This window comes from Paracoccus litorisediminis (assembly GCF_009711205.1).
Lineage (GTDB): Bacteria > Pseudomonadota > Alphaproteobacteria > Rhodobacterales > Rhodobacteraceae > Paracoccus > Paracoccus litorisediminis.
The window spans coordinates 222,431-278,153 of the sequence record NZ_WMIG01000004.1 but is presented as its reverse complement, the minus strand read 5'-3'; the positions used below and the strand labels follow the sequence as shown (position 1 = coordinate 278,153).

The window sequence follows — 55,723 nt, the reverse complement described above, 5'->3', positions numbered from 1 at the left end:
GCAAAATGGCCAAGCAGGCCGAGGCCGCCGGTTTCGACGACCGCGCGCTGAAGCGTCAGATCGCGCTGATCAACTCGATGACCAAGAAGGAACGGGCCAATCCCGACCTGCTGCAGGCCAGCCGCAAGAAGCGCATCGCCGCAGGCGCTGGCATGGATGTGTCAGAGCTGAACAAGCTGCTGAAAATGCAGAAGCAGATGGCCGACACGATGAAGAAGCTGGGCAAGATGGGCAAGGGCGGCATGCTGAAGCAAGCCATGCGCGCCATGGCTGGCAAGGGCGGCGGTCTGCCCGACATGGCCAATGTCGATCCGGCGCAAATGGCCGAGGCGACCAAGATGCTGCAGGACTCCAAGGGTCTGGGAGGCCAGCTGGGCGGTCTGAACCTGCCCGGTGGCCTGTCGGGGCTGTTCGGTAAGAAGTGATGTCGCACAAGATCGAAACCCTGCGCGCGGATGTTCCGGTGATCGAGACCGATCGCCTGATCCTGCGCGCGCCGCGTTTCGACGATCTGGATGCCATCACTGCCTTTGGCCTGTCCGAGCGCTCGCGCCATGTCGGCGGCCCGATGCCGGAATGGAAAAGCTGGACCTCGCTGAGTTCCATGATCGGCCATTGGATCATCCGCGGCTATGGCTGGTGGATGATTCAGGACAAGGCCACCGGCCTTGTCGCCGGTCGTACCGGTATCGGCCATCACATCGACTGGCCCGAGCCGGAACTGGGCTGGCATCTTTATGAAGGTTTCGAGGGCCGCGGCATCGCCTATGAGGCGGCGCTGGCTGCGCGCGCTCATGCACATGGGGTCATGGGGCTGGGGCCACTGATCTCGCTGATCGCGCCCGAGAACCTGCGTTCGCGCCGTCTGGCCGAGCGTCTTGGTGCGGTGCCGGAATCCGAGACCTCGATCCGCGGCACGACCTGCATCATCTACCGCCATCCGATGGGGACCGCGTGATGATGGATGACAGCCTGTGTATCCCCTGTGTACGCCCGATGCGCTCCTCGCGCACCCAGCCCGGAGACCTTCATGACTGAGCAGACCGCCCGCGCAGCCACCCTGTTGAAGGAACATCGCGCCAGCATCGACAGGCTGGACGCGATCCTTGTCTATACGCTGGCCGAGCGGTTCAAGCACACCCAATCCGTTGGCCTTCTGAAGGCCGACCACGATCTTCCTCCGTCCGATCCCGCCCGCGAGGCGCAGCAGATCGAGCGGCTGGAACGCCTCGCGCGCGAGGCCGATCTCGACCCGGAATTCGCGCGCAAATTCCTGAACTTCGTGATCGCCGAAGTGATCCGGCATCACGAGCAATACCAAGCATAGGTGCGCTGAAGCGCACCCTACGCCAACCCCGTAGGGTGTGCTTCAGCACACCACAACACCGCCATTTCAAAGGAGAAAACCAAATGGCTATGAAAATCCGCCTGGCCCGTGGTGGCTCGAAGAAACGCCCGCACTACGCAATCGTCGCGACCGACTCGCGCATGCCGCGCGATGGCCGTTTCCTCGAGAAGCTGGGCACCTACAACCCGCTGCTGGCCAAAGACTCCGAAGACCGCATCAAGATGGACATCGAGCGCGTCCAGTACTGGCTGGGTCAAGGCGCACAGCCGACCGACCGCGTTGCCCGCTTCCTGGAAGCCGCTGGCGTGACCCCGAAAACCGAGCGCAAGAACCTGAAAAAAGGTGAGCCGGGCAAAGCTGCGAAAGACCGTGCCGAGAAGCGCGCTGCTCGCGCCGCTGCCGCTGCCGAAGTCGCTTCGGAATAATCTCCGATGACCGAGCGGATCTGCGTCGGCGCGATCGCGGGCGCCTTTGGCGTCCGGGGCGAGGTGCGGCTGAAAAGCTTCACCTCGACACCCAATGACATCGCCGCCTATGGTCCGCTCTGGTCCGAGGATGGCAAGCGCTCGTTCACCGTCCGCCTCACGCGGCCGGTGACGGGCGGGCTTGGCGCCCGGCTTTCGGGCGTCGAGACGCGCGACGATGCCGAGGCGCTGAAAGGCGTCACCCTCTGGGCGGACCGCGACAAGCTGCCGGCGTTGCCGGATGATGAATTCTACCACACCGATCTGATCGGCCTGTCCGTCTATGACGCGGGCGGCGTACTGATCGGCAAGGTCCGCGCGGTCTATGACCACGGCGCGGGCGATATCCTTGAAATCTTTGGCCCGGGTCGCAAGCAGACCTTGCTGCTGCCCTTCACCCGCGCCTTTGTCCCCACCGTGGACATCGCGGCCGGTCGCATCGTCGCCGACCCGCCCGAGGAAGACGAAGACGAGCAGGAGGAGACCGAATGACGCGACTGGTCCTTCTGGTCATCGGTTACGCGTTGATGCTGGCTGGCCCGCTTTTGCAGGGCCTGAGCGGCAGCGCCAACCCGAATGCCTATATCTTTGCACCGATCCTGCTGGCGGGTTCGATCCCGCTGGTCGCCGGGCGCAATATCCAGCCAAGCGCGCGCATCATGGCGCAGGGCATCCTGATCTGTGGCGCTGTGGTGCTGGGCCTGTGGTATCTGGGCGGGCTGGCCGCGCCCATGGCCATTGCCCCCGCTGCTCCGGTCGGCGCGGCGATTGCCGGCGCGCTGATCGCCGCCGCGGCCAATCTGCTGAAGTTCCACCGCGCATGACCGACGAACCGAAAGCTGCAGGGTCCAAGTCGCATGGCGCGACGGCGATTGGCACGAAGTCGCATGGCCGCATGTCGATCCGCGCCAGCCTGCAACCGCGCGAGCTGATGGCCGAGCCGCAGGTGCGCGGTGCATGGACTGCCCAGATCGTGACCCTGTTCCCCGAAGCCTTTCCGGGCATCCTTGGCCTGTCCCTGACCGGCAAGGCGCTGGCCGAAGGCTTGTGGAACCTGCGGACCACCGACCTGCGCCCCTTCGGCATTGGCAAGCATCGCAATGTCGACGACACGCCCGCAGGCGGCGGGGCGGGCATGGTGATCCGCGCCGATGTCATGGACGCGGCGCTGCGCGAGGCTGGGTCGGACCTGCCGGTGATCTATCTGTCGCCGCGCGGCAAGCCCTTTACCCAGGCCCGCGCCCGCGAATTGGCGAACGGTCCCGGCATGACCCTGATCTGCGGCCGCTTCGAGGGCGTCGACCAGCGCGTGCTGGATGCCCATAATGTCGAGGAAATCAGCATTGGCGACTATGTCCTGACCGGCGGAGAACTTGCCGCTCAGGTCTTGATCGACGCGACGGTTCGCCTTATACCGCGCGTGCTGGGGAATCAGGAGTCGCTGGCCGAGGAATCCTTTTCCGACGGTCTGCTTGAGCACCCTCAGTACACGAAGCCCGCCCTTTGGGAAGGCCGCGCGATCCCGGAAGTCCTGCTCTCGGGAAATCACGCGGCTATTGCCAATTGGCGGAGCGATATGGCCGAAAGGCTGACCAAGGAACGCCGCCCCGACCTGTGGCGGGCATATGAGGAAACTCATATGGACCCGGCAAAGGACCGACAGCTCTCGGGCGCATCAGACCAATCGCGGAGCTACCGCGAGCAACCAGAGGATCCCAAGCGATGAACCTGATCGCCCAACTCGAAGCCGAGCAGATCGCTGCGCTCGGCAAAGAAATTCCGGACTTCAAGGCTGGCGACACCATCCGCGTCGGCTACAAAGTCACCGAAGGCACGCGTTCGCGCGTCCAGATGTATGAAGGCGTTGTGATCTCGCGCAAGGGCGGCGGCATCAGCGCGTCCTTCACCGTGCGCAAGATTTCGTTCGGCGAGGGTGTCGAGCGCGTCTTCCCGCTGTACTCGACCAACGTCGACTCGATCACCGTTGTCCGCCGTGGCCGCGTCCGTCGCGCCAAGCTGTACTACCTGCGTGATCGTCGCGGTAAATCGGCACGTATCGCCGAGGTCACCAACTACAAGCCCAAAGCTGACGCCAAGGCCTGAGGAAACGCGCCATGAAAAAAGAAATTCACCCCGACTACCACGTCATCGACGTCAAGATGACCGACGGGACCGTCTATCAGGTCCGCTCGACCTGGGGCAAAGAAGGCGACGTGATGTCGCTGGACATCGACCCGACCGTTCACCCGGCATGGACCGGCGGTTCGGCCAAGCTGCTGGATGCTGGCGGCCGCGTGTCGAAGTTCAAAAACAAATACGCCGGCCTGGGCTTCTGAGCCTTACGCCAGTGCTAAATACGGAAACGCCGCCCCTTGGGGCGGCGTTTCTTATTCCGGGCTGCGTCGCGGCGGTGGGCGGGCCGCGATGAGAGGGAAGGCGCCCGGATACTCCAAGACCCCTGGGTGATCCGCGTCACATGCCAAGAAACAGCGGCGACCAGATCGGAGACACTACCCGTCCCGCGCCCAGGGGCCTGCCGGTCAGCGCTCCGCGACCGGTATCGATGACCACGCGGCCGTCGCGATAGGTGCGCAGAACCGGGCCTTGCGCACTTTGGTATTTCGACAGCGCGATGGTGGCGAATGCTGGCGGCGCTTCGGGCAGGATGGTCGGAAGGCTGAAACGGATCATTGGAAGGCTCCCTTGCTGTCCATGCGCTCAATAAAGGTGTCCCAGCGCGAGGGGTCGCGGTTGCGCATCAGGTCAACCGAGGTCTCACGCGGGGTTGTGGTCAAAAGCACCAGCGGCACGCCGGAAATCATATGCGGCCTGCCCGAATTGCGGTCGATCAACGACACCGCATAGCGGGGCGAATGGGGCACCGTGGCCCGGATCGCGCGATCGGCGAAAGCCGACAGGTGGTTCAGCATCGACATGTCTGGTTCCTCTGGCGCTGCCTCATGGCGTTTTCGACAGGTTTATTACGACATGTCTTGTCGTCTTTTGCAAGATAAATATCTACTAGACTTATCGTGTTAAATATTGCGGCCAGATCATCGCGTTAACCGGATGTGCCTGCATGTCGGGGGTTGTTCCAGATATGCCGCAGTCGCGCCGATTCGTCCGTGCGGCACGCTTTCCAACGCGCACGGCGCTGCCTATTGTCCAAAGCGGAACGCCGTTTCTTGGGGGATGCATGGCGCATATCATCGTCGTCGGGAACGAGAAGGGTGGCTCGGGCAAATCCACCACCTCGATGCATGTGGCGACGGCATTGGCGCGGCTGGGCCATCGGGTGGGCGCGCTGGATCTTGACGTGCGCCAGCGCAGTTTTGGCCGCTATCTGGAAAACCGGAGCCACTTCACCCAAAGCGAGGGGCTGGATCTGCCGACCCCGCGACTGGGCCATCTTGAACCGGAAAGCGACGGGATCGACCCGCTGTCCCGCGCGATCGAGACGCTGGAGCCCGACTGCGATTTCATCCTGCTGGACTGCCCCGGCTCTCATACCAAGCTGAGCCAGATGGCGCATACGCTGGCCGATACGCTGATCACGCCGATGAACGACAGCTTCATCGATTTCGACCTGCTGGCGCGGCTGTCGCCCGATGGGCGCATCCTTGGCCCCTCGATCTATGCCGAGATGGTCTGGAGCGCGCGGCAGTTGCGGGGCCAAGCCGGGGCGGGGCCGATCGACTGGCTGGTGCTGAGAAACCGCCTTGGCACGCAGCAGATGCACAACAAGCGCAAGGTCGGCGGCGCGCTGGACACGCTGTCCAAGCGCATCGGATTTCGCGTCGCCCCCGGCTTTTCCGAACGGGTGATCTTCCGCGAGCTGTTTCCACGCGGCCTGACGCTGCTGGATCTCAAGGACATCGGCACCGAACAGTTGAGCATGTCCAATATCGCCGCCCGGCAAGAGTTGCGCGACCTGATCGCGGAATTGCGCCTGCCCGGAGTTTCCGTCACGTTCTAGGACGCGGGCGAGAGAACCCTATATAGAAGCAGGCGCGTCGATCCCCACCAGGCGCAAGAAGCTGGAGGACAGGCAAGATGACAGGGATTGGCCGGCAGATTGCCGCCATGATGATAGGTATTGGCCTTAGCCACATGCCGCTGCCTTTGGCTGCCGAGGCCAATGAGGCAGACGCCGCCGTGGTCAGCAAGGAAATCCCGGTGGTGACAGCCGCCAAGGCCAAGCGTGAGACGATCGAGGCCCGCGTGCCCGTCACCGGATCGCTGGTGGCGCGTGAGCCGGTGCAGATCCATGCCAGCGTCTCGGGCTACGAAATCCGCGAGATCCATGCCGAGATCGGCGACCGGGTGAAGGCCGGCGATGTGCTGGTGGTGCTGGACGACGAATCCCTGACCGCACAGGTGGCGCAGGCCACCGCCGAATTCGAACGTGCGACCGCCAGCGTCAGTCAGGCCGAAAGCCAGATCGCCAGCAGCAAGGCGACGCTGGTGCAGGCCCAGTCGCAGCTTGAGCGGACCGTCGCCCTGCGCAAAAGCGGCAATACCGCGCAATCGGTGCTGGATGAGGTGATCGCGACCGAGGCCTCGGCGCGGGCCTCGGCGCAATCGTCGCTGGACGGGCTGGCGGTGGCCAAGGCGCAGCTGGCCCAATCCGCCGCCGCCCGCCGCATTGCCGAGCTGAACCTGCGCCATACCCGCATCCTTGCCCCCGTCGATGGCGTCATCGCCACCCGCAATGCGGAAATCGGCGCGCTGTCCGGTCAGGGCGGCGATCCCATGTTCATCATGATCGCGCGCGGAGAGGTCGAGCTGGCCGCCGACGTGATCGAAACCGCCCTGGTCCAGATCGAGCCCGGCGATGAGGTCGAGGTGCAACTGACCGGGCAGGGCATGATCAAGGGCAAGGTGCGGTTGGTTCCCGCCGTGATCGACCCGGTGACACGGCTGGGTCGGGCGCGCATCTCATTGCCATCCGATCCGCGGCTGCGCATCGGGCTGTTCGCCAGCGGCTGGGTCATCACCGACCGGCGCGACGCGGTGACGGTTCCCGCGGGCGCGGTGCTGGCCGACGATCAGGGCGAACGCGTCCAGATCGTTAAGGATGGCGTGGTGCAGACGCGGGCGATCCGCGCCGGTCTGGTCTGGCAGGGCAAGCGCGAGATCCTCGAAGGGCTTCAGCCCGGCGATGAGGTGATCGCGCGGGCTGGGGCATTCTTCCGTGACGGCGACCCGATTCGGGTCCTGCCCGCGAAGGACGCAGCGGAATGAACTTCTCGACCTGGTCCATCCGTCAGCCGGTCCCGTCGATCGCCGCCTTTCTGGTGCTGGTGCTGATCGGGCTTTACAGCTTCAGCCGCCTGCCGGTCACGGCCATGCCGAATATCGACCTGCCTGTGGTCAGCGTGTCCGTTGCGCAGCCCGGTGCCGCGCCCTCGGAGCTGACGCGACAGGTGATCCAGCCGATCGAGGATTCCATCGCCTCGATCACCGGGGTGCGGCATATCTACTCGACCGCGACGGACAGTTCGGCCTCGATCACCGTTGAGTTTGAACTTGAGACCGACACCGACCGAGCGATGAACGACGTCAAGGACGCAGTGGCCAAGGTGCGTTCGGACCTGCCGGAATCGATTGTCGAGCCGGTGATCCAGCGCATCGATATCGCGGGTATGGCGATCCTGACCTATGCCGTCAGCGACCCGACCAAGACCATGGAGGCGCTGTCGGATTTCGTAGATGACGTGGTGGCGCGCGACCTGTCGACCGTGGCGGGCGTCGCCAGCATCACCCGTATCGGCGGGGCGGATCGTCAGATCAATGTCGAACTGGACGCGGGCCGGATGCAGGCATTCGGACTGACGGCGGCGGAAATCTCGGACCAGTTGCGGGCCAAGAATATCGACATGGGCGGCGGGCGAGGCGATCTGGCCGGGACCGAATTCGCCATCCGCACGCTGGGTTCTGCCTCGGATGTGGGGCGGTTGGCGGCGACGCCGATCCTGATCGGGCAGGGGCGCACGATCCGTCTGGACCAGATCGGCACGGTCAGCGAAGGCCCCAGCGAGACGCGCAGCTTTGCTCTGTTGGAGGGGCAGCCCGTGGTCGCATTCGGGATCTTCCGCGCCAAGGGCGCCTCGGATCTGGTCGCGGGCGATGGGACCAAGGCGCGGGTCGCGCAGATCATGGAACGCAATCCCGGCGTCAGCATCGATCTGATCGACGACGCCACCACCCATACCGAGGCGAATTACCATTCGACCATGGACACGCTGTATGAGGGCGCGGCCCTTGCGGTGATCGTGGTCTTTCTGTTCCTGCGCAACTGGCGCGCCACGCTGATCGCGGCGGTGGCACTGCCGCTTTCGGTCATCCCGACCTTCTTTGTGATGCAGCAACTGGGCTTCACCCTGAACGGCATCAGCCTGCTGGCGATCACGCTGGTCACGGGCATCCTTGTCGACGATGCCATCGTCGAAATCGAAAACATCGTGCGCCATATCAACATGGGCATGCCCGCCTATGAGGCCAGCATGGAGGCCGCGAATGAAATCGGTCTGACCGTCATCGCGATCAGCTTCTCGATCGTCGCGGTCTTTGCCCCGGTCAGCTTCATGGGCGGCATTCCGGGTCAGTATTTCAAGCAGTTCGGGCTGACGGTGGCGGTCTCGGTGCTGTTCTCGCTGCTGGTCGCGCGGCTGATCACGCCGATGCTGGCTGCCTATTTCCTGCGCGATGTCGCCCATGTCGAAGAGGCCAAGGACGGCATCTTGATGCGGCTTCTGATGGGCATCCTGCGCTGGACGCTGCGCCACCGCTTCCTGACCCTGCTGATGGGGATCGGGGTCTTTGCCGCGTCGATCTTTTCGGCGACGCTTCTGCCCACCGAATTCGTGCCGGCGCAGGATGTCGGACGCAGCCAGATCTCGATCGAATTGCCGCCCGGCGCGACGGTCGAGGAAACCATCGACGCGGCGCGCACCATCTCGACCCGGATCGCCGAAGAGCCCGAGGTGCGTTCGGTTTTTGTCAGTGGTGGCGATCCGAACGTCTCGGATGCCAAGATCATGGTCAATTACGGCTCAAAGACCGAGCGCGAACGGTCGAGCTTCCAGATCGAGGAGGCGCTGAAGCATGATCTGGCGCAGATCCCCGACCTGCGGATGAACTTCCTGAACGAGAACGGCGCCAGCGATTTCGAGATCTCGGTTCTGGGCGATACAGAGGACGCGACCGCTGAGGCTGCCGAGCGCCTGATGGCCGCGATGAAGACCCTGCCCAGCCTTGAGGGGGTGACCTCATCGGCGGCATTGCAGCGCCCCGAATTGCAGATCCATCCGCGCGATGCGGTGGCGGCCGAGCTGGGGGTGACCGCCAGCGCCCTGGCCACCACCCTGCGGGTGGCGACTTTGGGCGACACGGAATCGAATCTGGCCAAGTTCAACACCGGTGATGAGCAGATCCCGATTGTGGTGCGCCTGGACGACAGCGCGCGGCGCGACCTGATGACGGTGCGCAATCTGCGCGTGCCAAGTTCGGCTGGACAGGTGCCGCTAGAGGCGGTGGCCGATGTCTCGATTTCCGCTGGGGCGACCGAGATCGGGCGCTATGACAAGCGCTACCGCACCGCTGTCACCGCCAATCTGGCCGAAGGCGCGCTGCTGGGTCCGGTGACCACGCAGGTCACCGATCTGCAAGCCAAGGTCGAATTGCCGCCCGGAACCGCGATCCAGCCCGCAGGCGATGCCGAGATCATGGGCGAGGTGTTTCAGGCCTTTGCCGTGGCGATGATCTCGGGCGTGATGCTGACCTATGTCGTGCTGGTGCTGCTGTTCCATAACTTCGTGACGCCGGTCTCCATCCTGATGTCGCTGCCGCTGGCGATTGGCGGAGCGATCCTTGCGCTGTTTCTGACCGGCAATTCGATCAGCATGGCGGTGGTCATCGGCTTCCTGATGCTGATGGGCATCGTGACCAAGAACGCCATCATGCTGGTCGAATTCGCGCTGTCCTCGATGGATCGCGGCACGGAAAAGCGGGTGGCGATCTTGGACGCGGTGCATAAACGCGCCCGTCCCATCGTGATGACCACGATCGCGATGACCGCGGGGATGGTTCCGTCCGCGTTGGGCACGGGCGAAGGCGCCGAGTTCAGCGCGCCGATGGCGATTGCCGTGATCGGAGGGCTGCTGCTGTCGACGCTGCTGTCGCTACTGTTCGTGCCTTCGCTTTTCTCGGTCATCCATGGCGGGCAGATCGGCGCGGGCGGTCTGCTCAGGCGCTGGATCGGGGTGAACAGCCCCGCAGCCAGCCCCGAAGTGCGTAAGCACTGAGATGAAAAAGGGGGCCTCGATGGCCCCCTTTTGCATTCCTTGGCTGATCTGGATCAGGCCAGCATGCCCATCGGGTTTTCCAGATGGCCGACGATCTTTGCCAGAAGCTGCGCACCCAGCGCGCCGTCGATGACACGGTGGTCGACCGACAGCGTCATCGACATGACGTTGCGGATGACCACTTCGCTATTCTCGACGACCGGGGTCTGGATGCCTGCGCCCACGGCCAAGATCGCGCCGTGCGGCGGGTTGATGACCGCGTCGAAATTCTCGATCCCGAACATGCCAAGGTTCGAAATCGCAAAGCTGCCGCCCTGATACTCATGGGGCGCAAGCTTCTTCGACTTGGCGCGCGTGGCCAGATCCTTCATCTCGGCAGACAGGGCGGACAGCGTCTTTTGCTGCGCGTCCTTCAGGACCGGGGTGAACAGCCCGCCTTCGATGGCGACGGCAACCGCCACGTCCGAGGGCTTCAGCTTCAGGATGCGGTCGCCCGCCCAGACGGCATTGGCGTCCGGCACTTCCTGCAGGGCCAAAGCGCAGGCCTTGATGATGAAGTCGTTGACCGAAAGCTTCACGCCGCGGCTGTCCAGCTGCTTGTTCAGCATGGCGCGGAATTCCATCAGCGCATCCAGCTTGGCCGAGCGGCGCAGATAGAAATGCGGGATGGTCTGCTTGGCCTCGGTCAGGCGCGCTGCGATGGTGCGGCGCATCCCGTCCAGCGCGACCTCGGTGGTCTCGCGATCGGCATACATCTTGAGGATGGTTTCCGTCGAGGGACCAGCGGCGGGGGCCGCTGCCGCGGCAGGGGCGGCTTTCGGGGCCTCGGCGGCGACGGCGGGTTTGGCCGCGCCGGGTTTCGCGCCTTCGACATCCGCCTTGACGATGCGACCGTAAGGGCCGGAACCCGTCACACCAGCCAGATCGATGCCCTTGTCAGCCGCAATGCGGCGCGCCAGCGGCGAGGCAAAGATGCGGTTGCCGTCGGCGGCCTTGGGCGCTGCCGGGGCAGGGGCGCTGGCGGCTGCCGGGGCGGGCGCTGCCGCCTCGGCTTTCGGGGCGGCGGCGGCTTTCGCAGCGGGTGCCGCGCTGATCGCATCGGCGCTTTCCCCCTCTTCCAGCAGGACGGCGATGGCGGTGTTCACTTTCACCCCGGCCGTGCCCTCGGCGATCAGGATCTTGCCGATCTTGCCTTCGTCCACGGCCTCGAATTCCATCGTGGCCTTGTCGGTCTCGATCTCGGCGATGACATCGCCGGATTTGACCTCGTCGCCTTCCTTCACCAGCCATTTGGCCAGCGTGCCTTCCTCCATCGTGGGGGAGAGCGCGGGCATCAGGATTTCTGTCGGCATCTCGCGTTCCCCTTACTTGTAGGTGACTTTTTTCACCGCCGCGACAACCTCGTCCGAGGTGATCAGGGCGAGCTTTTCAAGGTTCGCGGCATAGGGCATGGGCACGTCCTTGCCGGTGCAGTTGATCACCGGTGCGTCGAGATAGTCGAACGCGTTTTCCATGACATAGGCCGAGATATGGTTGCCGATCGAAGCGACCGGGAAACCTTCCTCGACGGTGACGAGGCGGTTGGTCTTCTGCACCGAGGCGATGATGCTGTCATAATCCAGCGGACGCAGGGTGCGCAGGTCGATGACCTCGGCCTCGATGCCCTCGGCGGCCAGTTTCTCGGCGGCGTCAAGCGCGTGGCTCATGCCGATGCCGAAGCTGACAAGGGTCACGTCCTTGCCCTCGCGGGCGATGCGGGCCTTGCCGAAGGGGATGGTGAAGTCTTCAAGGTCCGGGACCTCGAAGCTGCGGCCATACATGATCTCGTTCTCAAGGAAGATGACCGGGTTCGGGTCGCGGATCGCCTGTTTCATCAGGCCTTTCGCATCCGCCGCCGAATAGGGCATCACCACCTTCAGGCCGGGGATCTGGGCATACCATGCCGCATAGTCCTGGCTGTGCTGCGCGCCGACGCGGGCGGCGGCACCGTTCGGGCCGCGGAACACGATCGAGCAGCCCATCTGGCCGCCGGACATGTAAAGCGTCTTCGCGGCCGAGTTGATGATGTGGTCAACCGCCTGCATGGCGAAGTTGAAGGTCATGAACTCGACGATCGGACGCAGGCCGGCCATGGCCGCACCCGTGCCGATACCGGCAAAGCCGATTTCGCTGATCGGGGTGTCGACGACGCGGCGCGGGCCGAACTTGTCCAGAAGCCCCTGCGAAATCTTGTAGGCGCCCTGATACTCGCCGACTTCCTCGCCCATGAGGAAGACGGTCTCGTCGCGGGTCATTTCCTCTTCCATGGCTTCGCGCAGGGCTTCCCGCACGGTCATGGTTTTCATTTTCGTGCCTTCCGGCCAGTCGGGCGAACGGTCAGCCTTGGCGGCGACCGGTGCGGCGGCAGCGGGGGCTTCGGCCTGTGCGGCGACGGGGGCTGCCGCCGGGGCGGCTGCGGGTTTCACGTCATCGACGCTTTCGCCCTCTTCGACGAGGATGGCGATGGGGGTGTTCACCTTCACGCCCTGCGCGCCTTCGGCGATCAGGATCTTGCCAAGGATGCCCTCATCCACAGCTTCGAATTCCATCGTGGCCTTGTCGGTCTCGATCTCGGCGATGACATCGCCCGACTTGACCGCATCGCCTTCCTTTTTCAGCCATTTCGCCAGCGTGCCTTCCTCCATGGTCGGCGACAGGGCGGGCATCAGAATCTCGGTTGCCATCTGTTTGTGTCCCCCGTCAGGCGTTCTTGGCGACTGCGGCTTGCGGCAGCTCGTCGGCATAAATATCGGTCCACAGCTCGGACAGCGCCGGTTCCGGGCTTTCCTTGGCGAACTCGGCGGATTCGTTCACGATGTCCTTGATTTCCTTGTCGATGGCCTTGAGGTCATCTTCGGTCGCGTGGTTGCCGGTCAGCAGCAGCTCGCGGACGTTCTCGATCGGGTCGCGTTCGTCGCGCATCTTCTGCACTTCCTCGCGCGAGCGGTATTTCGCCGGGTCGGACATCGAGTGACCGCGATAGCGATAGGTCATCACTTCAAGGATGTAGGGACCCTTGCCCGCGCGGCAGTGGGCCACGGCCTTTTCGCCGGCAGCCTTGACCGCCAGTACGTCCATACCGTCGACCTGCTCGCCCTGGATGCCAAAGGCGGTGCCGCGGCCAAATAGCGTCGTCGACTTGGTCGAGCGCTTGACCGAGGTGCCCATGGCGTACTGGTTGTTCTCGATAACGAAGACGACCGGCAGGGACCACAGTTCGGCCATGTTGTAGGTCTCATAGACCTGGCCCTGGTTCGCCGCGCCGTCACCGAAATAGGTGAAGGTGACGTTGTCATTGCCCAGATACTTGTCGGCGAATGCCAGACCCGCGCCCAGCGGAACCTGCGCCGCGACGATGCCATGGCCACCGTAGAAATGTTTTTCGCGCGAGAACATGTGCATCGAGCCGCCCTTGCCGCGGGAGTAGCCCCCTTCGCGACCGGTCAGCTCGGCCATGACGCCATTCGCGCTCATGCCGCAGGCCAGCATGTGCCCGTGGTCGCGATACGAGGTGATGCGCTTGTCGCCTTCCTTGGTCACGGATTCGAGGCCGACGACCACAGCTTCCTGCCCGATATACAGGTGGCAGAAGCCACCGATCAGGCCCATGCCATAAAGCTGGCCGGCCTTTTCCTCGAATCGGCGGATCAGCAGCATGTCGCGGTAATGTTTGAGAAGCTCGTCCTTGGAAACGTTGGACGGGACTTCCTTGGCTGCGGGCTTTCTGACCATAAAGGGTCCTCCTCCTGAGCGCAGGATAGTTCAGCGTTAAACTACTTCTAGAATGGACTTCCTGGAAAAGTAAACCTGCGATATGCGACGCCTGCGTAAAATGGCCGCAGCCATGCAGGGCCTGCCTGAAACAGGATCAGCGGATGATGATTTCGTCAGGGCGCAGAAAGCCAAGGACATCGCGGGCGCGTTCGTCCAGCAGGTCCAGATCCAGATAATCGTCCGACAGGCGGCGGGTCAGGTTCTTCATCCGGTTGACCTCGGCCTGCAGCTTGTCGCGCTGTGCGACCAATTCGCGCGTGTCGGCCTTAAGCTGTTCGCGCCGCAACACGCCGGATGGTCCCTGCACGGCGGCAAAGGCGAAATAGACAGCCAGAAGGGCCATGATGGCAAAGAAGACCAGGGCGCTGATCGACAGGCGTTCGGACATCGGGCGGTTTTCCTTGGTTTTTGGGGATCATGCCACAGCATTTGCGATGGGGGAATCCCGAATGCAGGTCATTGACAGTTGGCGCGGCAACCCCTTCCATGGCGGCATGAGCCATCCCCAGTCCCTACGGGAAAGAACCTGACGATGTTGGCCTTGCTGCGGTTGATCGGGCTGGTGCTGGCGGTCGAGCTGATTTTCTATTTCCTGCTGACGGTCTATATCCGCAGCACGCGGCGCGAGGCGCTGGAAAAGGAATGGGACCGGCGTCACCCCGAAAAGGCGGGCAACTCGCCGGAACGACGCGAGTTCATAAGGCGTTCGATGATCGGCTTCAGCAAAAGCCTGCGGGCGCGGCTGGTCGCTTTGGTGCTGGTCCTGCCGGTGGTCGCCATCGTCGTGATCATCGTATTGGTGAATTACAACTGAGAGGGCGCCGATGCGCTGGTTCCTGACTGTCCTGGGTGTGCTGTTCGGCATCACCGTCTTTCTGTTTCTGGATTACGCCTTGCCCTCGCGGCAGACGGTGCGGATCACGAACACCTACAATCGTCTGACCGATATCGGGGCGAATGCGATTTTCTATGCCTCGGCCGATGCTGGCACGGTGCAGAACGCGGCGGGCCAGCGCGATGTGCGCTTTATCGACACGGTGCGTCCGAATGGCCGCCCCTATGTCTATCGCAATGAGGACACCGGCTGGATCTGGCCGCCTTACTTCAAATACGACAGCTCGAACCTGCATGCGCAGGCCACCGATCGCAAATCGACCTCGGCCAATCCGGAATGGGTCAGCGTCACGTCCTATGGCTGGCGGGTGTCGTGGCTGTCGATCTATCCCAATGCAATCTCGATCCGGTCGGTGGCGGGGCCGGATGTGCGGCCGTTCAACTGGCCGGCGGTGCTGATCCTGCTGGTGCTGGGCGTGCTGCTGTTCATGCTGTGGCGGATGTGGAACCAGTTCCACGAACGCAGCATCGAGCCCGCGATCCGCTCTGCCGATGAGGCCTGGGACCGCATCGACGCGCAGGCGGATGCGGCGCGTGACCGTGCCCGTGGCCGGGTCAGCCGCTGGTGGGATTGGGTCAGAGGACGCTGAGCATGGAAAACGGCAAACCTGTTGCCAGCCATACCCGCCGCAATCCGGGCGTGCCGCTGCGCATGGAGTGGTTCGACGGCATTCGCATCAATACCCCGGCCAGCGAAAGGCGGGCGGCCAGCCTGCCTGCGCGGCGCAGCCTGAAAAAGGATTGGCAGGCGGCGTGGCTGCTGAACGCGGTGCGCTGCATCGACCTGACCACCCTGTCCGGGGACGACACCCCGGACCGCGTGGCCCGGCTTTGCGCCAAGGCGCGCGCGCCGATCGAGGCTGGGCAGCTTGCGACCCTTGGGGTTCAGGGGCTGACCACCGGCGCGGTCTGCGTCTATCCGACGATGGTTGCGGCGGCCAAACGCGCGCTTGAGGGCTCGGGCGTGCCCGTGGCCTCGGTCGCGACGGGCTTTCCGGCAGGGTTGATGCCCCTAGACCTGCGACTGGCCGAGATCCGCTATGCGCTGGATCAGGGCGCCGATGAAATCGACATCGTGATCAGCCGTGCTCATGTTCTGCAAGGAAACTGGTCCGCGCTTTACGATGAGCTTTGCGCCATGCGCGAGGCTTGCGGGGCTGCGTTGATGAAGTCGATCCTTGCCACGGGTGAGCTGAAGACGCTGGAAAACGTCGCCAAGGCCAGCCATGTCGCCATGCAGGCGGGCTCGGATTTCATCAAGACCTCGACCGGCAAGGAGCCGGTCAACGCGACTCTGCCGGTCAGCCTGACCATGCTGCGCACCATCCGCGACTATCGCGACCAGACCGGCTTTGCCGTGGGCTTCAAGCCCGCGGGCGGCTTGCGTACGGCCAAGGATGCGCTGAACTGGCAGGTGCTGATGCTTGAGGAACTGGGCCGCGACTGGCTGCGCCCCGATCTGTTCCGCATTGGCGCAAGCTCGCTGCTTGGCGATATCGAGCGGCAGATTTCCCATCATGTGACGGGGCGCTATGCCGCCGCGCACCGATTGGCAGCAGGATAAGATGACGATGCCAAGTGTAGGCGAGATCATGGAAAGCATGGAATACGGGCCCGCGACCGAGGATGCATCGGCCGTTCGTGAATGGCTGGCCGCGCGCGGCAGCTTCGGCCATTTCATCGCGGGACGTTTCACCAAACCGGGCGACACTTTCGCCACCCGCGATCCCTCGACCGGCGAGGAGCTGGCGCAGGTGTCGCAAGGGAGCAGTCGCGACGTGGCGAAAGCCGTGCGCGCCGCCCGCCGTGCTGCGCGGAGCTGGGGCGCGATGTCGGGCCATGACCGGGCGCGTTTCCTTTATGCCATCGCCCGCACCATCCAGAAGCGCGAGCGTTTCCTGTCCGTGCTTGAGACGCTGGATAACGGCAAGCCGATCCGCGAAAGCCGCGACATCGATGTGCCTTTGGTGGTTCGGCATTTCTATCATCACGCGGGCTGGGCGGAACTCGCAGCCAGCGAATTCCCCGGCCATACCCCCTTGGGTGTCTGCGGCCAGATAATCCCGTGGAACTTTCCATTGCTGATGCTGGCGTGGAAGGTCGCGCCCGCCTTGGCCGCCGGGAATACGGTCGTCCTGAAGCCCGCCGAATATACGCCGCTGACCGCCTTGGCCTTTGCCGAGATCTGCGCCCATGTCGGCCTGCCCGCAGGCGTGGTGAACATCGTCACCGGCGACGGCGAAACCGGGGCCGCGCTGGTCGGCTCACCCGTGGACAAGATCGCCTTCACCGGCTCGACCGAGGTCGGGCGCGGCATCGCCCGCGCGCTGGCCGGAACGGGGCGCAAGCTGACGCTGGAACTGGGCGGCAAGTCGCCCTTTGTCGTCATGCCCGACGCCGATCTGGACGCGGCGGTCGAAGGCGTCGTCGATTCCATCTGGTTCAATCAGGGGCAGGTCTGCTGCGCCGGGTCGCGCATTCTGGTCGCGGAATCTGTGGCGGAACGCTTCGAAACCCTGCTGCACCGCAGGATGGAAAAGCTGCGCGTCGGACCGCCCTTGGACAAGTCGACCGATATCGGCGCCATCGTCGATCCGGTGCAAAAGGACCGCATCCTGTCGATCCTTGGCGCGGCGACCCGCGAAGGCGCAGTGCTGGTCGGCGGGCAGCCTCAGCAAGGGTGCTTCATCGCGCCGGGTTATCTGAAGAACATCGCCCCGGCCAATCCGGGCATGCGGCAGGAAATCTTTGGCCCCATCGCCACGCTTTCCACCTTCCGCACCCCGGATGAGGCCGTCGATCTGGCCAATAACACCGCTTACGGTCTGGCGGCCTCGGTCTGGTCGGAAAGCGCTACCGTCGCGACCGATCTGGCAGCCAAGATCAGGGCGGGCGTGGTCTGGGTGAACTGCGCCAATATCTTTGACGCGGGCGCACCCTTTGGCGGGGTGCGCGACAGCGGCTATGGCCGCGAGGGCGGGCGCGAGGGAATGCTGGACTATCTGGCCGCTCCGGCCGCCGCCGTGGTCCGTGATCCCGCGCCCGGCGCGATCTCGGCCATGCCGAATGGCGCGGCTGGTGACGGCGAGGGCATCGACCGTACGGTGAAGCTGTATATCGGCGGCGCGCAGAAACGCCCCGATGGCGGGGCCAGCTACAGTGCGCAGGACGAACTGATCCCGCTGGGCGGTCGCAAGGACATCCGCAACGCCGTCGAGGCCGCGCAAGGCGCGCTTGGCAAATGGCAGGGGCTGGGCGGGCATGGCCGCGCGCAGGTCCTGTATTTCCTGGCCGAGAATCTGGGCCTGCGGCGTTCGGAATTCGCGGGTTTTGCCAGCGCCGATGAGGTCGAGGCGACGATCCGCCGCTGCTTCTTTTATGCCGCGCATGCCGACAAGTTCGACGGCGCGACGGTATCGGCCAAGCCGGGCCACCTGACCCATGTCCAGCCCGAGCCACAGGGGGTGATGGGCATCATCGCTCCGAATGGCGCGCCGCTGGCCGGGCTGATGTCGCTGGTTCTGCCCGCCATCGCCATGGGCAATGCGGTCGTGGCGATCCCCTCGCAGGATCAGCCGATGGCGGCGCTGACACTGGCGCAGGTGCTGGCCTGTTCGGATGTGCCGGGGGGCGTGGTCAATATCGTCACCGGCCCGCGCGAGGAACTGGGCCGGGCCTTGGCCAGCCATGACGGGGTGAACGCGATCTGGCAGGTCGGGGATGGCGCTGGCCGCACCGCGATCGAACAGGCCGCCGCCCAGACGCTGATCCCGGTCTGGTCGCCCGATCATCGCGACTGGTCTGATGCCAACGCGCAGGGACGGGCCTTCCTGCGAGCCGCCAGTCGGACCAAGACGATCTGGTTGCCCTATGGCGCGTTGCCTGCGGGCACCGGCAGCTCGGCCTATTAGGCCGAGCGCAGCCAGTCTATTCCGGCGCTGGTCGAGGTGCTGGGCAGGTATTCCGCGCCGATCCAGCCGTCGTAATTGCTGGCCTCCAACGCGCGCAGGAAGCCGGTGAAATCGAAGCTGCCCGAGCTTGGCTCATGCCGGCCGGGGCAGCCGGCGATCTGCACATGACGGGCCAGCGGTGCCAGTTGTTCCCACAGGGGCATGACATGCCCGTGGATCATCTGGGCCTGATAGGCGTCGAATTGCAGGCCCAGATTGGGGGCGCCGACTTCGGCCACGATCTCGGCGGCAAGCTCGAAACTGTCGAGGTAATAGCCCGGATTGTCGCGGGTGTTGATCGGCTCGATGGTCAGGCTTTGCTGGGGCGCACGGGCGGCGGCCCATTTCAGGTTCTCGATCAGGGTCTGACGCGCGGCCGGACCCTTGGCGCGCCCGGCCATCACATGCAGATGGCGCACCTTCATCACATTGGCAAAGCGCATGGCGCGGTCGAAATCGCTGCGAAAGCGCGCCTCGCCGCCGGGTTTGGCGGCAAAGCCGCGCGGACCACCCGCCCAGTTCGGCGGTGGCGTGTTCATCAGCACGAATTCCATGCCCTCGGTCTGTGCCGCCTTGACCAGGTCCTTGGAGGCAAGGTCATAGGGAAACAGGATCTCGACCCCGTCGAAACCGGCACGGCGTGCCGCTGCGAATCGCTGCAGCATGGGCAGTTCGGTGAACAGATAGGTCAGGTTGGCCGCCATGCGTGCCATGTCAGGGCTCCAGCGAGAATGTCATTCCGGCCGATTTCAGGCTCGCTTGCCCGTTCTGATCCGGCTCGGCGGCAAGGGCAAGTCGATAGAAGGTCTTGCGGTCGATCAGCGCATAAAGGCCGCTGCGCACATGCAGATAGGGGCGAGGGGCATCTGCGGTGCCGCGCATTTCGACAGCATGACCGGGACCGGCCACAATAGTCTCGCCCATATTGGTGGTGAAGGTGACATCCTGCCCGATCTCGGCATCGACGGCGATGAAGGGCGCGTCCTGCACGCGGATGCCCACCTTTTCTGCCGGGGTGACAAGGTAGTAGCTGTCGCCCTCGCGCTTCAGGATCGAGGCGAAGAGCCGCACCAGTTCCGGCCTGCCGATGGGCGTGCCCAGATAGAACCAGCTGCCATCGGCACGGATCTCGATATCCAGATCGCCACAAAAGGGCGGGTTCCACAGGTGCACCGGAGCCGGGCCTGTTTTTGAGGCAAGCCGCGCCGAGGCCACCAGCCCGGCCACATCCTTCACGGGATTGTCAGTCTTTCCACCCATTACCAGTGGAGCCTCGCCATTCCTCATCCTATGCTGTCCTAGATCAGAAAAGAGGCATTGTCATGACCGAGGATGAACAACTTGTCTCCGATGTCCAGACGCTGACCGCAAGGCTGCTTGAGGCCCGCCGCAGCGTCGAGCAGCGTTTCGTCGGCCAGCACGCCGTGGTTGAGCAGGTTCTGGCCGCGATCTTGTCGGGCGGACATGCGCTTCTGGTCGGTCAGCCCGGTCTGGGCAAGACCATGCTGGTCGATACGCTGTCGACCGTTCTGGGTCTGGGCAGTGCGCGGGTGCAGTTCACCCCCGACCTGATGCCCGCCGACATTCTTGGCTCGGAAGTGCTGGATATCCGCGCCGATGGCAGCCGGGCGTTTCGCTTCATCGAGGGGCCGGTTTTCACCCAGCTGTTGATGGCGGATGAGATCAACCGCGCCAGCCCCCGCACCCAATCCGCGCTGTTGCAGGCCATGCAGGAAGGCGAGGTCACCATCGGTGGTGAGCATCGCCCGCTGGGTCGCCCGTTCCATGTCCTCGCCACTCAGAACCCGATCGAACAAGAGGGGACCTATCCGCTGCCCGAGGCGCAGCTGGACCGTTTCCTGCTGCAGATCGACGTGGATTACCCCGACCGCGAGACCGAGCGCGCGATCCTGCTGGCGACCACCGGGGTCGAGCAGGGTGCGGCGCATCCGGTCTTTGACGCGCAGGGGTTGATCGCGGCGCAGGCCCTGATCCGCCGGATGCCAGTGGGTGAAAGCGTGCTGAACGCCATCCTCGATCTGGTCCGCGCCGCCCGGCCCGGTGCGCCCGAGGCGCCCGGCTGGATGGGCGAAACGCTGGTCTGGGGGCCGGGGCCGCGTGCCGCGCAGGCGCTGACTTTGGTGACCCGCGCCCGCGCCGCCCTGAACGGCCGTTTCGCGCCGACACTTGAGGATGTCGAGGAAATGGCCGCGCCGGTCCTGCGTCACCGCATGGCGCTTAGCTTTGCCGCGCGCGCCCGTGGCGAGACCGTCGAGGGCGTCATCGCGCGTCTGCTTGGCGACCGGATGCAGGAAGCGGCGTGACCGCGTCCCCCGCCGATCTGCGCGCAAGGGCCGAGGCTGCCTCGGCCGGGCTTCCGGCCCTGATGCTGTCGGCGGAGCGGCTGGCCGCCAGTCTGACCGCAGGCCTGCATGGCAAGCGCCGCGCCGGGATGGGCGAGGATTTCTGGCAATACCGTCCCGCCGCCCCCGGCGATACGGCGCGCAGCATCGACTGGCGGCGCTCGGCCCGCTCGGATGGGCAATTCGTGCGCGACCGCGAGGCCGAGATGGCGCAATCGGCGGTGATCTGGGTGTCCTCGGCGGCGGGGATGGAGTTCTCGGGCGGGCCGGACCGGCCCAGCAAGCGTGCGCGGACCGATCTGCTGGCTTTGGCGCTGGGCATGGCGCTGCTGGAGGGGGGCGAACGGGTCGCCTTGGCCGGGCAGCCGCCGCGTCCGGGCCGCTTGCAGGCCGAACGCATCGCCGATGCGCTGGTGCGGCGCGAGGTGCTGACCCGCGATGACGACGCCCCGGCGAGCGACATTCTGCGTCCCGGTCAGCGGCTGATCATGATCGACGATTTTCTGGGCGATCCCGCCCCGATGCTGGATTTTCTGGACCGGGCGGCGGCTGCCGGGGTGCAGGGCGCGGCGCTGCAGGTGCTGGACCCCGACGAGGAAGGCTTTCCCTATGGCGGGGCGGTGCTGTTCCGGTCGGCCAGCGGCGCGCTGAGCCACGACACCCGCGATGCCAGCGGCCTGCGCGAGGCCTATCTGGCGCGGCTTGCGGATCGGCGCGCCAGCCTGTCCCGCGCCGCGTTGAATGCGGGTTGGCATTTCGGCACCCATGATACCGGCGCGCCGCCGGCGCAGGCGCTGCTCTGGCTGTGGTCCGTGCTGGAGGGGTGATGCTGGTCCTTGGTCCACTTGGCTTCCTGACCCCTTGGCTGCTGGCCGCATTGGCGGCATTGCCGGTGATCTGGCTGATCCTGCGGGTCATGCCGCCTTCGCCCAAGGTGCTGCGCTTTCCCGGCACGCGGCTGCTGATCGGGTTGAAGGACCCGCAGCCGGTCGCGCGCCATACGCCGTGGTGGCTGCTGCTGTTGCGCGTGCTGGCGATTGCGGCGCTGATCCTTGGCTTTGCTGGCCCGATCTGGAAGCCCGCGCCGGAACAGGGCGGGCAGGGGCCGTTGCTGATCGTCATGGATGCGGGCTGGGCTGCGGCCCCCGACTGGCCGCAGCGTCAGGCCCGCGCGCTGCGGGCGCTGGACCGCACCTCGGCCAGCGGTCAGCCTGCGGCGCTGCTGCTGGCGGACGGACATTCCGAAGGCGCGCTGCCCTTTGCCCCCGCGACCGAGCTTGCCGCCCAGTTGCGCGCCTTCCAGCCCGCCGCATGGGAGACGCGCTACCCCGAGGATCTGGACCGGCTGTTCGGCCAGACCCCGCAATCGGGATTGCAGGTCCTGTGGCTCAGCGACGGGTTGGACCATCCCGGCCGTACCGCGCTGCTGACGAACCTGCGCGGACGCGGCACGGTGACGGTCGTGCCGCCTGAAGGGCCGCGCCAATCGCTGCAACTGGTGGCCGGGGATCAGCCGTCGCTGCGCCTGCGTTCGACCGCCAGCGGGGCTGCGCCCGACGTGCTGGCCATCGGCACCGATCCGCAGGGCGCCGCGCGCGAGTTGGCGCGCCTGACCGCTGAGGACGCACAGATCGAAAACGGCATCTCGACCCGCGCCGTTGCGATCGACCTGCCCAGCGAATTGCGCAACCGCATCACCCGCTTTCAGCTGGACGGGCAGGACAGTGCCGGGGCGGTGGTGCTGGCCGATGACAGCGTGCGCCGCCGCAAGGTTGCCTTGGTCGGCGATGACCGCGCGAGCGAGGGGCAAAGCCTGCTTTCCCCGCTGCATTATCTGCGCCGGGCACTGGCTCCGCGCACCGATCTGATCGAGGGCGGCTTGTCCGATGTGTTGCAAGCCGCGCCCGACGTGATCGTGCTGGCCGATCTGGTCGGGCTTCCCGAAAGCGATGCGCTGACGGAATGGGTGGATCAGGGCGGGCTGCTGATCCGTTTCGCCGGTCCGCGCATGGCGGCATCCGAATTCCTGACCGAGGAACCCTTGCTGCCGGTGCGGCTGCGTAGTGGCGGGCGCGATATCGGCGGCGCGCTCAGTTGGGGCGATCCGCGCACCATCGCGCCTTTCCCCGTCGATGGGCCGTTCGGCGGGCTGGCGATCCCCGCTGACGCCATGATCCGCGCCCAGCTTCTGGCCGAGCCCTCGCCGGAACTGGCGCAGCGGACACTGGCTCAGCTGAGCGACGGCACACCGCTGGTCACGCGCGAGGATCTGGGCGAAGGGCAGGTGGTCCTGTTCCATTCCTCGGCCAATGCGGAATGGTCGAATCTCGCGATTTCGGGGCTGTTCGTGCAGATGCTGGACCGGCTGGTCCAGACCGCCCGCGCCAGCGCTGCCCCGCCCGAAACCGAGGCCGAGGGCGACATCTTCTGGACGCCGGTCGAGGTGCTGGACGGGTTCGGCCGCCTGTCCACGTCGCAGGACCCGGTTCCCGTTCCGGCTGCGGAATTCGCCAAGGGCCCCGCTCCGGGCGCGCCTGCCGGGCTTTACCGCTCGGGCGAAAGGGCGATTGCGCTGAATGCGGGCGGCCCGATGCGCGAGGCGACATGGCCCGGCGTCACCGTCGAGGCCGCGCGCCGTGCCCCCGGCATCGATCTGCGTGGCTGGCTGATCGGGCTGGCGGCGTTGCTGTTCGCGCTGGACGCGCTGGGCAGCGCTTGGCTGGCAGGCGGGCCCATCCGCCGTGGAAAGGTGGCGGCATGATCTGGTTCCTGCTGGCCCCCTTCCTGCTGATCGCATCGCTTGCGCAGGCGCAGGACCCTGATCCGCGCCTGATCCGCGCCGCGGATGAGGTCGCGCTGGCCTATGTCGTTACCGGCGATTCCGAGGTGGATGCGGCATCCGAGGCCGGGTTGCGCGGGTTGTCGCAGGTCCTGACCGACCGCACCACGGTCGAGCCGGGCGAACCGATCGGCATCAATCTGGATCAGGACGACCTGTCGCTGCTGACATTCCTGTATTGGCCGGTCACCGAGGATCAGCCGCAGCCCTCGCCCTTGGCCTATGTCCGGATGAACCATTTCCTGCGCTCGGGCGGGATGATCCTGTTCGACACCCGCGACGGTGATATTGCCGGGCTGGGCGGTCCCGAGGGGGCGGGGGCGCTGCGCCGTCTGGCCGCGCCATTGGACATTCCAGCGCTGGCCCCGATCCCGGGCGATCACGTGCTGACCCGCAGCTTTTATCTGCTGCAGGATTTCCCCGGACGCTATTACGGCCGCGATGTCTGGGCCGAGGCCCCACCCGCCGGAGCCGAGGCCAGCGAAGGCGTGCCCTTTCGCATTCTCAACGATGGGGTGTCGCCGGTCATCATCGGTGGCAATTCCTGGGCCGAGGCTTGGGCCATCGGCGAAAACGGCCTGCCGCTGTTCACCGTGGGCTCGGGCCTTGATGGCGAGCGTCAGCGCGAGATGGCTTACCGCTTTGGCGTGAACCTGATCATGTATGTGCTGACCGGAAACTACAAATCCGATCAGGTCCATGTTCCGGCGTTGCTGGAACGCCTGCGCAGCGAAGAGGTGATGCAGTGACCGGTCTCAGCTTCGATCCGCTGCTGGGCTGGCCGCTGGTCGCGGCAATCGCCGGGCTGGCGGTGCTGGTCACCATCTGGTCGCTGTGGCGGGGATTGCGTGGCTGGGCGCTGCGTGGGTTGGCCGGGCTGGCGGTGGCTGCCGCACTGGCCGGGCCGGCGCTGGAATCGGGCATTCGCAACAAGCTGTCCGATATCGTGATCCTGCTGGACGACCGCAGTGCCAGCCAGTCCCTGCCGGGCCGAACCGAGCAGACCGACGCCGCGCTGGCCGGGCTGGAGCGCCAGCTTGCCACGCTGCCCGATACCGAGATCCGCCGCGTCACCGTCTCGGATGCCGAGGATGGCACGCTGATCGGCGCGGCCCTGACCCGTGCCTTGGCCGCCGAACCCCAGACCCGCGTCGCCGGGGTGATTGCGGTGACCGATGGCCAGTCCCATGACCCGGCCATGCTGCCAAAGACCGCCCCCGCGCCGGTTCATGTCCTGCTGACCGGTGCGCCGGGCGACTGGGACCGGCGGCTGGTCGTCGAGGAGTCCCCTGCCTATGGCTTGATCGACCAGCCCGTCACCATCCGGGTGCGGATCGAGGATCAGGGCGCGGTTCCCGCCGCCATTGCCGCGTCGCCCGCAAAGCTGCGGGTGCTGATCGACGGTGAACAAAGCCGCAGCCTTGACCTGCCGCCCGGCATCCCGCTGGACCTGCCGGTGGTGCCCCAACATGCCGGGCAGAACGTGGTCTCGATCGGTTTCGATGCGCCGGTGGCCGATACCCCCGAACTGACCGATCGCAACAACTCGGCCGCGATCCAGATTCAGGGCGTGCGCGACCGGTTGCGGGTGCTGCTGATTTCGGGCGAGCCGCATGCAGGTGAACGCACATGGCGCAACCTGTTGAAGTCGGACACCAATGTCGACCTGATCCATTTCACCATCCTGCGCCCGCCGGACAAGATGGACGCGGTTCCCGTCGATGAAATGTCGCTGATCGCCTTTCCGACGCAGGAGCTGTTCCTTGAGCGCATCCGCGATTTCGACCTGATCATCTTTGACCGCTACAAGGTGCGCGGCATCCTGATGCCGCAATATTACGACAATATCCGCCGCTATGTCGAAGAGGGGGGCGCGGTTCTGGTCTCGGCCGGGCCGGAAATGTCGTCTGTCGAAAGCCTGAACCTGTCGCCCCTAGGGGCGATCTTGCCGGGGCGGCCGACGGGGCGGATCTATGACCAGCCCTTCCTGCCCCGCCTGACCGAGGACGGCCAGCGCCACCCGGTCACGGCGGGCCTGCCGGGCGCGCCTCGCGAGGGGTCTGACAGCCATTGGGGTCGCTGGCTGCGCATGTCTCAGGTGATCCCCGATTCCCGCGCGCAGGTGGTGATGACCGGGGCCGAGGATCAGCCGCTGCTGATCATGAACCGGGTCGGCAAGGGCCGCGTCGCCATGCTGAACTCGGATCAGGTCTGGCTGTGGGGGCGCGGTTTCGAAGGCGGTGGGCCGCAATTGGAACTGCTGCGCCGCATCGCCCATTGGTCGATGAAGGAACCCGAGCTTGAGGAAGAGGCCCTGCTGGCCGATGTCTCGGGCGAACTTTCGGTCACGATCACGCGACGGACCATGGCCGAGATCGCCAAGCCCGTCCGCATCACCCGTCCCGACGGCCAGACGGTGACGGTCGAGCTTGCGCCGATCGGGCCGGGTCGTTTCACCGCGCGCTGGACCGCGCCGGGGCCGGGCCTGTATCGGATGACCGACGGCGACATCACCCGCGTCATGGCGCTTGGCCCGGCCGCGCCCCGCGAATTCGAGGAAACCGTCGCCTCGGGCGAGAAACTGGGTTCATTGCCTGAGGTTACGCAAGGCGCGGTACTGCGCCTGTCCGATGGCATCCCCAGCCTGCGCACCGTGCGCGAGGGGCGGCCCGCGCATGGGCAGGGCGTCTCGGGGGACTGGATCGCGATTACCCCGCGTGGGGCCAGTTCGACCACCGGCATCACCCATCGGCCCTTGCTGCCGGGCTGGGCGTGGCTGGCGATCATCTCGGGTCTGGCTCTGGCCGGTTGGCTGGCCGAGGGCAGGGGTTGGCGCCTGCGTCGGACCTGACGTGAATCGGCGCCAAACTTGCCAATTCGGCCGCTCATTGCTAGGCAAACCAAAACAGTTCAAGAGGACCGCCGCGATGGCCGCCGACGAGACCACCTACATCCCGCCGACCGAAGTCGATCTGGCCACGATCAAGCGCATCCTGCCGCATCGTTATCCCTTCCTGCTGGTCGACAAGGTTCGCGACATCGTCCCGAGCGAAAGCTGCGTCGGGATCAAGAACGTGACCTCGAATGAGCCGCATTTCGAGGGCCACTTCCCGCAAGAGCCGGTGATGCCGGGCGTGCTGATCATCGAGGCGATGGCGCAGGCCGCCGCCGTGCTGGTCGGCGTCAGCCTTGATCTGGCCGACAAGGGCATGGGCACCTATTTCATGTCGATCGACAAATGCCGCTTCCGCGCCAAGGTCGTGCCCGGCGACGTGCTGGAACTGCACATGAAGACCCTGCGCGGTGGCGGCAAGGTCTGGAAATTCGAGGGCCGCGCCATCGTCAACGGCGTCCTTGCCGCCGAGGCCGAGGTGATGGCGATGCTGAACCGTGGCGACAATGGCTGAGGCGCTGATCCACCCCTCGGCCGTCATCGACCCCGCCGCGAAGATCGGCGAGGGCTGCGAGATCGGCCCCTTCTGCGTCGTCGGCCCCGAGGTCACACTAGGCCGGGGCGTGGTGCTGAAGTCCCACGTCGTCGTCACCGGCGACACGGAAATCGGGGATGAGACGCAGATTTTTTCGTTCGCCTCGATCGGGGAAGTGCCGCAGGATCGCAAGTTCAAGGGTGAGCGCACCCGTCTGGTGATCGGCGCTCGCAACCGCATCCGTGAACACGTGACCATGAACCCCGGCACCGAGGGCGGTGGCGGCATCACCCGCGTCGGCGATGACGGGCTCTTCCTTGCCGGCAGTCATGTCGCCCATGACTGTCAGGTCGGCAACCGCGTCACCATCGTCAACCATGCCGCCCTTGCAGGGCATTGCGTGGTCGAGGATGATGTGACCATCGGCGGCCTTGCCGGTGTCCACCAATTCGTCCGCATCGGTCGCGGCGCGATGATCGGCGCACTGACCATGGTGACGGCGGATGTCATTCCCTTCGGCCTCGTGCAGGGGCCGCGCGGCCAGCTGGACGGGCTGAATTTCGTCGGCCTCAAGCGCCGCGGCGCCTCGCGCGAGGAACTGCACGCGCTGCGCAACATGCTGTCGCGTCTGGGCGAGGGCAGCTTCCGCGACACCGCCCGCCAGATGGCCGACGAGGAAACCGGCCCGATGGTGCGCGAAGTGCTTGATTTCATCCTTGGTCCGTCGGACCGCAGCTTCCTGGCCCCCCATTCATGAGCCGCATTGCCTTGATCGCAGGCGAGGGGCATCTGGCCTCTGCCGTCGCCGCCGCGCTGGACGAGCCGCTTGTCTATGCGCTGGAGCATCTGACCCCGGAAGTCGCCGCCAAGCCGTTCCGGCTGGAGCGCCTGATCCCCTTCCTTGACGAATTGACTGAACTCGGGGTGACGCAGGCCGTCTTTGCGGGCGCAATCCGCCGTCCCCGGATCGAGCCCGGCCTGTTCGACCCGCGCACCATGGCCATCGTGCCGCGCATCCTGATGGGCATGCAATCGGGTGACGATGCTGCCCTGCGCGCCGTCCTTGATCTGTTCGAAGAGGCCGGAATCCATATCGTCTCGGTCGACGAGGTCCTGCCCGAACTGGTCCCCGGTGAGGGTGTCCTGACCGGCGAACCCAGTTCTCGCGACCAGAAGGATGCCGCCCGTGCGTCCGAGATCGTCCACGGCCTTGGGCCGCTGGATGTTGGCCAAGGCGCGGTCGTGGCGCAGGGCCTGTGCCTTGCGGTCGAGGCACTGCCCGGCACCCAGGCGATGCTGGAATTTGCGCGTCTCCATGCCGGGCTGAAGCCCGACCCGAAAGGGGCCAAGGGTGTGCTGTACAAGGCCCCCAAGCCGGGCCAGGACCGTCGCATCGACCTGCCGACCATCGGTCCCGATACCGTCAGACAGGCCGCAGATGCGGGACTGGGCGGCATTGTCTGGGAGGCGGGTAGCGTCATCCTGCTGGACCGGGAAGAATCGGTGCGTCTGGCCCATGACGCCGGTCTGTTCCTGTGGGCGCGGGCGTGAATTGGGTATTTAAGAAACGAAGAAAGCCCTTGGCGATTTCTTCGTTTCACAAATACCCAAACCGGGGCGGCGCAACCGGAGCAAGCTTATGAAATTCTTCCTGATCGCTGGCGAGCCTTCGGGCGATAATCTGGGCGGGCCGTTGATGGCCGGTCTGAAAAGCCTCGATCAGGATGCGGAATTCCTCGGCGTGGGTGGGCCGTCGATGGCCGCGCAGGGACTGGACAGCCTGTTCCCGATGGAAGAGCTGTCGGTCATGGGCATCGTCGAGGTGCTGCCGAAATACCGCCAACTCAAGGCGCGGATCGCTCAGACGGCGCGGGCCGTGGCCGAGGCGCGACCTGATGTGCTGATCACCATCGACAGCCCGGATTTCTGCCTGCGCGTGGCGCGGCAGGCGCGCGCACTGGTTCCCGACCTGAAGACCATCCATTACGTCGCTCCCTCGGTCTGGGCCTGGCGGTCCGGGCGCGCGACGAAAATGGCCAAGGTCATCGACCATGTGCTGGCGATCCTGCCCTTTGAGCCGCCCTATATGCAGGCCGCCGGCATGAGCTGCGATTTCGTCGGCCATCCGATCGCTGCCGAACCCGTGGCCACCCGCGAACAGGGCGCGGCCTTTCGCGTCGCCCATGACATCGCGCCAGATGCCCCGCTGATCCTGTGCCTGCCCGGTTCGCGCCGTGGCGAGGTCGCCCGCCTTGGTCCCCGCTTTGACGAAGCCCTGATGCAGTTGCGCGACCGCGTTCCCGAGATCCGGGTCGTGATCCCGACGGTACGGGGCGTCGCCGGACTGGTGCGCGACATGACCAAGCGCTGGCCGACCGCGCCGATCGTGGTCGACACTGATGATGAACGAAAGGCGGCCTTTGCCGCGGCCGATCTGGCGCTGGCGGCCTCGGGGACGGTCAGTCTGGATCTGGCGGCGAATGATGTGCCGATGGTGATCGGCTATGACGTGGCCCCGCTTAGCCGGATGTTGATCGGGCTGCTGCTCAAGACCGATACGGTGACCTTGGTGAATCTGGTTAGCGAGACACGGGTCGTGCCCGAGTTTCTGGGTCGCAAATGCCAGCCCGGCCCGATGTCCAAAGCGCTTTACGATCTGATCGAAGACCCGCAGGCGCAAGCCGCGCAGCATGAGGCCATGGCGCTGACCATGCAGCGGTTGGGGCGCGGCGGCGAGGCTCCGGGCCTGCGCGCCGCGCGCTCCGTCATGGATGCGCTTAGTTCTGCGCGGCAACCACGATGATCTCGACCTTGTAGTCGGGGGTAGCCAGCGCCGATTCGCCGGTGGCGCGGGCGGGGGCGTTGCCAGCCGGGACCCAGGCGTCCCAGACAGCGTTCATCTCGGCGAAGTTCGCCATGTCGGCCAGCCAGATCTGAGCGGTCAGGATGCGGGTCTTGTCCGAACCGCATTCGGCCAGCAGACGGTCGATCTGGGCCAGAACTTCCTTGGTCTGGTCCGTGACGCTTTCGCCGGGCTTGCCGACTTGGCCTGCCAGATAGACGATGCCGTTATGGACGACGGCCTGGCTCATGCGGGCGCCGGTCTCGATGCGTTTGATGTCGGACATTGTAGTTCCTTTCGGTTTGGGCTGGCGTCAGAGAAGCCGCCAGAAGAACAGCGCCGTCATGCCAAAGCCGACGGCCGCAATCAATGCCCGCAGCAAGGGCATCGGGATGCGACGTGCCAAAGGCGGCCCCATATAGCCGCCAAGGATGGTGCCCACGCTCATTACCGCGGCGGGGGCCCAGGCGACCTGACCGCCGACGGCAAAGATACCCAGCGCAATCACCGACAGCGCAAAGGACAGCCAGGTTTTCAGCCCGTTCATGCGGTTCAGGTCGGTCATCCCCCACAGCGCGAACAGCGCCAGCAGGATGATGCCCAGCCCGCCGTTGAAATAGCCGCCATAGACCGCCACGGGAATCATCGTCCCGGCACTGAAGGGGGCAACGGCATTGCGATGCGCGCCCGCCCATTGCCGGACCTTGCCGCCCCACAGGAAGATCAGCGTCGCCGCCAGCAGCAGGAACGGCACCAGGAATGCAAAGGCCGTATTCGACGATACCAGCAGCAGCGCCGAGCCAACGATCCCGCCCAGCAGAGTCTGCATGGTCAGCCGCAGCACCAGTCTGCGGTCGATCTGCGCGATCTCGTGGCGAAAGCCGATCGCCGAGGACAGATAGCCGGGCAATGCGGCAACGGTGCTGGTCGCATTGGCCATGACCACCGGCACGCCGCTGGCGACCAGGGCGGGAAATGTGATGAACGTGCCGCCTCCGGCGACGGCATTCAGCATGCCGCCCAGAAACCCGGCGGCAAGAATAAGCAAGCTGTCGGTCATGTCCTCCCCGGAGCATTCCTGAAAATCGGGAAGCGCCCGAACCTTCTCCTCCAGTCGGTCGGCGCAGTCGCATGCTTAGCCCCCCGATCCCTAGAGGTCCAGTACAGCGGATAGAAAACGCCCGGCAGGGGGACTGCCGGGCGCGACTTACGTTTGGGGGTCTACGGGTCCGGAGAATGCCTGCCGGATACAACAGGATCATGACGGCCAAAGGAGATATCGCGACGGGATCGGTCGAAACTTCGCGCGGGTCATTCGGAGGTGCGTGGGAAATGCGGTTCGGAGCGGCGCAAGGCGCGGCGCATCTGAAAACCATTCAAAATCAAGGGGATTTTTCTGGTGCTGCGAGAGAGGATTGAACTCTCGACCTCTCCCTTACCAAGGGAGTGCTCTACCACTGAGCTACCGCAGCGCCGTTGGAGGGGCGTTTAGACCGAGCGTTCGGGGGGCGCAAGAGGAGAAAAACAAAAAATTGGAATTTTCGTCAAATCACCCGAATCCGCCGTGCTGGACGCAAGCCCGCGCAAAGGGTAACAGGGGCGCATGACCAAGGGACCCCGACCACCGCAAGCCGCCGACCCCCGTGAGGCACGGCTGAAAGCCGCCCTCCGGGCCAATCTGGCCCGCCGCAAGGCGCAAAGCCGGGCGCGCGCGTCGCATGAGGATCTCCCCGAGGATGACCAACGGGTGCAGGACGCGGCTCCGGCCGCCAAATCGTCCGAGAACGAGGAATAGATGGATCAGATCATCGTAAGGGGGAACGGGCCGCTCAAGGGCGAGATCCCGATCACAGGTGCCAAGAATGCCTGCCTGACGCTTATGCCGGCGACGCTGCTGACCGATCAGCCGTTGACGCTGACCAACGCGCCGCGGCTGTCCGACATCCGCACGATGACGGCGCTGCTGCAATCGCTGGGGGCCGAGGTCGCCAGCCTGCAGGAAGGTCAGGTGCTGACGCTGTCCAGTCATGACCTGAACAACCACACCGCCGATTACGAGATCGTGCGCAAGATGCGGGCCTCGATCCTGGTTCTGGGGCCGATGCTGGCGCGCGACGGCCATGCGATCGTGTCGCTGCCCGGCGGCTGCGCCATCGGTGCGCGTCCCGTCGACCTGCACCTGAAGGCCTTCGAGGCCATGGGCGCGCAATTGGACCTGCGCGACGGCTATGTCCATGCGAAAGCCCCCGCAGGCGGGCTGAAGGGCGCGGTCATCGACTTCCCGATCGTCTCGGTCGGGGCCACGGAAAACGCGCTGCTGGCCGCCACGCTGGCCCGCGGCACCACCGTGATCAAGAACGCCGCACGCGAACCCGAGATCGTCGATCTGGCGCAATGCCTGCGTCGCATGGGCGCGCATATCGATGGCGAGGGTACCTCGACCATCACCATCGAAGGCGTGCAGACGCTGGGCGGCGCGACCCATCCGGTCGTGACCGACCGGATCGAACTGGGCACCTACATGCTGGCCCCGGCCATCTGCGGCGGCGAGGTGGAATGCCTTGGTGGTCGCATCGATCTGGTCGCCGCCTTCTGCGAAAAGCTGGACGAGGCCGGAATCGACGTCACCGAAACCGATCGCGGACTGAAAGTCTCGCGCAAGAATGGCCGCGTGCGGGCCGTCGATGTCGTGACCGAGCCCTTCCCCGGCTTCCCGACCGACCTGCAGGCGCAGATGATGGCGCTGCTTTGCACCGCCGAGGGTACCTCGGTGCTTGAGGAAAAGATCTTCGAGAACCGCTTCATGCATGCCCCGGAACTGATCCGCATGGGTGCGCGCATCGACGTTCATGGCGGCCACGCCACCGTCCACGGCACCAGCAAGCTGCGCGGTGCCCGCGTGATGGCGACGGACCTGCGCGCCTCGGTCAGTCTGATCCTTGCCGGTCTGGCCGCCGAAGGTGAAACCGTGGTCAGCCGCGTCTATCACCTTGATCGCGGCTATGAAAAAGTCGTGCGCAAGCTGCGCGGCGTCGGAGCCGACATTGAACGCATCAAGGGGGTCACCGCTGATGAGTGATGCACGCTTCACCGATGCTGATCCCGCGCCGCTTGCATTGGCCGCTGCGGATATGGACGACCTGACGGTGATTTCGGCGCTGGTGCAGGATTCGATCCTGCCGGTGACCGAAATTTCCTATGACATGCGCCAGCGCCAGCTGGCCTTGCTGCTGAACCGCTTCCGCTGGGAGGATGCCGAACAGGCAAAGCGCGAGGATCGCCCCTATGAGCGGGTCCGCGCCGTCCTGCTGATCTCGGACGTGCAGCGCGTGCAAAGCGACGGCATCGACCGCGCCGACAGCGACCTGATTCTGGAACTGCTCGCGCTCAAATGGGAAGCGGGACAGGACGGCACGGGGCGGCTGCATCTGGAATTCGCAGGCGACGGCACGCTGGTCATCGACGCGGAGTGCCTGAATGTGGAACTGCGCGACGTGACCCGCCCCTATATCGCGCCCTCGCGCCGCGCCCCCGAACATCCGCAGGATTGAACCTGACCTTCGGGTCTCACCGTTCCCAAATACCCAATTGCGGCGGCGCGTCCAGGCGTCGCGCCCGCCGCAAACCCACCGTGATCGCCGCTTGAGCCGTCTGGCTCCAGCCGCTAACAAGTTCCTATATCGCGAGCGTGACCATGCCCCTTCATCTCTCGACCGCCCAGCCCGATTTTGAACAGCGTTTCCTCGACATGCTGTCGATGAAGCGCGAGGACGCGGCCGATGTGAACGAGGCTGTCAGCGCGATCATCGCGGATGTCCGCGAAAGGGGCGACGAGGCGCTGCTTGATCTGACCGGCCGCTTCGACCGGTTGCAGCTTGCGCCGGGCGGGATCGCCTTCTCCAAGGCCGAAATCGCCGCGGAAACCGCCAAGGTCTCGCCCGAGGATCGCGCGGCGTTGGCGCTGGCCGCGGAACGCATCCGCGCCTATCACGCCCGCCAGATCCCCGAGGACATGGAATGGACCGACCCCGAGGGCGCGACCCTGGGCTGGCGCTGGACGCCGGTTTCAGCGGCCGGGCTCTATGTGCCGGGCGGGCAGGCGAGCTACCCCTCCTCGGTCCTGATGAATGCGATTCCCGCGCGCGTGGCGGGTGTTGAGCGTCTGGTGATCTGCGTGCCCACCCCGGATGGCATCGTCAATCCGCTGGTGCTGCTGGCCGCCGAACTCGCAGGCGTCGATGAAATCTACCGCATCGGCGGGGCGCAGGCGATTGCGGCCATGGCCTATGGCACCGAAACCATCCGTCCTGTCGACAAGATTACCGGCCCCGGCAATGCCTATGTCGCGGCGGCCAAGCGTCATGTCTTTGGCCGCGTCGGCATCGACATGATCGCCGGCCCCTCCGAGGTGCTGATCATTGCCGAAGGCGAACAGAACCCCGAATGGCTGGCGCTGGACCTGCTGGCACAGGCCGAACATGACGCCGACGCCCAGTCGATTCTGGTGACCCCCGACGATGCACTGGCCCGCGCCGTCGTGGCCGAGGTTGAGCGCATCCTGCCGACGCTGCCCCGCGCTGCCGTCGCCGGTGCCAGCTGGCGCGATTATGGCACCGTCATCGTGACGCGTGATCTGGATGAGGCGGCCAAGCTTTCTGACCGCGTCGCCCCCGAGCATCTTGAGCTTTGCGTCTCGGACCCCGAGGCGCTGTCGCGCAAGACCCGCCATGCCGGGGCGATCTTCCTTGGCGGCTGGACCCCCGAGGCGGTCGGCGATTACGTCAGCGGCCCGAACCACGTCCTGCCGACGGCGCGTTCGGCGCGGTTCTCGTCGGGGCTGTCGGTGATGGATTTCCTCAAGCGCACGACGATGGCGCGGCTGACGCCCGAGGCGCTGGGGGCGATCGGCCCGGCTGCGGTGCGTCTGGCGGCTTCCGAGGGGCTTTCGGCCCACGGCCTTTCGGTCGCGGCCCGTATCCGGGCCCTGAACCGGGGCGGTGCATGAGACAGCCCCCTGCCCGGATCGTCCGCATCTCGATCGACGACAGCGCGCTGCCTCCGGCCTCGGCCGAGATGGAGCAGGACCGCCGCGTCGCCATTTTCGACCTGCTCGAAGAAAACAGCTTCAGCCTGCCCGGCCGCGAGGGGCAGCCCGCCCCCGCCGGTCCCTATGCGCTGATCCTTGCCTTGCGCGAAAAGCGGCTGGTCTTTGACATCTCGACCGATGGCGGCGAGCGCGTGGCCGAGTTCCATCTGGCGCTTGGCCCGTTCCGCCAGACCGTCAAGGACTACTTCCAGATCTGCGCCAGTTATTTCGATGCGGTAAAGCGCCTGCCGCCCGCCCAGATCGAGGCGATAGACATGGCCCGGCGCGGCATTCACAATGAAGGGGCCCGCACCCTGCAAGAGCGGCTGGAAGGTAAGGCGGTCATCGACATCGACACCTCCCGGCGACTTTTCACCCTGATCTGCGCCCTTATCCCGGAGTAAGCCGTGGCGGGACAGATCCCAGGTTCGATACTGTTCTGCTGCGATCACAACGCGATCCGCTCGCCCATGGCCGAAGGAATGATGAAGCATTTCTACGGTCGCGTGGCCTATGTGCAATCGGCCGGGGTCAAGAACGACATGGAGGTGGACGGCTTTGCCATCGCCGTCTGCAACGAAATCGGCGTCGAAATCTCCAAGCACCGATCCCGTTCCTTCGACGAGATGAAGGAATGGGGCGACGATCTGGGCAGTTTCGATCTGGTGGTGGCGCTGTCCCCGGCCAGCCAGCGGCAGGCGCTGGAATTGACCCGCATCGCGCATCTGGAGGTCGAATACTGGCCGATCATGGATCCGACCGGTCTGGCCGAGGGACGCGAGGCAAAGCTGGCGCTGTATCGCCAGATCCGCGACCAGATCCGCGACCGGCTGATCCAGCGCTTTGGCCCGCCGCTGTCGCAGGCTGCGGAAAACTCTGCCCGCTAACCGAATCTTAGGCGATCTGGCCTAGGGATAGGGTGAACCCGAACGGAGTTTGCCCATGTCTGATGATATTTCGCTGATATGTGGGACGGATGCGGTGCTGCCCGCGCTGCACAGCCACCCTGCGGTTCTTGTTCTGGATAGCGTGGGCCGGATCGTTGCGATCAACCACAGCTACCTGCGCCTGATCGGATATACGCGGGATGAGGTGATCGGCCGTCCGGTCTGGGTGCTTCTCGATCTGGCCGAGCGTTGCGCCGGGCGTCTCAGCCATCTGCTGGACCTGCGTGCGGGCGTCGAAAGACACCTGCCGGAACTGGCGCATGTCTCGCGCTCGGGGCGGCGGTTCCGGGTGGATGCGCGGGTGTTTGCAATCGCCGAGCCGAAGGCGAGGGACAACCTGCGGATGGTCTTTGTCCGACCCGAGGAAGGTGCCGAGGTGATCCGCGTGATCAGCTTTGCGCATCGCCGCGAGTTTCCGGGGCAGGGCGGACCAAGCCATCTGATCTCGTTCCGGGCGGCCCATTAGCCACCCGGATCAGGTGGCCCGTCAGACGACGATGGCCGCGCCTTCGGTCGCCGGGCTGACATGGGCGCGGAAGGCGCTGAACAACTCGCGGCCCATGCCTTCGGCATTGGCGGCGGGGTCGTAGGTTGCGGGGGTACGCCCGGCGAAATCCGGGGCAAGGCATTCCAGCGTCCCCGCGACCGCATCCAGCCGGATGATGTCGCCATCCTGCACCCGCGCCAAGGGTCCGCCATTCGCGGCCTCGGGCGAGACATGGATCGCCGCCGGAACCTTGCCCGAGGCGCCGGACATCCGCCCGTCGGTGACCAGTGCCACGCGCAACCCGCGATCCTGCAACACCGCCAGCGTCGGGGTCAGCGAATGCAGCTCGGGCATGCCATTGGCACGCGGTCCCTGAAAGCGGACAACGACGATGGTGTCGGTGGTGAACTCGCCACGCTTGAAGGCGGCCTTGACCTCTTCCTGATCGGCAAAGACGCGGGCAGGGGCCTCGATGATGTGGCGCTCGGGTGCGACGGCAGAGACCTTGATGACACCCCGGCCCAGATTACCCGAAAGCTGTTTCAACCCGCCCGTCGCGGCAAAGGGATCGGAGGCCGGGCGCAGGATCTTGTCGTTCAGCGATTCTCGTGCGCCATCGACCCAATGCACCTGATTGCCCTGAAGGCGGGGCTCTTGTGCATACAAATCCAGCCCGCCGCCCGCGATGGTGCGCACGTCCTGATGCAGCAGGCCCGCATCCAGCAGCCGTCCGATCATGAAGCCGAGGCCTCCGGCAGCGTGGAAATGGTTCACGTCGGCCAGCCCGTTCGGATAGACCCGCGCCATCAGCGGCACGCATTCCGACAGGTCGTGGAAATCTTCGAGGTCCAGCAGCACGCCCGCCGCCCGCGCCATGGCGGGCAGATGCAGGATCAGGTTGGTCGAGCCGCCGGTGGACATCAGCCCGACGATGCCGTTGACGAAGGCGCGCTCGTCCAGCACCTCGCCCGCGGGCAGGAAATCGTTGCCCAGCCGGGTGATGCTGGCGGCGCGGCTGACCGCTGCCGTGGTCAGCGCATCGCGCAGGGGCGTGTTCGGGTTGACGAAGCTTGAACCCGGCAAATGCAGGCCCATGAACTCCATCAGCATCTGGTTCGAGTTCGCGGTGCCATAGAAGGTGCAGGTTCCGGCGCTGTGATAGCTGGCCATCTCGGCGGCCATCAGGGCCTCGCGCCCGACTTCGCCGGTGGCGAATTGCTGGCGGACCTTGGATTTTTCGTCATTGGGCAGGCCCGAAGGCATCGGCCCGGCAGGCACAAAGACCGCAGGAATATGGCCGAAAGTCGCCGCGGCAATGACCAGACCCGGCACGATCTTGTCGCAGACGCCCAGATACAGCGCCGCGTCGAACGTGTCATGGGACAGCGCGACGCCAGCCGCCAGTGCAATGACATCGCGCGAGAACAGCGACAGCTCCATCCCGGCGCGACCCTGCGTCACCCCGTCGCACATCGCGGGGACACCGCCTGCGACTTGTGCGGTGGCGCCTGCGGCATGGGCGGCGCGGCGGATGATCTCGGGGTAATGCTCATAAGGCTGGTGGGCGGACAGCATGTCGTTATAGGCTGTCACCACACCGATATTCGGTTTGCGCGTGGTGGCGAAATCCGCCTTGTCGGGCATTGCGGCATAGGCATGTGCCTGATTTCCGCAGGAAAGATGCGCGCGGCGCGGGCCATCTTCGGCGGCGCGGGCGATCTTGGCCTCATAGGCGGCGCGGGTCTTGGCCGAGCGTTCGCGGATGCGGTCGGTCACTTTGTCGACGGTGGCGTGCAGGGTCATGGCTGGCGTCCTCCTGACGGCCTTATAGGACGTTAGCGGTAACGATACAACCGCACCACTCTTGCCCCGCGCGCGCCGCCGTGCCAATCCTGCCGCGATCCAAAGAGGCCCGAAATGACCCAAGAACTGCCCATTATCCGCCTGCGTCCGAAGTCGAAACCGCAGGCCATCCGCCACGGCTTCCCTTGGGTTTTCGCGGATGAACTGGTGGTCGACCGCCGCACCCGCGCCATTCCCGCCGGCAGCTTTGCCATCCTTGAGGATGCCGAGCGTCGCCCGATGGGCGTGGTCACCGTGAACACGAATTCCAAGATCACCGCGCGGATGATGGACCCCGACCCCGAGGTCCGCATCACCCGCGAGTGGATCGCCGCGAAACTGACGCGGGCACTGGCCCTGCGCGAGCGGCTGTTTGATCGCCCCTTCTATCGCCTGATCCATGCCGAGGCCGACGGCTTGCCCGGCACCATCATCGACCGTTTCGGCGATGCTGCCGTGATCCAGCCGAACTCGGCCTGGGCCGATCGCATGATCGAGGATATTGCCGCCGCACTGCGCGATGTCACCGGCGTCTCGACCGTGATCCTGAACGGTCAGGGCCGCGTGCGCAGCCTTGAGGGGCTGGACGAGCGGACCGAGATCCTGTCCGGCGCCGTCAACGGCCCGGTCGAGGTATCGATGAATGGCGCGACCTATCTGGCCGACCTGACCCAGGGGCAAAAGACCGGGCTGTTCTATGACCAGCGCCCGAACCATGCCTTTGCGCAACGACTGGCCAAGGGCGCGCGGGTGCTGGACGTGTTCTCGCATGTCGGCGGCTTCGGTCTGGCGGCGCTGGCCACGGGGGCCGAGCATACGACCTGCGTCGACGGCTCGGCTGCGGCGCTTGAACTGGCGCGAGGCGGGGCCAAGGCCATGGGTGCCGAGGATCGGCTGACCACGCGCCAAGGCGATGCCTTTGACCAGTTGGAAGCGCTGCAGGCCGAGGGCGCGCAATTCGACGTGGTCATTTGCGACCCACCGGCCTTTGCGCCCTCGAAACAGGCGCTTGAAGCCGGTCTGCGCGCTTATGAGCGGGTGGCGAAGCTGGCCGCGCCCTTGGTCGCGCCGGGCGGCTATCTGGGCCTGTGCTCGTGCAGCCATGCGGCGGACCTGTCGGCCTTCCGCAACGCCAGCGCACGCGGCATCGGGCGGGGCGGACGGCGGATGCAGTTGCTGCATACCGGTCAGGCCGGTCCCGACCATCCGACCCTGCCGCAACTGGCCGAGTCGGGCTATCTCAAGGCGCTGTTCTTCCGGCTTGACGGATGAAGGCGGTTCTGGACGCCTGCGTGCTTTACCCGACCGTGCTGAGGGAGATCCTCGCCGATGTCGCGGGCACGGGGCAGTTCCAGCCCTTCTGGTCGCAGCGCATTCTTGACGAATGGCGGCTGGCAGCCGACCGGCAGGGGGTCTCGGCCGGGGTCGAGATCGCCCTGCTGCAGGACCGCTTTCCCGCCGCGATGGTCGCGCCTTCGGGCGGGGCCGAGGGGCTGGATTTGCCCGACCCCGCCGACCGCCACGTGGTCGAGGCGGCGCTGGCCGCAGGCGCCAGCCATATCGTCACAGCGAACCTGCGCGATTTCCCGCGCGGGACGTTGGCCGCCGTCGGGCTGCAGGCGATCCATCCCGACGAATTCCTGCGCGAGATCTATCTGTCCGCGCCGGAAGCCGTGACCGATGCCATAGCCGCGACCGAGGCCCGTGCCCGTCAGGCAGGCGGAGAAATTCCGCACAAGGAATTGATGCGGCGCGCCAGACTGCCCCGTCTTGCCAAGGCCATCACGCGACTGGCAGGGTCCGATGTTGCGCCGCCACGCGGTTAAGCACAGGATACGACAAAGATGAGGGCAGGGTTGATGTTACCGCTATCAAACGGTAGTCCCAAGCCGAACGATGAGGAGGGGCAGATGGTTTCACGCATCATTCCGGTGGACGAATTCGACCTTGTGATCTTTGGCGCGACGGGCGATCTGGCCCATCGCAAGATCCTGCCGGGCCTGTACCGGCGCTATGTCGCGGGCCAGATCCCGGCCTCGGCCCAGATCATCGGCGCGGCCCGCACCAAGCAGGATGACAAGGCCTTTCGCGAGGAAGCCCGCGCCGCCATCCGCGAATTCGCGGGCAAGGGCGATGACCTCTCGCAGATCGACGATTTCCTGAACCATCTGGGCTATGTCGCCATTGACGCGCGCGGCAGCGACGGCTGGGCCGAGCTGAAATCCCGCATCCGCCCCGGCGTCGTTCATGCCTTTTACTTCTCGGTCGCGCCGGCGCTGTTTGGCGACATCGCCCAGCGGCTGGCCGAAAACGGCATTGCCGATCAGCACAGCCGCATCGTGGTCGAAAAGCCCTTTGGCCGCGACCTTGCCACCGCGCGCGACCTGAACGCGACGCTGGCCCGGCATTTCGCGGAAAACCAGATCTACCGGATCGACCATTATCTGGGCAAAGAAACCGTCCAGAACCTGATGGCGGTGCGCTTCGCCAATATGCTGTTCGAGCCGCTGTGGAACGCGCAATACGTCGATCACGTCCAGATCACCGTGGCCGAGACGGTGGGTGTCGGCGGGCGCGGCGAATATTACGACCATTCCGGCGCGATCCGCGACATGGTCCAGAACCACATGATGCAGCTTCTGTGCCTGATCGCGATGGAGCCGCCCTATCACTTTGACCCCGACGCGGTGCGCGACGAAAAGCTGAAGGTGATCCGCGCGCTGGAACCGCTGGAGCCGGGCGACATCGTGCGCGGCCAGTATCGCGGCAGCCCGGATGGCTCGGATTATCTCAAGGACGCGGAAAACCCCGATTCCCGCACCGAAAGCTATGTCGCGCTCAAGGTGAACATCGCCAATTGGCGCTGGACCGGCACGCCCTTCTATCTGCGCACCGGCAAGAAGCTGCGTGCCCGCACCAGCGAGATTGTGGTCACTTTCAAGGCACCGCCGCATTCGATCTTTGACGAATCCGACGGCCCGCGCTCGAACCAGCTTGTCATCAAGCTGCAACCGAACGAGGGCATGGACTTGACCGTGATGATCAAGGAACCGGGGCCGGGGGGGATGCGTCTGGTGCAGGTGCCGCTGGACATGAGCTTTGCCGACGCGCTTGGCGCGAATGGCACCGACATGCCCGACGCTTACGAACGCCTGATCATGGACGTGATCCGCGGCAACCAGACCCTGTTCATGCGTGGCGACGAGGTCGAGGCGGCATGGGCATGGACCGATCCGATCATCGCCGAATGGGAGGCTGGATCGAAGCGTCCGGAACCCTATGATGCGGGCTCAAGCGGTCCCGAAGAGGCCCTGCGCCTGCTGCACCGCGACAACCGCCGCTGGAGGGAGATCAGGCCGTGACCCTGGAATTCGTCGAATATCCCGACCGCGAGATGCTGTCCCTGTCGCTGGCCAACCGCATCGCCGGTCAGCTTGCCCAGCATCTGCGCACGAATCCCACGGCCAGCCTGTGCGTGCCGGGCGGGACCACGCCGGGTCCGGTATTCGACACGCTCTCGGGCAGCGATCTGGACTGGTCGCAGGTCAGCGTCATCCTGAACGACGAACGCTGGGTCGATGGCGAACATGTCCGCTCGAACAGCCGCCTGCTGCATCGCCACCTGCTGACCGGCAATGCGGCGGCGGCCAGCTATATCGACCTTTACACGGGCGATGCACGTCCCGAGGACGCGTCCGAGCGCCTGTCCGCCGCAATTCGCCCGCTGCTGCCGCTGACCGTGCTTCTGCTGGGCATGGGGACCGATATGCATACGGCCAGCCTGTTCCCCGGTTCGGATGAAACCGCGCTGGCTTTGATGCCCGACGCACCGCTGGTCATGGCCGTGCGCAGCGTCAAGGACGAGCCTCGGATCACCCTGACCGCGCCCGCGCTGCAAAAGGCGATCCACACCCATCTTATGATTACCGGGGCCGACAAGCGTGCCGCGCTGGAACGCGCGCAGGCGATGGACCCGAAAGACGCCCCGATCCGCGCCTTCCTTGGCGACATTACCGTCCATTGGGCAGAATGACCTGACATGACCACGATTTTCAGTGCGCTGATCCAGCATCGGCAAGCGCAGGGCGACCTGCATATCCTCGACCTCTTTGCCGCCGATCCCGACCGCGCCACGACCTTCTCGACCTCGGCTGACGGGCTGGTGCTGGACTGGTCCAAGACCGCCATCGACGCTGGTGCCCGCGATCTGTTGCTGGATCTGGCCGCCCCCGTCGCCGCCCGGCGCGAGGCGATGTTCACCGGCCAGCGGATCAATGAAACCGAAGACCGCGCCGTCCTGCACACCGCGCTGCGCAACCTGCAAGGCAGCGTGACCGTGGACGGTCAGGACGTGATGCCCGCGATCCGCGCCACCCATGCCCGCATGTCGGATTTCGCCCGCGCCGTGCGCGATGGCAGTTTCACCGGACAGGGCGGTCGCATCACCGATGTGGTCAATATCGGCATCGGCGGCTCGGATCTGGGTCCGGCCATGGCCACGCGCGCGCTGTCGCCCTGGCATGACGGGCCGCGGGTGCATTTCGTCTCGAACGTGGACGGGGCAGATATTGCCGATGCGCTGGCGGGCCTTGATCCGGCGACGACGCTGGTCATCGTCGCCTCCAAGACCTTCACCACCATCGAGACGATGACCAATGCCGAAACCGCCCGCGCCTGGATGGCGCAGGCGGTCAGCGACCCGGCGGCGCAATTCGCAGCGCTGAGTTCCGCCACCGACCGCACCGGCGCATGGGGCATCGATCCCGCCCGCGTCTTCGGCTTCGAGGACTGGGTCGGTGGCCGTTACTCGATGTGGGGACCGATCGGCCTGTCGCTGATGATCGCCATCGGCCCCGAGGCATTCGACGACTTCCTCTCCGGTGCCGCCGCGATGGACCAGCATTTCCAGACCGCACCACTGGCGGACAACCTGCCAGTCATCCTCGCGCTGGTCGGGCTTTGGCACAATCAGGTCTGCGGCTACGGCTCGCGCGCCGTGCTGCCCTATGACAACCGCCTTGCCCGGTTGCCGGCCTATCTTCAGCAGCTGGAAATGGAATCGAACGGCAAGCGCGTGGCCATGGATGGCAGCGACCTGCCCTTTGCCTCGGGCCCGGTGATCTGGGGCGAGCCGGGGACCAACGGTCAGCACGCCTTCTATCAGCTGATCCATCAGGGCACGCAGGTCATCCCCTGCGAATTCATGCTGGCGGCGCGCGGCCATGAACCCGAACTTGCACATCAGCACCTGCTTTTGGCCGCAAACTGCCTGGCGCAATCCGAGGCGCTGATGCGCGGCCGCTCGCTGGACGAGGCCCGCGACCTCATGCGCGCCAAGGGCCTTACGGGGGCCGAGCTGGAGCGTCAGTCCCGCCACCGCGTCTTCCCGGGCAACCGTCCCTCGACGACGCTGCTGTACCGCGAGCTCACCCCCCGCACCCTGGGCCAGATCGTCGCCCTTTACGAACATCGCGTGTTTGTCGAAGGCGTCATCCTTGGCATCAACAGCTTCGATCAATGGGGCGTGGAATTGGGCAAGGAACTGGCGCTGAAAGTCGCGCCGCTGCTGGAAGACCAACCCGCGCCCGGCCACGATCCTTCGACCGAACGCCTCGCCGCGCTGGTCCGCCAACTCGGCGCCTAAGCGGTTTCACCGTTTCACAAATACCCACAGCCGCCGTGCCACAAGCAGGGCGGCTGGGAATTTTCTTCCCCATTGCCACATGCCCTGACCCGCCCCTAGTCTCGCCCGAGGCTATAGGAGGATCGCCAATGTCCGAGAACTGGGGCTTTGATACGCTCGCCATCCATGCTGGGGCGGCGCCCGACCCGGCGACAGGGGCACGGCAGGTGCCGATCTACCAGACCACGGCCTATGTCTTCAAAGACGCCGCCCATGCCGCGCGGCTCTTTGGGCTTCAGGAACTGGGCTATATCTATTCGCGCCTGACCAATCCGACGGTCGCGGCGCTGCAGAACCGTCTTGCGGCGATGGAGGGGGGCGCGGGTGCGGTCTGCTGTTCCTCAGGCCATGCGGCGCAGATCATGGCGCTGTTCCCGTTGATGGGGCCGGGGAAGAATGTCGTCGCCTCGACAAGGCTTTACGGCGGAACCATCACGCAATTCAGCCAGACCATCAAGCGCTTTGGCTGGGGGGCGAAATTCGTCGATCTGGACGATCTCGATGCGCTGCGTGCCGCCGTGGATGAAAACACCCGCGCCATTTTCTGTGAATCGATCAGCAATCCTGGCGGCTATGTCACCGATATTCCGGCAGTTGCGAAGCTTGCCGACGAACTGGGCCTACCATTGATCGTCGACAATACGCTGGCCTCGCCGTGGCTGTGCAAACCGATCGAGATGGGGGCGACCATCGTCGTCCACAGCCTGACCAAATACCTTACCGGCAATGGCACGGTGACGGGCGGCGTGGTCATTGACAGCGGCCGCTTCGACTGGTCGGCCTCGGACAAGTTCCCCAGCCTGTCCCAGCCCGAGCCCGCCTATCACGGCCTGACCTTCCATAAGGCCTTCGGCAATCTGGCCTATACCTTCCACTCCATCGCCATCGGCCTGCGCGATCTGGGCATGACCATGAATCCGCAGGGGGCGCATTACACGCTGATGGGGATCGAGACCCTTGGCCTGCGCATGGAAAAACATGTCGCAAACGCCCAGAAGGTCGCGGAATGGCTGGAGAAAGACCCGCGCGTCCTGTCGGTGACCTATGCGGGGCTGGCCTCGTCGCCGTGGAATACCACGGCAAAGCGGGTCTATCCCAAGGGGGCGGGTGCGCTTTTCACCTTCTCGATCAAGGGCGGCTATGACGCGGCGGTGAAGCTGGTGGACAGCCTGAAACTGTTCAGCCATGTCGCCAATCTGGGGGATGCTCGTTCACTGGTCATCCATTCGGCCTCGACCACCCATAGCCAGCTTTCCGACGAACAGAAGATCGCCGCAGGTGCCGGACCTGACGTGGTGCGCCTGTCCATCGGGATCGAGGACCCGGCCGACCTGATCGCCGATCTGGATCAGGCGCTGGCGGCAGCGACTGCCTGAAAAAGAAAGCCGGCGGAATGGTTTCCGCCGGCTTTCCCGAAATTCAGTTGGCCGATGCGGGCGGCGGAACCGGCGCATCCGGCGCGTCGATCGGCAGCAGATCGAACACTGCCGAAACACGGGCGTTGATCTCCAGCTCACCCGCCGCGATCGGAACCGAGCTGTCGGCCTTGGCCTCGGCGCGCATCGCCATGACCGGGCGCGGCCCCTCGCTGACCGGGTTGTCGGCCAGGGCGCGGATATTGCCCAGCTTCAGCCCGGCAGCCTCGGCCATCAGTTCGGCGCGGCGGCGGGCGTCCTTGACCGCGTCGGCGCGGGCCTGATCCTGCGCGGCTTCCAGATCCTCGCGGGCAAAGCTGATGCCGCTGATCTCATTGGCGCCGGTGGCGACCAGCTTGTCCAGGACCGCGCCCAGACCGGCGATGTCGCGCACACGCACGGTAACGCTGTTCTGCGCGGTATAGCCGACCATTTTCGGCGGCTGGTTGTTGTCGTATTGCATGCGCGGCGACAGGTTCAGACCCGAGGTCTGGATGTCGCGCGCCTCGATCCCCTCGGCGGTCAGCGCGTCGATGACGGCCTTCTGGCGGGTCGAGTTCTCGGACATGGCGGCGGCGGCCGAGTCACCCTCGGTGCTGACGCCCAGCGTGATGATTGCCAGATCAGGCTCGGCGGTGGCGCTGGCCTCTCCGGTCACGGTCAGTTTGGCCATATGCGGCATCCCGTGGTGACCCATCATATGCGAAGGCGGCGGTGCGTCCGGAGCAGGGACGGGGGACTGGGCCAGTGCGGGCAGGCCGGCCAGCAGCGCGATCGTGGCCACCGTCAGGGTCGGACGTAGTCGGGTCATCATGTATTTCTCCTTGGAGCGCCGGAGGCATCCGGCGCGGCAGGTTTGGGTCGAGCCCAGTTAACGCGATTTTCCCGTTTCGGGTCCCTCACATATAGGTGTTTGGCTTTTCACGGATCGCGTTCTGCGGTAGTCCATAGGAATAATTCATAAACGCGCGAACGCGCCCGGGACTGCAAGGCAAAGCCGCGAAATGTCGCATGATTCCGCTACCGAATATGGCCTGTCATTTGGCGGCGACGCCGTGCACCTGCAGAAGCGGGAACGCCCGCTTGAAGCGACGGACCGCGCCCGGCAACCGGCATGGCGGCATCTGGGTTCCGTCGATTTCGACGAACCGGACTTCCGCGAGGTGCTGGTCAACCTGCGCATGATGGCCACGGGGCAGGGCGCGGATGTGCTGATGCCGGTCACGCTGATCATTCCCGACGACCAGATCCTGTACACGACGCTGACCGTGCCGCCCTCGGGGGATCGCGACTGGGCGGTGGCGCGCGCGCTGGACGGGCTGACCCCCTATGCCATCGATGAGCTGGCCTTTGACTGGCGCGGCGAAAGCGACAGCGTCCGCGTTGCCGCCGTCGCCCGCCAGACCCTGCGCGAGGCCCGCGAATTCGCGCTGCAATACGGCTTCGACGGCGAAGCCTATTGCGCCGATCCCGAGGGCGAGCTGTTCCCCGGTGAACCGGTCTTTGAACCCGATCCCGCCCCGCGTCACCGCCCGGTGGTCGATCCCGGCTCGGCTGGGGTCACGGCCTCGGAACTGATGATCGAGGAGGAGCCGAGCGAACCGACCCCCGTGGTCGTGGCCCCGCCGCCCATCGTTGCAGCCGATCCCGCCCCCGAGGCAGAGCCCGAGGTGCTGGCCGAGGCCCCCGTCGAAGCCGACACCATCGCTCCGGAAACGGTCGAGCTCACGCCCGCCGATCCCGAACATGAGGCCCGCGTGCTTGAGGCAGCTGCCGCGCTGGCCGCGACGCAGGATCACGCGCCGACCGAGGCCGAGGTCAAGGTTCCGCCCGTCGTGCGCCATGCCCCCGCGCGTCCCGCGCCGATCCCGCCCGCGCCGACGCCCGTTGCCGCGCCCTCGCCGATGCTCAATGCCCGCGCCCGCGCCGTCCATCGCCGCGCGGCCGAAGCGCGGCAGGCCAAGCCGACCGCCGCTGCGGCCCCCGCGCCTGCGCCTGCGCCTGCGGCTCCGACCCGCGCCCCTGCGCCGCCGCAGCGCCGGCGCAGTGTTGGCATGCTGACCGCGATGCTGGCCACGCTGCTGGTCGGACTGGTGCTGATCTGGGCCTTTATCGTCCCCGAGGCGCGGCCCGCACAGATTGCGGCTACCCCCGATCCGCTGCCGATTGTGACGGTGAATGCGCCAGCCCCGGAGCCTGAACCGGCACCGCCGCAGACCATGCCGGTCATCGAGGAAACCGTTACTCCTGCACCAGTCGCACCAGCCCCCCCGGCAGCCCCAGAAGCCCCGGCTCCGGTCGCCGCTGCGCCCAATCCGGTGGAACCGGGACCCCAGACGGCCCCCGTCGGAAAACAGGTGACGCTGGCCGACATGCCGCCCGAACGCGCGCGCCGGGTGCTGGTCGCGGCTTCAGCCACGGCGGCGGCGGTGGTGTCGTCGGGGTCGAGCGAGCCGTCGAAGGCCCAGCCCGCGCCGCAGCCCACCTCGCAGCCTGTCGCCGAACCTGCAGCGCAGCCGGAAACGCCCGCCGCCGTGGCCGAGGTTCCTGCGCCGCAGAAGCGGCCCGGCACCGCGCCCGCCACGGCAGCGGCCCAGCCCGCAGCACCTGCGGCCACGCGTGTGACCAATTCGGCGCGTCCGCAACTGTCGCCCCGGCGCAGCACGCCCCAGACCACCGAGCCGCGCGTCGATACAGCGCCGCGGGTGCCGGAAAGCCCGCTGCCCTATACGGCCACGCAGAAGTCCGGCCAGCCGCTGAACAGCAGTCGCCCGCCGCAGCGCAAGCGCGTCGACCGTTCGGGCGCGACCCAGACCGCCCCGGCCACCCGCGAAAGCGCCAGCGCAGAAGGCGCAACCCGCAGCATGCCTGCCGCTGGTCGCCCGCCGCAGCGTCCCGAAGGCTCGGCCCCCGACCTGATCGATGATGCCGACCTGCTTGACCCGGCCGAGCAGCGCCAGCTTGACGCGCTGATCCTTGACCTGCGCAGCCAGGGGCTGGTCGCGGCCAAACCCGTGCCGCGTGATTTTGGCCCGCGCTTTGCCGATGCCCGGCCCAAGCGCAAACCTGCCGGTGCGAAGCCGGTCAGCGACGCGGTTTCCCCCGCCGCCGTCGAAGAGGCCCTGCGTTCGGCCAGCAATGCATCGCCCGCCCGCAATTCTGGCGGGCTTTTGAATGGTTCCTCGCGTCCCTCGGCCCGTCCCGATGGTCGCCCCGGTGGCCGCGCCTCGACCGCGCCGATCTCGGATGAAGCGGTGGAAAAGGCCATTGCCGCTGCCGTCGATGCCTCGCCCGCCATTCCGAACGCGACCAAGCTGGCGTCCTCGCCACTGCCGCCGCGCCGCAGCGGTGGGGCCAGCGCCCCCGCCGAGGCCGAGGATGACGACAAGCCCGAGGCCCCCGCGGCTGCGGCCGCTGCCGCAGTCGCCGCGCCTGCCGCAGGTCCCAGCGAGGCCGAACTGGCCGCCCGCCGCGCGTTGGACGAACAGCTGCAAGCCCAGGCCGAGGCCCGCATCCGTGCCCGCGCTCAGGCCGATGCTGCCGCCGAAGCCCAGGCCCGCGCTCAGGCCGAAGCCCGTGCCCGCGCCCAGGCCGAGGCCGAGGAACGTGCCGCCCGTGCCCAGAAGCAGGTCTACAAGCCGCAGGAAATCGACGACGAACCCGAGGTCGCGGCCAATGTGCCGCGCGGCGGTTCGACCTCGGCCAGCGTCGCGTCGAACGCCACGCAGCGCCGGGCGATGGATACAGGCCGCACCACGATCATCGGCATCATCGGGGCGGGCAATGCCAGCCGCGCGCTGATCCGGCTGCGCAATGGCAAGGTCGTCACCGTGCGTCTGGGCGACAAGATCGACGGCGGCACGATCAACTCGATCGGCAATGGCAAATTGACCTATGTCAAGGCAGGCCGTCAGCGCGAATTGCGGCTGCTGGACGGGCGGTAGATGGAGACATTCCTCCCGGTCGCCACGGTCTATCTGCTGACCATGGTTATCGCCGTGCCGCTCTCGGCGCGGCTGGGACTGGGATCGGTGCTGGGCTATCTGATCTCGGGGATCGTGATCGGCCCGGTGCTGGGACTTGCGGGTTCCGCGCGCGAGATGGCCGACCTTCAGCATTTCGCCGAATTCGGCGTGGTGATGATGATGTTCCTGATCGGGCTGGAACTGGACCCGCGCACGCTTTGGCAGATGCGGCACAAGCTGCTGGGGCTGGCGGGGATGCAGATCCTGGGCACGGTGGCGCTGTTGGCCACGGTCGCGATGGCTTTGGGCCAAAGCTGGCAGGTCTCGTTGGCGATGGGGATGATCCTGTCGCTTAGCTCGACAGCCATCGTGCTGCAGACCCTGTCGGAAAAATCGCTGATGCAGACGGCGGGCGGGCGCAGCGCCTTTGCCGTGCTGCTGACGCAGGACATCGCCGTCATCCCGATGATCGCGCTGATGCCGCTGCTGGCGGTGCAGACCGCAGTCGGCACCGGAGAGCAGCACCCCGATGCCGCGATGCTGCACGGGCTTCCGGGCTGGGCCTTGGCGCTGGTCACCGTGGGCGCCGTGGCCGTCATCATCCTGATCGGGCAGTATCTGGTCCGCCCGGCATTCCGCTATGTCAACGCCTCGCGCGTGGGGGAATTGGACACGGCGCTGGCGCTGCTGATCGTGGTGGGCATCGCCTCGCTCATGCAATTCGTCGGGCTGTCGCATGCGCTGGGAACCTTCCTTGCCGGGGTGGTGCTGGCCGGGTCCGAGTTCCGCCATGATCTGGAAGGCCAGATCGCACCGTTCAAGGGGCTGCTGCTGGGGCTGTTCTTTATCACCGTCGGTGCGGGGATGGATGTGCAGACGCTGCTGGACCGACCCGTCACGATCCTTGGCATGACGGTCACGCTGATGGCGATCAAGTCGCTGGTGCTTTACGGCATCGCCCGCGTGACGCGGCTCAAGGGCAGGGACCGGAGCCTGTTCACCCTGTCACTGGCGCAGGCGGGTGAGTTCGGTTTTGTCCTGATTTCCTTTGCGCTGTCGCTGTCGATCCTGCCGCGTCAGCTGGCGCAATCGATGCTTCTGGTCATCGCGCTGTCGATGCTGGCGACGCCGTTGCTGTTCATCCTGTCGGATTACATCTCGCGCCGCATCGCCGAGGAACGCGCCGTCGTGCCCCCCGATGAAATCGAGGAACAGCAGCCGATCATCATCGCGGGCATCGGCCGTTTCGGGCAGGTGGTGAACCGGCTGGTCACCATGTCGGGCTTTCAGACCACCGTGCTGGATCATGACCTTGAAGTCATTCAGGTCATGCGCCGCTTTGGCTTCAAGGGCTATTTCGGCGACCCGACCCGCCCGGAAATCCTGCGCGCCGCGGGCATTGGCAAGGCCCAGATCCTTGTCGCCGCCATGGACGACCCCGAGGCGAACATGCGCCTGATACGCCACGCGCGCGAGATTAAGCCCGACATCGTCATCATCGCCCGCGCCTATGACCGGGTGAATGTCTATCGGCTTTATGACGCCAAGGTCGATCATATCGTGCGCGAGACCTTCGACAGCTCGCTGCGCGCCGGGCGCTATGTGCTGGAGCGTGCGGGGCTGTCCGAATACGAGGCCGCCGAGCTGGAGCGGATCTATTACCAGATGGACCGCGCCGGGCTGCGCCAGCTGGCCGAGGTCTGGAAACCCGGCGTCGCGCTGGAATCCAATGCCGAATATGTCGCGCGCAGTCGCGAGTTGAACCGCCAGCTGGAAAATGCCCTGATGGAGCGTTTCGCCCATGGTTCCGGTGCCGCTCAGGTTTCGGTCAACGAAGACGACCTGCCGCATTATGTCGAACGCGGCCGCCCCGGCGGGCGCTGAGAGGCCGCCGAACTCTTGCGACCCGCGCCCCAAGCGCCTAGAAGCGCTGCAACCTTGCCAAAGGAAGTGCCATGCTTGACCATTTGACCTATACCTCCCCCGAACCCAAAGTCATTCAGGGTGCGAAACAGGACTGGGAACTGGTCATCGGCCTTGAGGTCCATGCCCAGGTCGCCTCGAACGCCAAGCTGTTTTCGGGTGCCTCGACCGGCTTCGGCGCGGAACCGAACAGCCATGTCGCCTTTGTCGACGCGGCCATGCCGGGGATGTTGCCCGTCATCAACGAATTCTGCGTGGCACAAGCGGTCAAGACCGGCCTTGGGATCAAGGCTGCGATCAACCTGCGCTCGGCCTTTGACCGCAAGAACTATTTCTATCCGGACCTGCCGCAGGGCTACCAGATCAGCCAGCTTTACCACCCCATCGTGGGTGAGGGCGAGGTGATCGTGGACATGGCCCCCGGCGTCGCCCGCCGCGTCCGCATCGAGCGCATCCACCTTGAACAGGATGCGGGCAAGTCGATCCATGACATGGACCCGAACATGTCCTTCGTCGACCTGAACCGCACCGGCGTCGCCCTGATGGAGATCGTCAGCCGTCCCGACATCCGTGGTCCCGAGGAAGCGGCGGCTTACGTCGCCAAGCTGCGCCAGATCATGCGCTATTTGGGCACCTGCGACGGCAACATGCAGAACGGTAACCTGCGCGCCGATGTGAACGTCTCGGTCTGCACGCCGGGCGCCTATGAGCGCTATCAGGAAACGCAGGATTTCAGCCATCTGGGCACCCGCTGCGAGATCAAGAACATGAACTCGCTGCGCTTCATCCAGGCCGCCATCGAATATGAGGCCCGCCGCCAGATCGCCATCATCGAGGATGGCGGCACGGTCACGCAGGAAACCCGCCTTTACGATCCCGACAAGGGTGAGACGCGTTCGATGCGCTCCAAGGAAGAGGCGCATGATTACCGCTACTTCCCCGATCCCGACCTGCTGCCGCTGGAAATCGAACAGTCGTGGATCGACGGCATCGCCGCCGACATGCCCGAGCTTCCGGACGAAAAGAAGGCACGCTTCGTCAAGGATCTGGGCCTGTCGGAATATGATGCGGGTGTGCTGACCGCCGAGGTCGAGAACGCGAATTACTTCGAGGCGGTGGCGCAGGGCCGCGACGGCAAGCAGGCCGCGAACTGGGTCATCAACGAGCTGTTTGGCCGCCTGAACAAGGAAGGCCTGAGCGTCGAGACCTCGCCGGTTTCCGCCGCCCAGCTTGGTGGCGTGATCGACCTGATCGGCTCGGGCGCGATCTCGGGCAAGATCGCCAAGGATCTGTTCGAGATCCTGTGGACCGAGGGCGGCGATCCGGCGCAGATCGTGGAATCGCGCGGCATGAAGCAGGTCACCGACCTTGGCGCCATCGAGGCCGCCGTGGACGAAATCATCGCCGCGAACCCAGCGCAGGTCGAAAAGGCCAAGGCCAATCCGAAACTCGCGGGCTGGTTCGTGGGTCAGGTCCTGAAAGCCACCGGCGGCAAGGCCAATCCGGCGGCGGTGCAGGATCTGGTCTCGCAGAAACTGGGCGTCTGACCTTTTCGTAGGGTGCGCTGAAGCGCACCCTACACATTCGCGCAATTCGCTTCGGTTGGGCTTTCGGCATCCTGTCATCGGCAGGACGCAGGCCTCCGAAAGCTCTGAAGGTGCCGGGCCAATGGCCCGCGCCGCAGCCTGTAGTTCAGCATTACCTGTTGCCCGCCGTTGTCGCGGCCCCTCAAGCCATTGATCTGGCGCAAGAAGCCTGTGTCCTTGGCGCAATTCGCCAAGACCCGCCCCTGCGCGTGTCGCATCCTGCCATCCGGACGCAGGGGGTTCGAAGGAATTCCCGTAAGCGCCCGGAAATAAAACCGAATGCCGCAATGACGGCATCATCGCGCAACAGGGACGACACAGAATGAATTTCAATTCCGCCGCGCATCTGGCGGCCTTTTCGCTTGCCGTATTCCTTCCCGCGGCCGCCATGGCCGAGGGCGAAACCTATGTCGGGCTCAGCCTCGATTCCGATTACGTCATCTGGTCGCAGCGCCAGAACGATCACAGCCCCGCGCTTCAGGGCTATGTCGAACACGATTTTGCCAGCGGCCTCTATGCTGGCGTCTGGTTCTCTCAGGTCGACTATGAGGCCTTTGGTCTGGACGACAATGCCGAGATCGACGTCTATCTGGGCTATCGCGGCACGGCGGGCAAGCTGCGCTACGACCTGTCCTACTACATGTATTACTACGACGATTACGGCTATGACTCGAGCGACATCGTGGCCGAATTCGCCTATTCGTTGACCGACAAATTCGCACTGGGTGCCAAGATCAATGCCCGGCAGGATGGCGTCAACGGCGGTGCCTATTACTATGGTCCGACGGCCGAATATGTCGTGAACGAGACGACGGTGATCGACGCGGCCTTTGGCGACAATACGCTGGACCACCGCACCCACTGGAATGCGGGCATCGTCCACCGTCTGGGCGATACGGTCTCGGTCGAGGGGCGCTACTACGATTCCAGTTCTGAAAAGGGCTTCCTCACCCTCGGCATCGCCTTTGACACGACGCTCAGCAATCTGCTTGGCAAGAAGTGATGCAACCCGACCCTGGCGCATCGCCGTCAGGGTCACCACATTCCGCTGACAAAGCGGTGTGCCCTGTGAACACGCGATACGCGCCAGCCACAGCCAAAAATCCAGCAAACGCCGCGCTTCTTGCGTCCGCGCTGCATCTTGGCATCCAACGCAACGCGTGCTGCTGTTGCGCGCCCCCGCTTCCCTTGTCCGCGCATCTCGCCTAACCTGCGCGGGGCAAAGGAAAGGCAGTCGCATGACCAGCTACGAATACACCGTCATCCCGGCTCCGGCCCGCGGCGAAAAGACCAAGGGTGCCCGGACAGGCATCGAACGCTTCGCCGCCGCCCTCGCATCGGCCCTGAACGAAATGGCACTGGATGGCTGGGAATATGTCCGCGCCGAGACCCTCCCTTCGGAGGAGCGCGCAGGCCTGACCGGCCGCACCACGGTCTATCACAATGTCCTCGTCTTCCGCCGCGCCCTCGAGGGCCAAGAGGAAATCCAGCCCATCGCGACCGAGGACCCCATCGCGGACCAGCCCGAAGATGACGATATTCCGGCAGACGAGGCGGCGACCGATCCTCCGGTTCGCGCCCCGTTCAGCCAGCCGATGCGCGCCATGCCGCGCCCGGTCCAGCGCCCGACGGAGCCGCCCCTGACCGCGCCGGAACCGGCGACGCCCTCGGGCCCCCGCCTTGGCCCGGCCAGCCGCTAACGCTTCACCGTTTTCGAAATACCCCGGAGTGAGCCCCGCAAGGGGCGAGGGGCAGCGCCCCTCACCTTACCAATGCGGCGGGCGCTGATCGGCCAGGGGAATCGTTCCCCCCTCCGACTCGCGCTCAGCCTCGCGGGCCAGCAGCATGTCGATGCGTCGTGCCAGCCGGGTGATTTCGCCCTCCTGTCGGGCCACGATCCCCGAAAGATCGTCGGCAATCCGCGTCAGATGGGCGACAGCCTCTTCCAGCCGCTCGGTTCTCTCCAGCGCCTGCTTGTCCATGCATCCTCCATCCGTTAGACCCCCGCATGGAAAAGCCCGAGGCATACCATGGCGAAAGATCAGAAAAAGCAACCACGCCCCAAGGCAGAGACACCAAAGGGGTTTCGTGACTATTTCGGCGCAGATGTGACCGAGCGCAAGCAGATGCTCGACCGCATTGCCGAAGTATACCATCGACATGGGTTCGAGCCTCTGGAAACCAGCGCCGTGGAAACCGTCGAGGCGCTGGGGAAATTCCTGCCCGATGTGGACCGCCCCAATGCCGGCGTCTTCGCCTGGCAAGAGGCCGAGGTTCCCGGCGGTGGTGCAGGCGACTGGCTGGCGCTGCGCTATGACCTGACCGCGCCGCTGGCGCGCGTCGCGGCGCAGTTCCGCAATGACCTGCCATCCCCTTATCGCCGCTATGCGATGGGTCCGGTCTGGCGCAACGAAAAGCCGGGGCCGGGTCGCTTCCGCCAGTTCTACCAATGCGATGCCGATACCGTGGGTTCGGCCAGCGTGGCGGCGGATGCGGAAATTTGCGGGATGCTGGCGGCGGCTCTTGAGCATGCCGGCATCCA

55 protein-coding genes, 1 tRNA gene and 1 pseudogene (2 of these 57 cut by a window edge) are annotated in these 55,723 nt (G+C 65.6%); 43 read left to right on the top strand and 14 right to left on the bottom strand.

Features of this window, described 5'->3' with window-relative positions:
* From ffh to rpmE, 9 genes are all read left to right on the top strand, one after another.
* Nucleotides 1-425 carry the end of a signal recognition particle protein gene (gene ffh, locus GL300_RS11425; protein WP_155039741.1) on the top strand. The gene continues 1,072 nt to the left of window position 1, outside the view, so 425 of the gene's 1,497 nt are visible here — the last part of the coding sequence; its start codon lies off the left edge, out of view; the stop codon is at nt 423-425.
* Nucleotides 425-958: a GNAT family N-acetyltransferase gene (locus GL300_RS11420; RefSeq protein ID WP_155039740.1), complete on the top strand. Its 534-nt coding sequence runs from the start codon at nt 425-427 to the stop codon at nt 956-958. Before ffh ends, GL300_RS11420 begins: the two co-directional genes overlap by 1 nt.
* A gap of 72 nt (nt 959-1,030) precedes the next feature.
* Complete coding sequence (locus GL300_RS11415) at nt 1,031-1,327, top strand: chorismate mutase (RefSeq protein WP_155039739.1); 297 nt, start codon at nt 1,031-1,033, stop codon at nt 1,325-1,327.
* A gap of 83 nt (nt 1,328-1,410) precedes the next feature.
* Nucleotides 1,411-1,773: a 30S ribosomal protein S16 gene (rpsP, locus tag GL300_RS11410; protein WP_155039738.1), complete on the top strand. Its 363-nt coding sequence runs from the start codon at nt 1,411-1,413 to the stop codon at nt 1,771-1,773.
* Between the two features lie 6 nt (nt 1,774-1,779).
* Entirely contained in the window at nt 1,780-2,304 is a 525-nt protein-coding gene (gene rimM, locus GL300_RS11405) for a ribosome maturation factor RimM (protein WP_155039737.1), read from the top strand.
* Nucleotides 2,301-2,636, top strand: coding sequence for a hypothetical protein (locus GL300_RS11400; RefSeq protein ID WP_155039736.1), 336 nt, complete (start codon nt 2,301-2,303; stop codon nt 2,634-2,636). Before rimM ends, GL300_RS11400 begins: the two co-directional genes overlap by 4 nt.
* On the top strand, nt 2,633-3,538 hold the full coding sequence (trmD, locus tag GL300_RS11395) for a tRNA (guanosine(37)-N1)-methyltransferase TrmD (protein WP_155039735.1): 906 nt from the start codon (nt 2,633-2,635) through the stop codon (nt 3,536-3,538). Before GL300_RS11400 ends, trmD begins: the two co-directional genes overlap by 4 nt.
* Complete coding sequence (rplS, locus tag GL300_RS11390; RefSeq protein ID WP_155039734.1) at nt 3,535-3,915, top strand: 50S ribosomal protein L19; 381 nt, start codon at nt 3,535-3,537, stop codon at nt 3,913-3,915. Before trmD ends, rplS begins: the two co-directional genes overlap by 4 nt.
* Before the next feature lie 11 nt (nt 3,916-3,926).
* A complete protein-coding gene (rpmE, locus tag GL300_RS11385) occupies nt 3,927-4,148 on the top strand; it encodes a 50S ribosomal protein L31 (RefSeq protein ID WP_155039733.1) in 222 nt (73 codons plus the stop codon).
* 136 nt (nt 4,149-4,284) lie between these two features.
* Here rpmE and GL300_RS11380 read toward each other — a convergent pair whose 3' ends face one another.
* Nucleotides 4,285-4,503 carry a hypothetical protein gene (locus GL300_RS11380; RefSeq protein WP_155039732.1) on the bottom strand — a complete coding sequence of 73 codons (219 nt, stop codon included), beginning with the start codon at nt 4,501-4,503 and terminating at the stop codon, nt 4,285-4,287.
* Nucleotides 4,500-4,748, bottom strand: coding sequence for a hypothetical protein (locus GL300_RS11375; protein ID WP_155039731.1), 249 nt, complete (start codon nt 4,746-4,748; stop codon nt 4,500-4,502). Before GL300_RS11375 ends, GL300_RS11380 begins: the two co-directional genes overlap by 4 nt.
* A gap of 260 nt (nt 4,749-5,008) precedes the next feature.
* Between GL300_RS11375 and GL300_RS11370 the strand changes: the two genes are divergently transcribed.
* The 3 genes from GL300_RS11370 to GL300_RS11360 all read left to right on the top strand — a co-directional run bounded on the left by GL300_RS11370 (nt 5,009) and on the right by GL300_RS11360 (nt 10,118).
* Nucleotides 5,009-5,788 carry a division plane positioning ATPase MipZ gene (locus GL300_RS11370; protein WP_155039730.1) on the top strand — a complete coding sequence of 260 codons (780 nt, stop codon included), beginning with the start codon at nt 5,009-5,011 and terminating at the stop codon, nt 5,786-5,788.
* Nucleotides 5,789-5,865: 77 nt separating this feature from the next.
* Nucleotides 5,866-7,056, top strand: coding sequence for an efflux RND transporter periplasmic adaptor subunit (locus GL300_RS11365; protein ID WP_246195149.1), 1,191 nt, complete (start codon nt 5,866-5,868; stop codon nt 7,054-7,056).
* Nucleotides 7,053-10,118, top strand: a complete 3,066-nt coding sequence (locus GL300_RS11360; RefSeq protein WP_155039729.1) for an efflux RND transporter permease subunit — start codon at nt 7,053-7,055, stop codon at nt 10,116-10,118. Before GL300_RS11365 ends, GL300_RS11360 begins: the two co-directional genes overlap by 4 nt.
* A gap of 53 nt (nt 10,119-10,171) precedes the next feature.
* Here the strand turns inward: GL300_RS11360 and GL300_RS11355 are convergent, their stop codons facing one another.
* The 4 genes from GL300_RS11355 to GL300_RS11340 form a co-directional block, all read right to left on the bottom strand.
* Nucleotides 10,172-11,470, bottom strand: coding sequence for a pyruvate dehydrogenase complex dihydrolipoamide acetyltransferase (locus GL300_RS11355; RefSeq protein ID WP_155039728.1), 1,299 nt, complete (start codon nt 11,468-11,470; stop codon nt 10,172-10,174).
* Nucleotides 11,471-11,482: 12 nt separating this feature from the next.
* The gene (locus GL300_RS11350) at nt 11,483-12,841 is read right to left on the bottom strand and encodes a pyruvate dehydrogenase complex E1 component subunit beta (RefSeq protein ID WP_155039727.1); all 1,359 of its coding nucleotides are present in this window, start codon (nt 12,839-12,841) and stop codon (nt 11,483-11,485) included.
* A 16-nt stretch (nt 12,842-12,857) separates the two neighbouring features.
* Entirely contained in the window at nt 12,858-13,889 is a 1,032-nt protein-coding gene (pdhA, locus tag GL300_RS11345; RefSeq protein WP_155039726.1) for a pyruvate dehydrogenase (acetyl-transferring) E1 component subunit alpha, read from the bottom strand.
* A gap of 136 nt (nt 13,890-14,025) precedes the next feature.
* Nucleotides 14,026-14,319 (bottom strand): FtsB family cell division protein, encoded by a 294-nt coding sequence (locus GL300_RS11340; protein ID WP_155039725.1) that lies wholly within the window; start codon nt 14,317-14,319, stop codon nt 14,026-14,028.
* A gap of 144 nt (nt 14,320-14,463) precedes the next feature.
* Between GL300_RS11340 and GL300_RS11335 the strand changes: the two genes are divergently transcribed.
* From GL300_RS11335 to GL300_RS11320, 4 genes are read left to right on the top strand one after another with little or no spacing between them, the layout of a single operon-like run.
* Entirely contained in the window at nt 14,464-14,745 is a 282-nt protein-coding gene (locus GL300_RS11335; protein ID WP_155039724.1) for a hypothetical protein, read from the top strand.
* A gap of 10 nt (nt 14,746-14,755) precedes the next feature.
* A complete protein-coding gene (locus tag GL300_RS11330; RefSeq protein WP_155039723.1) occupies nt 14,756-15,415 on the top strand; it encodes a DUF1523 family protein in 660 nt (219 codons plus the stop codon).
* Nucleotides 15,416-15,417: 2 nt separating this feature from the next.
* Complete coding sequence (deoC, locus tag GL300_RS11325; protein ID WP_155039722.1) at nt 15,418-16,389, top strand: deoxyribose-phosphate aldolase; 972 nt, start codon at nt 15,418-15,420, stop codon at nt 16,387-16,389.
* A 7-nt stretch (nt 16,390-16,396) separates the two neighbouring features.
* On the top strand, nt 16,397-18,736 hold the full coding sequence (locus GL300_RS11320; RefSeq protein ID WP_155039786.1) for an aldehyde dehydrogenase family protein: 2,340 nt from the start codon (nt 16,397-16,399) through the stop codon (nt 18,734-18,736).
* Here GL300_RS11320 and GL300_RS11315 read toward each other — a convergent pair.
* Together GL300_RS11315 and GL300_RS11310 are read right to left on the bottom strand one after the other, a co-directional pair.
* Nucleotides 18,733-19,488 carry a hydroxypyruvate isomerase family protein gene (locus tag GL300_RS11315; protein WP_155039721.1) on the bottom strand — a complete coding sequence of 252 codons (756 nt, stop codon included), beginning with the start codon at nt 19,486-19,488 and terminating at the stop codon, nt 18,733-18,735. The genes GL300_RS11320 and GL300_RS11315 overlap by 4 nt on opposite strands.
* 1 nt (nt 19,489) lies before the next feature.
* Complete coding sequence (locus tag GL300_RS11310) at nt 19,490-20,035, bottom strand: DUF1285 domain-containing protein (RefSeq protein WP_155039720.1); 546 nt, start codon at nt 20,033-20,035, stop codon at nt 19,490-19,492.
* 62 nt (nt 20,036-20,097) lie between these two features.
* On the opposite strand from GL300_RS11310, the gene GL300_RS11305 reads away from it, so the two are divergent.
* The 8 genes and pseudogenes from GL300_RS11305 to lpxB all read left to right on the top strand — a co-directional run bounded on the left by GL300_RS11305 (nt 20,098) and on the right by lpxB (nt 30,208).
* The gene (locus tag GL300_RS11305; protein ID WP_155039719.1) at nt 20,098-21,099 is read left to right on the top strand and encodes an AAA family ATPase; all 1,002 of its coding nucleotides are present in this window, start codon (nt 20,098-20,100) and stop codon (nt 21,097-21,099) included.
* Complete coding sequence (locus tag GL300_RS11300; protein WP_343043001.1) at nt 21,096-21,965, top strand: DUF58 domain-containing protein; 870 nt, start codon at nt 21,096-21,098, stop codon at nt 21,963-21,965. Before GL300_RS11305 ends, GL300_RS11300 begins: the two co-directional genes overlap by 4 nt.
* Nucleotides 21,965-24,726: pseudogene (locus GL300_RS11295) on the top strand (DUF4159 domain-containing protein). The gene GL300_RS11300 and the pseudogene GL300_RS11295 overlap by 1 nt, the downstream one beginning before the upstream one ends.
* Nucleotides 24,723-26,828: a hypothetical protein gene (locus GL300_RS11290; protein ID WP_343042998.1), complete on the top strand. Its 2,106-nt coding sequence runs from the start codon at nt 24,723-24,725 to the stop codon at nt 26,826-26,828. The pseudogene GL300_RS11295 and the gene GL300_RS11290 overlap by 4 nt, the downstream one beginning before the upstream one ends.
* Before the next feature lie 76 nt (nt 26,829-26,904).
* Nucleotides 26,905-27,384 (top strand): 3-hydroxyacyl-ACP dehydratase FabZ, encoded by a 480-nt coding sequence (gene fabZ / locus GL300_RS11285; RefSeq protein ID WP_155039718.1) that lies wholly within the window; start codon nt 26,905-26,907, stop codon nt 27,382-27,384.
* A complete protein-coding gene (gene lpxA / locus GL300_RS11280; RefSeq protein ID WP_155039717.1) occupies nt 27,377-28,162 on the top strand; it encodes an acyl-ACP--UDP-N-acetylglucosamine O-acyltransferase in 786 nt (261 codons plus the stop codon). Before fabZ ends, lpxA begins: the two co-directional genes overlap by 8 nt.
* Nucleotides 28,159-28,956 (top strand): LpxI family protein, encoded by a 798-nt coding sequence (locus GL300_RS11275; RefSeq protein ID WP_155039716.1) that lies wholly within the window; start codon nt 28,159-28,161, stop codon nt 28,954-28,956. The genes lpxA and GL300_RS11275 overlap by 4 nt, the downstream gene beginning before the upstream one ends.
* Nucleotides 28,957-29,044: 88 nt before the next feature.
* Entirely contained in the window at nt 29,045-30,208 is a 1,164-nt protein-coding gene (gene lpxB / locus GL300_RS11270) for a lipid-A-disaccharide synthase (RefSeq protein WP_155039715.1), read from the top strand.
* Here the strand turns inward: lpxB and GL300_RS11265 are convergent.
* The 3 genes from GL300_RS11265 to GL300_RS11255 all read right to left on the bottom strand — a co-directional run bounded on the left by GL300_RS11265 (nt 30,183) and on the right by GL300_RS11255 (nt 31,719).
* The gene (locus GL300_RS11265; RefSeq protein WP_155039714.1) at nt 30,183-30,533 is read right to left on the bottom strand and encodes a RidA family protein; all 351 of its coding nucleotides are present in this window, start codon (nt 30,531-30,533) and stop codon (nt 30,183-30,185) included. The two genes, lpxB and GL300_RS11265, sit on opposite strands and share 26 nt — an antisense overlap.
* 27 nt (nt 30,534-30,560) lie before the next feature.
* Complete coding sequence (locus tag GL300_RS11260; RefSeq protein WP_155039713.1) at nt 30,561-31,307, bottom strand: sulfite exporter TauE/SafE family protein; 747 nt, start codon at nt 31,305-31,307, stop codon at nt 30,561-30,563.
* A gap of 337 nt (nt 31,308-31,644) precedes the next feature.
* Nucleotides 31,645-31,719, bottom strand: a tRNA-Thr gene (locus tag GL300_RS11255).
* Nucleotides 31,720-31,850: 131 nt separating this feature from the next.
* On the opposite strand from GL300_RS11255, the gene GL300_RS11250 reads away from it, so the two are divergent.
* From GL300_RS11250 to GL300_RS11220, 7 genes are all read left to right on the top strand, one after another.
* Nucleotides 31,851-32,042 (top strand): hypothetical protein, encoded by a 192-nt coding sequence (locus tag GL300_RS11250; protein WP_155039712.1) that lies wholly within the window; start codon nt 31,851-31,853, stop codon nt 32,040-32,042.
* Nucleotides 32,043-33,326 carry a UDP-N-acetylglucosamine 1-carboxyvinyltransferase gene (gene murA / locus GL300_RS11245; protein WP_155039711.1) on the top strand — a complete coding sequence of 428 codons (1,284 nt, stop codon included), beginning with the start codon at nt 32,043-32,045 and terminating at the stop codon, nt 33,324-33,326.
* On the top strand, nt 33,319-33,798 hold the full coding sequence (locus GL300_RS11240) for a DUF2948 family protein (protein ID WP_155039710.1): 480 nt from the start codon (nt 33,319-33,321) through the stop codon (nt 33,796-33,798). The genes murA and GL300_RS11240 overlap by 8 nt, the downstream gene beginning before the upstream one ends.
* Nucleotides 33,799-33,941: 143 nt before the next feature.
* The gene (hisD, locus tag GL300_RS11235; RefSeq protein ID WP_155039709.1) at nt 33,942-35,252 is read left to right on the top strand and encodes a histidinol dehydrogenase; all 1,311 of its coding nucleotides are present in this window, start codon (nt 33,942-33,944) and stop codon (nt 35,250-35,252) included.
* On the top strand, nt 35,249-35,737 hold the full coding sequence (locus GL300_RS11230; RefSeq protein ID WP_155039708.1) for a UPF0262 family protein: 489 nt from the start codon (nt 35,249-35,251) through the stop codon (nt 35,735-35,737). Before hisD ends, GL300_RS11230 begins: the two co-directional genes overlap by 4 nt.
* Nucleotides 35,738-35,740: 3 nt before the next feature.
* Nucleotides 35,741-36,220, top strand: coding sequence for an arsenate reductase/protein-tyrosine-phosphatase family protein (locus GL300_RS11225; protein WP_192336390.1), 480 nt, complete (start codon nt 35,741-35,743; stop codon nt 36,218-36,220).
* 55 nt (nt 36,221-36,275) lie between these two features.
* Nucleotides 36,276-36,746: a PAS domain S-box protein gene (locus tag GL300_RS11220; protein ID WP_155039707.1), complete on the top strand. Its 471-nt coding sequence runs from the start codon at nt 36,276-36,278 to the stop codon at nt 36,744-36,746.
* Between the two features lie 21 nt (nt 36,747-36,767).
* On the opposite strand, the gene edd is transcribed toward GL300_RS11220, so the two are convergent.
* Nucleotides 36,768-38,570, bottom strand: coding sequence for a phosphogluconate dehydratase (edd, locus tag GL300_RS11215; protein WP_155039706.1), 1,803 nt, complete (start codon nt 38,568-38,570; stop codon nt 36,768-36,770).
* A 114-nt stretch (nt 38,571-38,684) separates the two neighbouring features.
* On the opposite strand from edd, the gene GL300_RS11210 reads away from it, so the two are divergent.
* The 6 genes from GL300_RS11210 (at nt 38,685) to GL300_RS11185 (ending at nt 45,668) form a co-directional block, all read left to right on the top strand.
* Complete coding sequence (locus GL300_RS11210) at nt 38,685-39,881, top strand: RSP_2647 family RNA methyltransferase (protein ID WP_155039705.1); 1,197 nt, start codon at nt 38,685-38,687, stop codon at nt 39,879-39,881.
* Nucleotides 39,878-40,435 carry an RSP_2648 family PIN domain-containing protein gene (locus tag GL300_RS11205; RefSeq protein WP_155039704.1) on the top strand — a complete coding sequence of 186 codons (558 nt, stop codon included), beginning with the start codon at nt 39,878-39,880 and terminating at the stop codon, nt 40,433-40,435. Before GL300_RS11210 ends, GL300_RS11205 begins: the two co-directional genes overlap by 4 nt.
* An 84-nt stretch (nt 40,436-40,519) precedes the next feature.
* The gene (zwf, locus tag GL300_RS11200) at nt 40,520-41,971 is read left to right on the top strand and encodes a glucose-6-phosphate dehydrogenase (RefSeq protein ID WP_155039703.1); all 1,452 of its coding nucleotides are present in this window, start codon (nt 40,520-40,522) and stop codon (nt 41,969-41,971) included.
* Between the two features lie 2 nt (nt 41,972-41,973).
* The gene (gene pgl, locus GL300_RS11195) at nt 41,974-42,642 is read left to right on the top strand and encodes a 6-phosphogluconolactonase (RefSeq protein WP_192336431.1); all 669 of its coding nucleotides are present in this window, start codon (nt 41,974-41,976) and stop codon (nt 42,640-42,642) included.
* 6 nt (nt 42,643-42,648) lie between these two features.
* The gene (pgi, locus tag GL300_RS11190; RefSeq protein ID WP_155039702.1) at nt 42,649-44,253 is read left to right on the top strand and encodes a glucose-6-phosphate isomerase; all 1,605 of its coding nucleotides are present in this window, start codon (nt 42,649-42,651) and stop codon (nt 44,251-44,253) included.
* Between the two features lie 128 nt (nt 44,254-44,381).
* Entirely contained in the window at nt 44,382-45,668 is a 1,287-nt protein-coding gene (locus GL300_RS11185) for an O-acetylhomoserine aminocarboxypropyltransferase/cysteine synthase family protein (RefSeq protein WP_155039701.1), read from the top strand.
* Between the two features lie 43 nt (nt 45,669-45,711).
* On the opposite strand, the gene GL300_RS11180 is transcribed toward GL300_RS11185, so the two are convergent.
* Nucleotides 45,712-46,521: an SIMPL domain-containing protein gene (locus tag GL300_RS11180; protein ID WP_246195148.1), complete on the bottom strand. Its 810-nt coding sequence runs from the start codon at nt 46,519-46,521 to the stop codon at nt 45,712-45,714.
* A gap of 190 nt (nt 46,522-46,711) precedes the next feature.
* Here GL300_RS11180 and GL300_RS11175 point away from each other — a divergent pair, with 190 nt between their 5' ends.
* From GL300_RS11175 to GL300_RS11155, 5 genes are all read left to right on the top strand, one after another.
* Nucleotides 46,712-49,651 (top strand): hypothetical protein, encoded by a 2,940-nt coding sequence (locus GL300_RS11175; protein WP_155039699.1) that lies wholly within the window; start codon nt 46,712-46,714, stop codon nt 49,649-49,651.
* Complete coding sequence (locus GL300_RS11170) at nt 49,652-51,556, top strand: monovalent cation:proton antiporter-2 (CPA2) family protein (protein WP_155039698.1); 1,905 nt, start codon at nt 49,652-49,654, stop codon at nt 51,554-51,556. It abuts the gene before it with no gap.
* 71 nt (nt 51,557-51,627) lie between these two features.
* The gene (gene gatB, locus GL300_RS11165) at nt 51,628-53,142 is read left to right on the top strand and encodes an Asp-tRNA(Asn)/Glu-tRNA(Gln) amidotransferase subunit GatB (protein ID WP_155039697.1); all 1,515 of its coding nucleotides are present in this window, start codon (nt 51,628-51,630) and stop codon (nt 53,140-53,142) included.
* A gap of 361 nt (nt 53,143-53,503) precedes the next feature.
* Nucleotides 53,504-54,184 carry a TorF family putative porin gene (locus GL300_RS11160; protein ID WP_155039696.1) on the top strand — a complete coding sequence of 227 codons (681 nt, stop codon included), beginning with the start codon at nt 53,504-53,506 and terminating at the stop codon, nt 54,182-54,184.
* A 235-nt stretch (nt 54,185-54,419) separates the two neighbouring features.
* The gene (locus tag GL300_RS11155; RefSeq protein ID WP_155039695.1) at nt 54,420-54,881 is read left to right on the top strand and encodes a DUF4177 domain-containing protein; all 462 of its coding nucleotides are present in this window, start codon (nt 54,420-54,422) and stop codon (nt 54,879-54,881) included.
* Between the two features lie 66 nt (nt 54,882-54,947).
* On the opposite strand, the gene GL300_RS11150 is transcribed toward GL300_RS11155, so the two are convergent.
* Entirely contained in the window at nt 54,948-55,163 is a 216-nt protein-coding gene (locus GL300_RS11150; RefSeq protein WP_155039694.1) for a SlyX family protein, read from the bottom strand.
* A 48-nt stretch (nt 55,164-55,211) separates the two neighbouring features.
* Between GL300_RS11150 and hisS the strand changes: the two genes are divergently transcribed.
* Nucleotides 55,212-55,723: the 5' portion of a histidine--tRNA ligase gene (hisS, locus tag GL300_RS11145; protein WP_155039693.1), read on the top strand. Its footprint extends 973 nt past the window's final position; only the first 512 of its 1,485 coding nucleotides appear in the window; it begins with the start codon at nt 55,212-55,214; its stop codon lies beyond the right edge, outside the window.

Excerpts from the sequence above, each read along its gene's own strand:
- GL300_RS11420 (WP_155039740.1), top strand. The coding sequence starts at position 425 with ATGTCGCACAAGATCGAAACCCTGCGCGCGGATGTTCCGGTGATCGAG.
- GL300_RS11415 (WP_155039739.1), top strand. The coding sequence starts at position 1,031 with ATGACTGAGCAGACCGCCCGCGCAGCCACCCTGTTGAAGGAACATCGC.
- rpsP (WP_155039738.1), top strand. The coding sequence starts at position 1,411 with ATGGCTATGAAAATCCGCCTGGCCCGTGGTGGCTCGAAGAAACGCCCG.
- rimM (WP_155039737.1), top strand. The coding sequence starts at position 1,780 with ATGACCGAGCGGATCTGCGTCGGCGCGATCGCGGGCGCCTTTGGCGTC.
- GL300_RS11400 (WP_155039736.1), top strand. The coding sequence starts at position 2,301 with ATGACGCGACTGGTCCTTCTGGTCATCGGTTACGCGTTGATGCTGGCT.
- trmD (WP_155039735.1), top strand. The coding sequence starts at position 2,633 with ATGACCGACGAACCGAAAGCTGCAGGGTCCAAGTCGCATGGCGCGACG.
- rplS (WP_155039734.1), top strand. The coding sequence starts at position 3,535 with ATGAACCTGATCGCCCAACTCGAAGCCGAGCAGATCGCTGCGCTCGGC.
- rpmE (WP_155039733.1), top strand. The coding sequence starts at position 3,927 with ATGAAAAAAGAAATTCACCCCGACTACCACGTCATCGACGTCAAGATG.
- GL300_RS11380 (WP_155039732.1), bottom strand. The coding sequence starts at position 4,503 with ATGATCCGTTTCAGCCTTCCGACCATCCTGCCCGAAGCGCCGCCAGCA.
- GL300_RS11375 (WP_155039731.1), bottom strand. The coding sequence starts at position 4,748 with ATGTCGATGCTGAACCACCTGTCGGCTTTCGCCGATCGCGCGATCCGG.
- GL300_RS11370 (WP_155039730.1), top strand. The coding sequence starts at position 5,009 with ATGGCGCATATCATCGTCGTCGGGAACGAGAAGGGTGGCTCGGGCAAA.
- GL300_RS11365 (WP_246195149.1), top strand. The coding sequence starts at position 5,866 with ATGACAGGGATTGGCCGGCAGATTGCCGCCATGATGATAGGTATTGGC.
- GL300_RS11360 (WP_155039729.1), top strand. The coding sequence starts at position 7,053 with ATGAACTTCTCGACCTGGTCCATCCGTCAGCCGGTCCCGTCGATCGCC.
- GL300_RS11355 (WP_155039728.1), bottom strand. The coding sequence starts at position 11,470 with ATGCCGACAGAAATCCTGATGCCCGCGCTCTCCCCCACGATGGAGGAA.
- GL300_RS11350 (WP_155039727.1), bottom strand. The coding sequence starts at position 12,841 with ATGGCAACCGAGATTCTGATGCCCGCCCTGTCGCCGACCATGGAGGAA.
- pdhA (WP_155039726.1), bottom strand. The coding sequence starts at position 13,889 with ATGGTCAGAAAGCCCGCAGCCAAGGAAGTCCCGTCCAACGTTTCCAAG.
- GL300_RS11340 (WP_155039725.1), bottom strand. The coding sequence starts at position 14,319 with ATGTCCGAACGCCTGTCGATCAGCGCCCTGGTCTTCTTTGCCATCATG.
- GL300_RS11335 (WP_155039724.1), top strand. The coding sequence starts at position 14,464 with ATGTTGGCCTTGCTGCGGTTGATCGGGCTGGTGCTGGCGGTCGAGCTG.
- GL300_RS11330 (WP_155039723.1), top strand. The coding sequence starts at position 14,756 with ATGCGCTGGTTCCTGACTGTCCTGGGTGTGCTGTTCGGCATCACCGTC.
- deoC (WP_155039722.1), top strand. The coding sequence starts at position 15,418 with ATGGAAAACGGCAAACCTGTTGCCAGCCATACCCGCCGCAATCCGGGC.
- GL300_RS11320 (WP_155039786.1), top strand. The coding sequence starts at position 16,397 with ATGCCAAGTGTAGGCGAGATCATGGAAAGCATGGAATACGGGCCCGCG.
- GL300_RS11315 (WP_155039721.1), bottom strand. The coding sequence starts at position 19,488 with ATGGCACGCATGGCGGCCAACCTGACCTATCTGTTCACCGAACTGCCC.
- GL300_RS11310 (WP_155039720.1), bottom strand. The coding sequence starts at position 20,035 with ATGGGTGGAAAGACTGACAATCCCGTGAAGGATGTGGCCGGGCTGGTG.
- GL300_RS11305 (WP_155039719.1), top strand. The coding sequence starts at position 20,098 with ATGACCGAGGATGAACAACTTGTCTCCGATGTCCAGACGCTGACCGCA.
- fabZ (WP_155039718.1), top strand. The coding sequence starts at position 26,905 with ATGGCCGCCGACGAGACCACCTACATCCCGCCGACCGAAGTCGATCTG.
- lpxA (WP_155039717.1), top strand. The coding sequence starts at position 27,377 with ATGGCTGAGGCGCTGATCCACCCCTCGGCCGTCATCGACCCCGCCGCG.
- GL300_RS11275 (WP_155039716.1), top strand. The coding sequence starts at position 28,159 with ATGAGCCGCATTGCCTTGATCGCAGGCGAGGGGCATCTGGCCTCTGCC.
- lpxB (WP_155039715.1), top strand. The coding sequence starts at position 29,045 with ATGAAATTCTTCCTGATCGCTGGCGAGCCTTCGGGCGATAATCTGGGC.
- GL300_RS11265 (WP_155039714.1), bottom strand. The coding sequence starts at position 30,533 with ATGTCCGACATCAAACGCATCGAGACCGGCGCCCGCATGAGCCAGGCC.
- GL300_RS11260 (WP_155039713.1), bottom strand. The coding sequence starts at position 31,307 with ATGACCGACAGCTTGCTTATTCTTGCCGCCGGGTTTCTGGGCGGCATG.
- GL300_RS11250 (WP_155039712.1), top strand. The coding sequence starts at position 31,851 with ATGACCAAGGGACCCCGACCACCGCAAGCCGCCGACCCCCGTGAGGCA.
- murA (WP_155039711.1), top strand. The coding sequence starts at position 32,043 with ATGGATCAGATCATCGTAAGGGGGAACGGGCCGCTCAAGGGCGAGATC.
- GL300_RS11240 (WP_155039710.1), top strand. The coding sequence starts at position 33,319 with ATGAGTGATGCACGCTTCACCGATGCTGATCCCGCGCCGCTTGCATTG.
- hisD (WP_155039709.1), top strand. The coding sequence starts at position 33,942 with ATGCCCCTTCATCTCTCGACCGCCCAGCCCGATTTTGAACAGCGTTTC.
- GL300_RS11230 (WP_155039708.1), top strand. The coding sequence starts at position 35,249 with ATGAGACAGCCCCCTGCCCGGATCGTCCGCATCTCGATCGACGACAGC.
- GL300_RS11220 (WP_155039707.1), top strand. The coding sequence starts at position 36,276 with ATGTCTGATGATATTTCGCTGATATGTGGGACGGATGCGGTGCTGCCC.
- edd (WP_155039706.1), bottom strand. The coding sequence starts at position 38,570 with ATGACCCTGCACGCCACCGTCGACAAAGTGACCGACCGCATCCGCGAA.
- GL300_RS11210 (WP_155039705.1), top strand. The coding sequence starts at position 38,685 with ATGACCCAAGAACTGCCCATTATCCGCCTGCGTCCGAAGTCGAAACCG.
- GL300_RS11205 (WP_155039704.1), top strand. The coding sequence starts at position 39,878 with ATGAAGGCGGTTCTGGACGCCTGCGTGCTTTACCCGACCGTGCTGAGG.
- zwf (WP_155039703.1), top strand. The coding sequence starts at position 40,520 with ATGGTTTCACGCATCATTCCGGTGGACGAATTCGACCTTGTGATCTTT.
- pgi (WP_155039702.1), top strand. The coding sequence starts at position 42,649 with ATGACCACGATTTTCAGTGCGCTGATCCAGCATCGGCAAGCGCAGGGC.
- GL300_RS11185 (WP_155039701.1), top strand. The coding sequence starts at position 44,382 with ATGTCCGAGAACTGGGGCTTTGATACGCTCGCCATCCATGCTGGGGCG.
- GL300_RS11180 (WP_246195148.1), bottom strand. The coding sequence starts at position 46,521 with ATGATGACCCGACTACGTCCGACCCTGACGGTGGCCACGATCGCGCTG.
- GL300_RS11175 (WP_155039699.1), top strand. The coding sequence starts at position 46,712 with ATGTCGCATGATTCCGCTACCGAATATGGCCTGTCATTTGGCGGCGAC.
- GL300_RS11170 (WP_155039698.1), top strand. The coding sequence starts at position 49,652 with ATGGAGACATTCCTCCCGGTCGCCACGGTCTATCTGCTGACCATGGTT.
- gatB (WP_155039697.1), top strand. The coding sequence starts at position 51,628 with ATGCTTGACCATTTGACCTATACCTCCCCCGAACCCAAAGTCATTCAG.
- GL300_RS11160 (WP_155039696.1), top strand. The coding sequence starts at position 53,504 with ATGAATTTCAATTCCGCCGCGCATCTGGCGGCCTTTTCGCTTGCCGTA.
- GL300_RS11155 (WP_155039695.1), top strand. The coding sequence starts at position 54,420 with ATGACCAGCTACGAATACACCGTCATCCCGGCTCCGGCCCGCGGCGAA.
- GL300_RS11150 (WP_155039694.1), bottom strand. The coding sequence starts at position 55,163 with ATGGACAAGCAGGCGCTGGAGAGAACCGAGCGGCTGGAAGAGGCTGTC.